Genomic DNA, 56471 nt, shown 5'->3' on the forward strand with positions numbered 1-56471 from the left:
GTCGCCAGTTCGCTTAAGTAGGAATCGCCAATGCTGTAAGGCGTGTGCTCTGCCAGGGCGCAGCCCAGGGCACCAAACGCGTCATTCAGGATCAGAACCGGGCCGCGGATTTCAGTCTCATCCAACTGCTGCAGCAGATATTCATCCGCCGCTTCCCACGCCTGAAGCGGGTTTACGTCGTCCGTTTCCGGGAAACGTTTAAGGTTGAGTGAACGGAAACCGTTGTCTAAGTGGCTCATCGGCCCTCCTGAATGGTAAAATTTGGCGTATCCCTGAAAAGGGTGCGTGAGTATACCCGTTTTCGCATTAATTTGGGCTTTTGATGAACCAACTTACTTATCTCCAGGGCTACCCGGAGCATTTACTGACTCAGGTTCGCAGCCTGATTGCCGAGCAGAAGCTCGGCGCGGTGCTGGAAAAACGCTATCCCGGCACGCACGATTTCGCGACCGATAAGGCCCTCTGGCAGTATACGCAGGATCTGAAAAGCCGATATCTGAAGAGCGCGCCGCCGATCAACAAGGTGATGTACGACAACAAGATCCACGTGCTGAAAAACGCGCTCGGCCTGCACACCGCCATCTCCCGCGTGCAGGGCGGCAAGCTGAAGGCTAAGGCGGAGATCCGCGTGGCGACGGTGTTTCGTAACGCGCCGGAAGCCTTTCTGCGGATGATCGTGGTGCATGAGCTGGCGCACCTGAAAGAGAAAGAGCACGACAAAGCGTTCTATTCCCTGTGCTGCCACATGGAGCCGCAGTATCACCAGCTGGAGTTTGATACCCGCCTGTGGCTTACGCATTTATCGTTAAATGGTAATGCGGAATAGCGCACTGGTTTTGCAATAATCCCGTGCTACAGTGGCTAAAGGTTCCCCGCTACGGAGTACGTAAACGTTTATGATACGTTTCGCAGTCATTGGAACGAACTGGATCACGCGCCAGTTCGTCGACGCCGCCCACGAAACCGGCAAACTTAAACTCACCGCAGTCTATTCCCGCAGCCTTGAGCAGGCGCAGAGCTTTGCTAACGACTACCTCGTCGAGCATCTCTTCACCTCCCTGGATGAAATGGCGCAAAGCGACGCCATTGACGCGGTTTATATCGCCAGCCCGAACTCCCTGCACTTCCCGCAAACGGCGCTGTTTCTCGGCCACAAAAAGCACGTGATTTGCGAGAAGCCGCTGGCCTCGAATATTGAGGAAGTGGAAGCGGCCATTGCGCTTGCCCGCGAAAACCAGGTGGTGCTGTTCGAAGCGTTCAAAACCGCCAGCCTGCCGAATTTCCTTCTGCTGCAGCAGTCCCTGCCGAAAATTGGCAAAGTGCGCAAAGCCTTTATCAACTACTGCCAGTATTCGTCGCGCTATCAGCGCTATCTGGACGGCGAGAATCCGAATACCTTTAACCCGGCCTTCTCAAACGGCTCGATTATGGATATCGGTTTTTACTGCCTGGCCTCTGCCGTAGCGCTGTGGGGCGAGCCGCACGGCGTTACGGCCACCGCCAGCCTGCTGGAGAGCGGCGTGGATGCACACGGTTTGGTGGTGCTGGATTACGGTGATTTCAGCGTCACGCTGCAGCACTCCAAGGTGAGCGATTCCGTGTTGCCGAGCGAAATTCAGGGCGAAGCCGGGTCGCTGGTCATCGAGAAGATCTCCGAATGCCAGAAGGTGAGCTTCGTGCCGCGCGGCGGCAAAGCGCAGGAACTGACGCAGCCTCAGCATATTAACACTATGCTCTATGAGGCAGAGGTCTTCGCCCGTCTGGTGGAAGACAACGAAGTGAATCACCCAGGCCTTGCGGTAAGCCGCACCACGGCGAAGCTGCAAACCGAGATCCGCCGCCAGACCGGCGTGGTGTTCCCGGCAGACGGCGTCGGCGCGGAAGCGATCGCGTAAAGCTGTGTAATGAAACGGCGCAGGCCATTGACGAAACCGATGGTCTGACATATTTTGTTACCTGCAAAGGGGAGTAACTTCTTCGCCGGTGGATCGTCATTACGATGCGTTAAATATGCATCCGGTCGCCGGGCAACCTTCGTGGTTGTAAGTGAGACCTTGCCGGAAGGCGAGGTCTATGCATAAAAAGCTAACGGCTATCGTCTTCTGACCATGGCCGTTTTTGTTTTTTATGTGTAAGGAAAATAGTATGCATTCTGTCGGCACTCCAATGCTGTGGGGCGGATTCGCGGTTGTCGTGCTCATCATGCTGGCGATCGACCTCTTTTTGCAGGGTCGTCGCGGCGAGCACGGCATGAGCGTTAAGCAGGCCGCCGTCTGGTCGCTGGTCTGGGTTACCCTCTCGCTCCTCTTTTGCGCCGTCTTCTGGTGGTACCTGGCCTCAACCGAAGGCCGTGCGGTGGCCGATCCTCAGGCACTCGCCTTCCTCACCGGTTATCTGATTGAAAAAGCCCTGGCGGTTGATAACGTCTTCGTCTGGCTGATGCTGTTCAGCTACTTTGCTGTGCCTGCAGCCTTGCAGCGCCGCGTGCTGGTCTACGGCGTGCTGGGTGCCATTGTCCTGCGTACCATCATGATCTTCGCCGGCAGCTGGCTGATTACCCAGTTCGAATGGCTGCTGTACGTGTTCGGCGCGTTCCTGCTGTTTACCGGGGTCAAAATGGCGCTGGCGAAAGAAGACGATACCGGTATCGGTGATAAGCCGCTGGTGAAGTGGATCCGTGGTCATCTGCGCATGACGGACAAGATCGAGAGCGAGCACTTCTTCGTGCGTAAGAACGGCCTGCTGTTCGCCACCCCGCTGCTGCTGGTGCTGATTCTGGTCGAGCTGAGCGACGTGATTTTCGCGGTAGACAGCATCCCGGCAATCTTCGCGGTGACAACTGATCCGTTCATCGTGCTGACCTCTAACCTGTTTGCGATCCTCGGCCTGCGCGCCATGTATTTCCTGCTGGCAGGTGCGGCAGAGCGCTTCTCGATGCTGAAGTACGGTCTGTCGGTGATCCTGGTCTTCATTGGTATCAAGATGCTGATCGTGGATTTCTACCACATCCCGATCGCCATTTCGCTTGGCGTGGTGTTCGGCATTCTGCTGGTGACGCTGGTTATCAATACCTGGGTTAACCGCCAGCACGATAAAAAGCAGCAGGCGGAGTAATCCCCTCACCCTAACCCTCTCCTCAAAGGGGAGAGGGTTAACACACTTTTGTGACTCAATAGTTAAAAAATATGATGTGACACGTAAAATCCAGCATTTTACTCTTCCGCCTTTCCCCGCTTTCCTTGATACTCAACCAGGCAAACAAATATTTACATCCTGAAATAAATGTGACTTAGAGCACATCCAGGATGGAACACAATTTCACTTAGGAATTTAGTATGAGCACACAATCTAAGGGCCTGCTTGCGCGTCTGACGCAGGGTAGCCTGGTTAAACAAATCCTGGTAGGTCTGGTTCTGGGTATTCTGCTGGCGCTGGTGTCAAAACCTGCCGCGGAAGCGACGGGGCTTCTCGGAACGCTTTTCGTGGGCGCGCTGAAGGCCGTTGCGCCGGTGCTGGTACTGATGCTGGTCATGGCTTCTATCGCCAATCACCAACACGGACAAAAAACCAACATTCGCCCGATTCTCTTTTTATATCTGCTGGGCACGTTTTCTGCTGCGCTGACCGCAGTGGTCTTTAGCTTCCTCTTCCCCTCCACGCTACATCTGACCTCTGCGGCAGGCGACGTCACGCCGCCTTCAGGCATTGTGGAAGTGCTGCGCGGCCTGCTGATGAGCATGGTTACGAACCCCATTGATGCCCTGCTGAATGCCAACTACATTGGCATCCTGGTGTGGGCGATCGGCCTGGGCTTCGCCCTGCGTCACGGCAACGAAACGACGAAAAACCTGGTCAATGACATGTCCAACGCCGTGACCTTTATCGTTAAGGTCGTGATTCGCTTTGCGCCCATCGGTATCTTCGGCCTGGTGTCGTCTACCCTGGCCACAACCGGCTTTGACGCGCTGTGGGGCTACGCGCAGCTGCTGATGGTGCTGGTCGGCTGTATGCTGCTGGTGGCGCTGGTGATCAACCCGCTGCTGGTATTCTGGCAGATCCGCCGCAATCCGTATCCGCTGGTGCTGACCTGCCTGCGCGAGAGCGGTGTATACGCCTTCTTCACCCGCAGCTCGGCGGCAAACATTCCGGTCAACATGGCGCTGGCGGAGAAGCTGAACCTGGACCGCGATACCTATTCCGTGTCGATCCCGCTGGGTGCGACCGTGAACATGGCAGGTGCGGCGATCACCATCACCGTGCTGACCCTGGCGGCCGTGCAAACGCTGGGTATTCCTGTGGATCTGCCAACGGCACTGCTGCTGAGCGTGGTGGCGTCGCTGTGTGCCTGTGGCGCATCCGGCGTGGCGGGCGGTTCGCTGCTGCTGATCCCGCTGGCGTGCAATATGTTCGGCATCCCGAACGAGATCGCCATGCAGGTTGTGGCCGTCGGCTTCATCATCGGCGTGCTGCAGGACTCCTGCGAAACCGCGCTGAACTCCTCTACCGACGTGCTGTTCACCGCAGCGGCCTGTCAGGCGGAAGACGCGCGTTTAGCGAAGAACGCGCTGCGAGGTTAACAGCAAAACGGCAACCCTGAGGTTGCCGTTTTTAGTGTTTGTACCCTCTCCCCGTGGGAGAGTGGGAGAGGGTCAGGGTGAGGGCATCAGGCCGCACCGATTAAAGTTCAGTAGGTCGGGTAAGCGCTAGCGCCACCCGACAAAACACTTAAAGCGTCACACCACTCTTAAAGATCGCCAGCTCGCGGAAGTCGTTCTTCTCGTTACAGGTCTGCCTGCCGTTAGCAAACTCCACGATAGTGTCCACGAACTCCGTCAGCAGCTGCGGCATCGCTTTGCCGTGGATCAGCTGGCCTGCGTCGAAATCGATCCAGTGCTTTTTCTTCGCCGCCAGCTCGCTGTTGGTGGCGATTTTCACCGTCGGCACAAAACCGCCGTACGGCGTACCGCGACCGGTGCTGAACAACACCATGTGACAGCCCGCCCCCGCCAGCGCGCTGGTGGCGACCGCATCGTTACCCGGTGCGCTCAGCAGGTTCAGGCCGTGGGTTTTCAGGCGTTCGCCGTAGCGCAGAACGTCCACCACCTGGCTGGCCCCCGCTTTCTGGGTGCAGCCGAGGGATTTCTCCTCCAGCGTGGTGATTCCGCCCGCCTTGTTCCCCGGCGATGGGTTCTCGTAAATCGGCTGATTGTGGGCAATGAAGTACTGTTTGAAGTCGTTCACCATGGTGACGGTCTTCTCAAACGTCTCTTCGTCGCGGCAGTGGCTCATCAGAATGCGCTCCGCGCCAAACATTTCCGGCACTTCGGTCAGCACCGTGGTGCCGCCGTTGGCAATCACGTAATCCGAGAAGCGGCCCAGCATTGGGTTAGCGGTAATGCCGGAAAGACCGTCAGACCCGCCGCACTCCAGGCCAAACTTCAGTTCGCTCAGCCTCCCCGGCTCGCGCCTGTCGTGGCGCATCACCTCATACAACTGATGCAGCTGCTCAACGCCCGCTTCCACTTCGTCGTCCTGATGCTGGCACACCATGAAGTGCACGCGCTCAGGGTCGAATTCTCCCAGCGTGTCGCGGAAGGCGTCGACCTGGTTGTTCTCGCAGCCGAGGCCGATCACCAGCACCGCGCCCGCATTCGGGTGGCGCACCATGTTTTGCAGCATGGTGCGGGTGTTGATGTGGTCGTCACCCAGCTGGGAGCAGCCGTAGGTGTGGCTGAAAAGATGTACCCCGTCGATGCCCTCGGCATCGTGGGTCTCCTTCAGAAAGCGGGTCTGGATCTGACGCGCAATGCCGTTCACGCAGCCGACGGTCGGCAGGATCCACAGCTCGTTGCGGATCCCTACATCACCGTTTGCGCGACGGTAGATTTGCACCTCACGATCCCCCGCCTGCACGCCTGCCTTCGGTAGTTCAGGCTGATAGCTGTACTCGTCCAGATCGCTGAGATTGGTGCGGGTATTGTGGGAATGAATATATTCACCCGGCGCAATATCCGCCAGCGCATGGCCGATGGGCAAACCGTACTTCACCACGTTCTCCCCTTTTGCAATGGGGATCAGGGCAAACTTGTGTCCACGTCCAATGGCCTGGCGCAACGTGACCGACTGGTTATCGAAGGCTACTTCCGTGCCTTCGGTTAAATCTGCCAGCGCGACGGCCACGTTATCCAGCGAATGGATTTTGATGTATTGCATATCAACCTCAGACGGCCTTAGTTCAGTTCAATGGCGAAGTAGTCACGCGCATTGTTAAAGCAGATGTTTTTCACCATGTCGCCCAGCAGCTGGATATCCGCTGGCGCTTCACCCGCGTGCACCCAGCGGCCAATCATCTGGCACAGGATGCGGCGGAAATATTCATGACGGGTATAGGACAAGAAGCTGCGGCTGTCGGTCAGCATACCCACGAAACGGCTTAACAGACCGAGCTGCGCCAACTGCGTCATCTGACGCTCCATGCCGTCTTTCTGATCGTTGAACCACCAGCCGGATCCGAACTGCATCTTGCCCGGCATACCTTCGCCCTGGAAGTTGCCGACCATGGTGCCCAGCACTTCGTTATCGCGAGGGTTCAGGCAGTACAGAATGGTTTTCGGCAGCAGGTTTTGTTCGTTCTGTTTGCTCAGCAGTTTTGACAGCTCTTCCGCCAGCGGGCGGTCGTTGATGGAGTCAAAGCCCACGTCCGCGCCCAGCAGTTTGAACTGGCGCTGGTTGTTATTGCGCAGCGCGCCGATGTGGTACTGCTGTACCCAGCCGCGACGGGCGTATTCCGCGCCGAGAAACACCAGCACCGCGGTTTTGAACTGCGCTACTTCATGCTGGCTAAGCGATTCACCGGAGAGGCGACGCGCCAGGATGCTGTCCAGTTCGGCTTCGTTTGATTCCGCGAACAGCACCACGTCCAGCGCGTGGTCAGAGACTTTACAGCCGTGCGCCGCGAAGTGGTCCAGGCGTTTGGTCAGCGCGGTTTGCAGATCGACGAAACGACGGATGTCGGTATCGGACACTTCCGCCAGCTTCGCCATGTAGTCGGTGAAGGTGGCCTGTTCGATGTTGAAGGCTTTGTCCGGGCGCCAGCTTGGCAGCACTTTAATGTCAAAAGAGGCGTCTTTGGCGACAACGGCATGATGCTCCAGGGAGTCAATCGGATCGTCGGTGGTGCCCACCATCTTCACGTTCATCTGCTTCATGATGCCGCGCGCGGAGAAGTTATCCTGCGCCAGCAGTTCGTTGCACTGGTCCCAGATTTCATCCGCCGTAGCGGGAGAAAGCAGCTTGCCGGTGATACCAAACGGACGGCGTAGTTCGAGGTGCGTCCAGTGGTAAAGCGGGTTGCCGATAGTGTGCGGAACGGTCGCCGCCCAGGCGTCGAACTTCTCGCGATCGGTCGCGTCGCCGGTACACAGTCGCTCAGCCACGCCGTTGGTGCGCATTGCGCGCCATTTATAGTGGTCACCCTTCAGCCAGATATCATACAGGTTTTTGAAACGGTAATTTTCGGCAACCTGCTGCGGCGGTAAGTGGCAGTGGTAGTCGAAAATCGGCTGGTCTTTAGCGTAGTCGTGGTACAGGCGGCGGGCAAATTCGGTATCTAACAGAAAATCGTCGGTCATAAACGGCGTCATTATCGTCTTCCTCATTACGAGAGCGTCAGAAAGCGTATGTTCATATGCTGCAAAGTTATCACACCAATTTCCACCCACCGAAGCTTTTTTCGTGAGTGAGATCAATAAACGCTAACAAATAAATTACCCTCAATGGGGTAAACCCTTCTACAGGCCGCGCCGTTTCTGGCTTTGCGCGCGGCGATTAATGTCCCTACAAAGAATCATACATTTGTGATGTCACTCACCTTTTAAAGTTGTATGACAAGTTATCGTTTCGCCGTCGCAAACACTAAGCCGACGGAATGCGTTACCGGTGTGAGACACATCGGATTTAACGGTACGGATACCGACTTATGCACGCTTACTTATGGCAAGGTTCGGGCCGTTCCGGGACATTCTCCCGGCTACGCCCCTCCCGTTACACAACTGCTCCCGGCAACGGTTGAGAGGTTGCCGTGCTCTGGCGCGGAAATAACATAACGATGAGGTTTTAGATGCGTAAAATTAAAGGGTTACGTTGGTATATGATCGCACTGGTGACGCTGGGTACCGTGCTGGGCTACCTGACACGTAACACCGTGGCAGCCGCGGCGCCAACGTTGATGGAAGAGCTGCATATCTCCACGCAGCAATACTCTTACATCATCGCGGCCTATTCTGCCGCTTACACCGTCATGCAGCCTGTTGCTGGGTATGTTCTCGATATTCTGGGTACCAAAATCGGCTATGCCTTCTTCGCCATCGCCTGGGCGGTATTCTGCGGTGCAACCGCACTGGCAGGCAGCTGGGGCGGCCTGGCGCTGGCCCGTGGAGCGGTCGGTGCGGCAGAAGCCGCAATGATCCCGGCGGGGCTGAAAGCCAGCTCTGAGTGGTTCCCGGCAAAAGAGCGTTCCATCGCGGTGGGTTACTTCAACGTGGGCTCGTCCATCGGCGCAATGATTGCGCCGCCGCTGGTGGTGTGGGCCATCGTGATGCACAGCTGGCAGATGGCATTCATTATCTCTGGCGTGCTGAGCTTTGCCTGGGCAATGGCGTGGCTGGTTTTCTATAAACACCCGCGCGATCAGAAAAAACTCTCCGAGGAAGAACGCGAATACATTATTGGTGGTCAGGAAGCGCAGCATCAGACCAACAATGGCAAGAAGATGTCCGTCTGGCAGATCCTGGGCACCCGTCAGTTCTGGGGTATCGCCCTGCCGCGCTTCCTGGCTGAACCGGCCTGGGGCACCTTCAACGCGTGGATCCCACTGTTTATGTTTAAAGTCTACGGCTTTAACCTGAAAGAGATCGCGATGTTCGCCTGGATGCCAATGCTGTTTGCTGACCTGGGCTGTATCGTAGGCGGCTACCTGCCACCGCTGTTCCAGCGCTGGTTTGGGGTGAACCTGATCGTTTCCCGTAAGATGGTGGTGACCATGGGTGCTCTGCTGATGATTGGCCCGGGCATGATCGGCCTGTTTACCAGTCCGTATGTGGCTATCGCCCTGCTGTGCATCGGTGGATTTGCGCACCAGTCGCTCTCCGGCGCGCTGATTACGCTCTCGTCTGACGTCTTCGGTCGCAACGAAGTGGCCACCGCCAACGGCTTGACCGGTATGGCCGCGTGGACCGCAAGTACGATGTTCGCGCTGGTCGTCGGTGCGCTGGCTGATACCATCGGCTTCAGCCCGCTGTTCGCGGTGCTGGCAATCTTCGACCTGATGGGCGCGGTGGTTATCTGGACGGTGCTGAAAAGCAAATCCGCAGAGGAGCTGGCGAAAGAGTCTCTCGGGCGACCGGCTACGCAGAGTTAGCGAAAATGCGTTTCACCGAAGCCGCCCCCGGGCGGCTTTTTTAATGGCAAAATCTGGAGAGTATTCCGTGAAAGTGGTATAACAAATCATCTGCCGTACCCTGCCTGGAGCGCATATGGAAATCACCGAACCACGTCGTTTATATCAACAACTTGCTGCCGAGCTGAAAGATCGCATCGAGCAAGGGGTCTATCTTGTCGGTGATAAACTTCCCGCCGAGCGCTTTATCGCGGATGAAAAAAGCGTAAGCCGAACCGTGGTGCGCGAAGCGATTATCATGCTGGAAGTGGAAGGCTACGTTGAGGTACGCAAAGGTTCCGGCATTCACGTTATTTCTAATCAGCCTAAACACTCTCCGGTGGCGGATGAAAGTCTTGAATTCGCCAGCTACGGTCCGTTTGAGCTGCTCCAGGCTCGCCAGCTGATCGAAAGCAATATTGCCGAATTTGCCGCCACGCAGGTGACCAAGCAGGACATCATGAAGCTGATGGAGATTCAGGAGAACGCTCGCAAGGAAAAATGTTTCCGTGATTCCGAGTGGGACCTGCAGTTTCACGTTCAGGTCGCCCTGGCAACCCAAAATACAGCGCTGGCGGCAATCGTTGAGAAAATGTGGACTCAGCGCGTTCACAACCCGTACTGGAAAAAACTGCACGATCATATTGATTCGCGTACCGTGGACAACTGGTGTGACGACCACGATCAAATTCTTAAGGCGCTGATTCGTAAAGATCCCCACGCCGCGAAGCTCGCCATGTGGCAGCACCTGGAAAACACCAAGCAGATGCTCTTCAATGAAACCAGTGACGACTTCGAATTTAACGCTGACCGTTATCTTTTTGCCGATAATCCTGTCGTTCATCTCGATACGGCCCCGAGCGGCGCAAAATAGGCGACCTTTCTACCGGCAGGCGCTTCGCTGCGCCTCCCCGCCTGAATGGGTAAGCAAAACATATATAGTGTCAGCCTTTGTAAAATCCCTCGCTCACTTTCAGGGCTTACGCCAAAATCACCTCACCCTGCAAATTCTGTGACGCAGAACGTTGGGCTTTGTTACAATTGGATTCACTTCGTTATTTTGAAAGTTAGTGCTTGCTAACCAGCCAATTAACAGGGAACAGTGTTGGCCACACCGCAATGTGTCCGCGAGCGACCATAATGAAATCACAACAATGTCGCCGTGCTGTTTGTCCCGGATAACAGGCGAGACGTTAACCGATTTCCAGGAACACTGAATGGAACTTTTGACCCAACTGCTGCATGCCCTTTGGGCGCAGGATTTTGAAACGCTGGCCAACCCTTCCATGATTGGCATGCTCTATTTTGTCTTGTTTATGATTCTGTTCCTTGAGAATGGTTTGCTGCCTGCAGCCTTCTTGCCGGGTGACAGTTTGCTGGTGCTTGTCGGCGTGCTGTGTGCTAAAGGCGCAATGGCGTTCCCGCAAACCATTTTATTACTGACCGTCGCGGCCAGCCTTGGCTGCTGGGTGAGCTATATCCAGGGAAGATGGCTGGGCAATACCCGAATAGTACAGAACTGGCTTTCCCATCTGCCTGCGCACTATCACCAGCGGGCACACCACCTGTTCCATAAGCATGGGCTTTCCGCGCTGCTGATTGGCCGCTTTATCGCCTTTGTGCGCACCCTGCTGCCCACCATTGCCGGGCTGTCCGGGTTGAGCAGCGCACGCTTCCAGTTCTTCAACTGGATGAGCGGCCTGTTATGGGTTCTGATCCTGACGACGCTGGGCTATGCGCTGGGTAAGACGCCGGTCTTCATGAAATATGAAGATCAGCTGATGTCCTGCCTGATGCTGCTGCCTGTTGTTCTGCTGGTCTTCGGCCTGATCGGCTCGCTGGTTGTCCTGTGGAAGAAAAAATACGGAGCGCGAGGTTAACGATGTTTATCTCACCGCTCGCCATGCGCCGCTTTGCCTGCGCCTTTATTGCACTGGTGATGCTCAGCGCCGTACTGCTGGCCTGGAACACGCTTTCACATCAGGACGCTACGCTGGCCATTCGCCCGGTAAACCAGGGGGGCGGTGTGCCTGACGGTTTTTCTGTCTGGCATCATCTGGATGCAAACGGCATCCGCTTTAAAAGCATCACCCCGCAGGACGATGTTTTACTGATTAAGTTTGATTCCCGTGCGCAGAGCGCTGCCGCGAAAGCGGTTCTTGACCGTACGCTGCCGCACGGCTATATCATTGCCCAGCAGGAAGATGACAACCCGCCAGCCGCGTGGTTATCATTGATTCGCGATACGTCGCATCGGTTTGGATAACTTCCTGGATTCCGAATCTTTTCACTCACTTTGGTGAATCCCCCGTTTACTTACTATGCTTAAGTACGCGGAGCACCCCTCGAATGTACTCCGCATCATTTTGGATAGCGGCTAACCCCGCAGCACAATGGAAGGTTTCGATAATGAAATTCCGCATGACCCTGGCTCTGGCCCTTTTTTCTTTAAGCACAACGACCTTCGCAAACTCTCTCTGTCAGGAGAAAGAACAGGATATTCAGCGTGAGATCGGTTATGCCGAAAAGCATAACAATCAGCACCGTGTTGATGGTCTCAAAAAAGCGCTGAGCGAAGTGAAAGCGAACTGTTCAGACAGCAAGCTGCGTGCCGATCACCAAAAGAAAATCGCTGAACAGAAGGACGAGATAGCCGAGCGCCGTCAAGACCTGCAGGAAGCGAAAGAGAAAGGGGATGCGGAAAAAATTGCTAAGCGCGAGAAGAAGTTGAAAGAGGCGCAGGACGACCTGAAAGCGCTGGAAGCTCGCGATTATTGAGTTAACGGAAATCTCAACAGGAGAGAATCATGTCAAAAGATACGACGTCTGAACATCTGCGCGCTGAACTGAAATCCCTGGCCGATACCCTTGAAGAGGTGCTGAACTCCTCTGCCGATAAGTCGAAAGAAGAAGTAAGCAAGCTGCGCAGTAAAGCGGAGCAGGCGCTGAAAGAGAGCCGCTACCGCCTGGGTGAAACCGGTGATGCACTGGCGAAACAGACCCGTGAAGCGGCTGCGCGTGCAGATGAATATGTGCGCGACAATCCATGGACGGGAGTTGGTATTGGTGCCGCAGTGGGTGTGGTGCTGGGTGTCCTGCTGACGCGTCGTTGATATGGAAGATCCTCGTCACGCACAAGGGCCTGCTAATAACGTCCTCGGCATCGGCCAGCGTATTTTAACGACGCTGGTTGGGATTGCCGAAACGCGCGTCCGGCTGGCAGTGGTCGAACTGGAAGAGGAGAAAGCGAACCTCTTCCAGATGCTGCTGATGCTCGGGCTGACCATGCTCTTCGCCGCGTTTGGTCTGATGAGCCTGATGGTGTTAATCATCTGGGCCATTGACCCGCAGTATCGACTTAACGCGATGATTGCCACGACCGTCGTTCTGCTGGTCGCGGCGCTGATTGGCGGCATATGGACGATGCGTAAAGCGCGCAGGTCCACTTTCCTGCGCCACACGCGCCAGGAACTGGCTAACGATCGCGCCCTGCTGGAGGATGACAAGCCGTGAGCGATAAAGCGGAACGTCAGAAGCGAAAAGCGTACCTGTTAAGTCAGATCCAGCAGCAGCGGCTGGATCTGTCTGCCAGCCGCCGTGACTGGATCGACGCGACGCGACGGTTTGACCGTGGCTGGAATACCTTCCTGAGCCTGCGTTCGTGGGCGCTGGTCGGCAGCAGCGTGATGGCTATCTGGACGGTTCGTCATCCGAATATGCTCATCCGCTGGGCCCGACGCGGTTTTGGTGCCTGGAGCGCCTGGCGCCTGGTCAAAGCAACGCTGCGGCAACAACAGCTGCGGTGATAAACGCAAAACGGTAACTCAGGTTACCGTTTTTTGTTTTTGCCCTTCTCCCCGAGGGCCGAGGGCACCAGCGCGCACCTGCCCTTACTCAATATCTTTGAAGAAGATTGACAGTTTTCCTTGCTAACAATTGCTACCCGCCCCGTTTACACTCCTCTCCATCGACAGCAGAGCCGCGGTATCTACCCGGAATTGCAGACAAATAATGTTCAGCCGCTTATGTGGTTTCCTGGAGAGTAAAATGAAAAAATTAGAAGATGTTGGTGTACTGGTCGCGCGTATTCTGATGCCAATTCTGTTTATCGTGGCAGGCTGGGGCAAAATTACCGGTTATGCGGGTACCCAGCAGTATATGGAAGCCATGGGCGTTCCGGGGTTCCTGCTGCCGCTGACCATTCTGCTTGAGTTTGGCGGCGGCCTGGCGGTTCTGTTCGGCTTCCTGACCCGCACCACCGCGCTGTTTACCGCAGGCTTCACCTTGCTGACCGCGTTCCTGTTCCACAGCAACTTTGCTGAAGGCGTGAACTCACTGATGTTTATGAAAAACCTGACCATCGCGGGTGGCTTCCTGCTGCTGGCGATCACCGGCCCAGGCGCATACAGCATCGACCGCGTTCTGAATAAGAAATGGTAAGCACGCTATACTGAGTAAACACAAAGCGAGGAGACATCTCCTCGCTTTTGCTATCTGACGGAGGAGTAAAAAATGGGACAACTCGTAGACGGCGTCTGGCAGGATGTCTGGTATGACACCAAATCCACCGGTGGACGCTTTAAGCGCTCTGTTTCGGCCTTCCGTAACTGGCTGACCGCCGACGGCGCACCCGGCCCGAGTGGCGAAGGGGGCTTTGCGGCGGAGAAAGATCGTTATCATCTGTACGTTTCTCTTGCCTGCCCGTGGGCCCACCGCACACTGATCGTGCGCAAGCTAAAAGGCCTCGAATCCTTCATTCCGGTTTCAGTCGTCAACCCGTTGATGCTGGAAAACGGCTGGACGTTCGACAGTGATTTCCCCGCTGCGACCGGTGATGACCTGTATCACCACGATTTCCTCTACCAGCTCTATCTGCGCGCCGATCCGCACTACACCGGACGCGTGACCGTGCCGGTGCTGTGGGACAAGAAAAACCAGACGATCGTCAGCAATGAGTCCGCGGAAATCATCCGCATGTTCAATACCGCGTTTGATGCGCACGGCGCCCGCGCCGGGGATTACTACCCGGTTGAACTGCGCGATAAGATTGACGAGCTGAACAGCTGGATTTACGACAACGTCAACAACGGTGTCTATAAGGCCGGTTTCGCCACCAGCCAGGAAGCCTATGACGAAGCGGTCGGAAAGGTGTTTGAATCGCTGGAGCGCCTGGAGCAGATCCTGGGCCAGCATCGCTACCTGACGGGCGATCGCCTGACGGAAGCGGACATTCGCCTGTGGACCACGCTGGTTCGCTTTGACCCGGTCTATGTCACCCACTTTAAGTGCGATAAACACCGCATCAGCGACTACCTGAACCTGTATGGTTTCCTGCGAGACATCTACCAGATGCCGGGGATCGCGGAGACGGTCGATTTTGACCATATTCGCACCCACTATTTCCGCAGCCACAAGACCATCAACCCGACGGGCATCATCTCCATTGGCCCGTGGCAGGATCTGGATGAACCGCACGGGCGCGACGTGCGTTTCGGATAATTATTTAGGGAATCAATTGATTCCCTTTTTTAATTCACAGCATACATCTATCCTTACCTCGATCGCTTAGAAAACAAGTGATTGACTGATTAAGAGGCAAGGAAAATGGACTGGTATTTAAAAGTACTGCGCAACTACGTTGGATTTGGTGGCCGCGCCCGCCGCAAAGAGTACTGGATGTTCGTTCTGGTGAACTTCGTCCTGATTATGGTGCTGGGCATCGTGGATAAAATCCTCGGCTGGGAGCGCGCCGGCGGTGAAGGCGTACTCACTACGATTTATGGCTTGCTGGTTTTGCTGCCTTCATGGGCCGTGCTGTTTCGTCGTCTCCACGACACCGATCGTTCGGCGTGGTGGCTGCTGTTGCTGTTAATCCCGCTTGTCGGCTGGATCGTGATTTTAATTTTCAACTGTCAGAGCGGGACGCCGGGCGAAAACCGCTTTGGTCCGGATCCTAAGATCGGCGCGTAAATTACTGCCCGGTGGCGCTTACGCTTACCGGGCCTGCTCGCTTATTTGTTGTGATGCGCAAAGAGCTTTGGAATTTCGCGCAGGCACCACGATTTGGCTTCGCCCATGCTGTCGCGGCGCCACGCCATAATAATGTCCACTTCGCTGGTGTACTCCGGGCTCACCACCCTTAGTCGCCCTTCCGCAATATCTTTTTCCACAAACGGGTAGGGCATCGTCGCCACGCCCAAACCGGCCAGCAGCGCCTGCCGCTTGTTTTCCAGTGACGTGACCGTCAGACGCGGCTGTTTATCCAGCAGCTGGACCGTCAGCACCGGACGCTCACGCGCGGTATCCGCCACCGCCACGCCGCGGTACTTCACGCGCGTCACTTCAGAGAGCGGCTCCGGCTCCTGGTGAATCGGGTGATCCGGCGCGGCGACGTAAACGTTCATGACGCTGTAGAGCTTGCGCGAGTTGATTTCTGACGATGAGCGGAAATGCATGTCAGGCGCAATGACGATATCCGCCCTGCCCGTCTCCAGACGCTCCCACGCCCCGGCCAGCACCTCGGTGATGATCGACAGCTGCGTATTGGCCTTCGCCGCCAGGCGGTCTACCAGAGGGAACAGCGCTTCGGTCGGCACCAGCGCTTCGGTGACTAACGTCAGGTGGGTTTCCCAGCCTCGCGCCAGCGCTTCGGCGTCCGTGGTGAGCTTGTCCGCCGCTTCCAGCAGCACGCGACCTCGCTCCAGCAGCATCCGCCCCACGTTGGTGAATTTTGTTCGATGACCGGAGCGATCGAAGAGCACGACGTCCAGCTCTTCCTCCAGTTTTTGCATGGTGTAGCTTAGCGCAGACGGAACGCGCCCCAGTTCATCTGCCGCCGCGGCAAAGCTGCCGCGCCGGTCAATCGCGTCCATGACGCGAAGCGCCTCAAGCGTCAATGCTCTCTCTTTAGCCATCTCGTTCTCATTCAGGAAATTTGAACATACCAGGCAGAATATCTGGCTAACAATGCAGCGTCCATACCTTTACCATTGTTTTAGTGTAAAGAGAGGTCAAGTTTATGATTACGACAAGAACAGCGAAACAGTGCGGACAAGCCGATTTCGGTTGGCTGCAGGCCCGCTACACCTTTTCCTTTGGACACTACTTTGACCCTAAACTCCTCGGTTACGCTTCACTGCGCGTGTTGAACCAGGAAGTGCTCGCCCCGGGCGCCTCCTTCCAGCCGCGTACGTATCCGAAAGTCGATATCCTGAACCTGATCCTGGAAGGCGAGGCAGAATACCGCGACAGCGAGGGCAATCATGTCCAGGCAAAGGCTGGCGAAGCGTTGTTAATTTCCACGCAGCCGGGCATCAGCTACAGCGAGCATAACCTCAGCAAAGACAAAACGCTGACGCGCATGCAGCTGTGGCTCGACGCCTGCCCTGAGCGAGAAAACCCGCTGGTGCAGAAAATAGATCTGAAGGGCGATAAACAGCAGCTGATTGCCTCGCCTGACGGCAGCAAGGACAGCCTGCAGCTGCGACAGCAGGTATGGCTGCACCATATCGAACTGAAAAAAGGTGAACAGGCAAGCTTCCAGCTGCACGGCCCGCGCGCCTATTTGCAGTCCATTCACGGTACGGTGCATGCGGTAACGCACGCGGAAGAGAAAGAAGCGCTCACCTGCGGCGACGGGGCGTTTATTCGTGACGAAGCGAATATCACCCTGGTGGCGGATACGCCGCTGCGCGCGCTGCTGATTGATTTGCCGGTGTAAGAGTTGCTCGATCGGTCCCTCTCCCCTTTGGGAAGAGGGACGAATGCCAATCGCTACACCTTACTCGCCATAATCTCAATAATCTGCCGGTCCGTTGCCTGCATTGAGCGGCACGCCAGCGCGCACAGGTTAGAGATAGACTGCTCCACGTCGTGCGCTACAATCCCCTCGTTGCCCGTCACGCCCGACTCATCCAGCGCCATCATCACGGCTTTCCAGGCGCTGGTGACGCTGGTCGAGACTTTCATGGCGCAGCTGTTAGACGCCCCGTCGCAGATCATCCCGCTGACGTCACCGATCATACTGCCGATGGCCATTGCAATCGTCTGATAGCTTCCGCCCAACAGCCACGCCATCCCTGCGGCGGCCCCCATACCGGCCGTTGTCGCCGCACACAGCGCGGACAAACGCGGAAGCTGGTAATGGATGTAGATAGCCGACAGATGCGAGAGCATCAGCGCCCGCGCCAGCCGTTCGTCATCGGCCTGAACATGTTCAGCGACCACGACAACCGGCATGGTGGCTGTAATTCCCTGATTCCCGGAGCCCGAGTTGCTCATCGCCGGCAGCGTCGCGCCCCCCATGCGGGCATCCGAGGCCGCACTGGTGCGGATAACGATGTCTGAACCCAGATCCTGCGCCATCCATCCGCGTGCGCGCTGCTTAATGAGGGTGGCGCCAATGTGTAGCCCCCACTTCCCGCTAAGCCCTTCACGAGAGAGCGCGTCGTTCAGTTGCCCTGCTTCCAGGATAAAGCGGATCGCCTCGAACGGTACCTGTTCGACAAACTCCAGGATCTGCGAGAGCGTGGTGTTTGACAGTACAGCCAGCGGATCGTTACTTACCTCGGCCTGCCGCTCGTCAAGACTGAAGCGCGTTTCGCCGTGACAAACCACCTCCACCACGCGGGTATGTCCGCCCGCAATGGTCACCATGGCCGAGGCCTCACCGGCGTAGACGCAGGCACGTGAATAGAGGATCTCATCGCACGGCTCCTGCAATTTCACCTGCACCAGACCGGCGTTAAGCATTGCTTTGGCCCGCGCCAGCGCATCGGCGGTGACATCTTTCAGCACCTCCAGCCCCGCCTGCGCATTGCCACCGATGGCACCCAGCGCCGCCGCAATGGGCAACCCGACCATGCCGGTGCCCGGCACCGTTACGCCAAGCCCGTTCTTCATCAGATTCGGCGATACCCACGCCTCAATCTTCGTGACGTCGCCAGGCAGTTGCTCTGCGGCAATCGCACAGGCAAGGGCCAGAGAAACGGGCTCGGTGCACCCCAGCGCAGGCTTAACTTCTTCCTGCACTACGCGAATAAATTGATTCCATAAAGGATGAGTTTGCTCAGACATCGTTACGACCTTATTTGCCCTCAGGAAAATGCGAGGAAAGGAGAAACACAAAGCAGCAGCCCGGTGATGACAATAATCACCAGCGATACGCCCTTATATTTATGCAGCGCCGGTACCTTGTAGACCAGCCACGCAGGGATCAGGCAGCCCACCATGCCGAAGATGGGGCTACAGATAGAGGTGAAGCTCAGTACCGGCGCGTTTAACACGATCGCGCTCCAGGCCAGCAGGATAGCGAACAGCATGATCCCGCGCTGGACGATGCTTTCATTAATACGTTCAGCCGGCATTTTACGGCGCAGGATATTCATCACGATCCCCTGCGTGGCTTCGCGGAAGCCGAGATAGACGCCGAAGAAGGCGGTCATCACGGCAAAAATATTGAGGATCACGCTGACGATTTTGACCCAGCCCGCGCCGTCGCCGCTGATAAACTGCGCCGCAATCGCCAGGGCGGAAATGTTCTGCTCGTAGGCTTTCACCGCTTCGTCGTGTCCCATCGCCAGGGTGAAAGAGACGGCGTAGAAGAAGACCGTGACAAACAGTATGCCAAAGGCGATATTCATCGCCCGCAGCGCCTTATGACGCGCCACCTCAACGGATTTTTCCCGTGAACGATAGGAAATCACCATCGGGCTTAATGTCTGGATAAACAGAATGGAGGTTAAGGTAAAGGGCAGCGTAATAATGGCATTTTTTATCAGCAACCCCATCGGCGGCAGCATACCGACGTTGGCTAAATGCCAGAGGCCGATCATTGAAAGCCCCAGCGCCGCCACCACAAATAATTTGGTCAGCACCATCAGGCTGGAGACTTTAAACAGCAGCTTTTCACCGCGCGAAGAGATGGCGACCAGAATACAGATCAGGAATAAGCCGTAGAAGGGATTTTCCGACAGCAACCCCTCGGTGACCCCGAAGGTGTGCAAATAGGATGCGCTGTCGTTGGTGATAGCCGTGGAATAGACAAACATCCAGATGACCAGCATCACGAAATAAAGTGCACCTAATAAGATGCCCCAGTTTTTACCTAAATAACCGCTAATCACGCTCGGGTAGTCTTTACATTCCGGGGATTCCGCCAGCGTATTAATAAATAATCGCTGGAAGAGGTACATGGCCGGATAGCCAATTATCGATGAGAGCAAAAAGACCCACAGCCCCATTAATCCAACCTGCACCGGAAGAAAAACGATTCCCGCGCCGATAGCCATCCCGATACTCATGATGACCCAGCCCGTGTCGGTGCTGTCGAATTTGATCGCCTCTCGCCATTCGCTTTCGCTCATTCCCGCCCGCCTTGCCGCAGGGGAATCACTCACAATCACACTGCTGTTTGTTGCCATATTCATTGGGCACTCGCTTATTTTGTAGGGTAAACCATTGTTTTTATTAGGTTCCGATCGCCAGCGATTGCGAGTCAGAGAGCAGCAGGTGTTTGTTATTGGTGTGAGGAAATCATAGCCGGAGCAAGGGAGAAAAAAGTCACAAGTTTTATAGGGATTTCCTGACACTGGAGGAAAAATTGCTACTGGAGGTGGAAACGAGGAGGGTATTTTCTAAATGTGACAATATTCACGAAATTAAAAGCCTCCTCTAAGGAGGAGGCACAATGGCAATTGGAATTACATCGCTTGCGTAAACGTCCGCGAAATCACGTCCTGCTGCTGCTCGCGCGTCAGAGCGTTAAACCGTACTGCATAGCCGGATACGCGAATTGTCAGGTTCGGGTAGTTCTCCGGATGGGTAATGGCATCCAGCAGCATTTCCCGGTTCATGACGTTGACGTTCAGGTGCTGCCCGCCCTCAATAGACGCTTCGTGATGGAAGTACCCATCCAGCAGCCCCACCAGGTTGGTTTTGCGCACCAGTTCATCTTTGCCCAGCGCCTGCGGCACAATGGAGAAGGTATAGGAGATCCCGTCTTTCGCGTAGGTAAACGGCAGCTTGGCGACCGACGTTAGCGAAGCCACCGCCCCTTTCCTGTCGCGACCGTGCATCGGGTTGGCGCCAGGCGCAAACGGCGTGCCGCCGCGGCGTCCGTCCGGCGTGTTGCCCGTTTTCTGGCCGTAGACCACGTTGGAGGTGATAGTCAGGATCGACTGAGTCGGCACCGCGTTGCGATACGTCGGCAGCGCCTGGATCTTCTTCATAAAACGCTCCACCAGGTCGCAGGCGATGCTGTCCACGCGATCGTCATTATTGCCGTACTGCGGATAGTCCCCTTCGATGACGAAGTCCACCGCCAGGCCGGTGTGGTCGCGCACTGGTTTCACCGTGGCGTATTTAATCGCCGACAGGGAATCCGCCGCCACCGACAGCCCGGCAATGCCGCAGGCCATGGTGCGATAGACGTCACGATCGTGCAGCGCCATCAGCGACGCTTCGTAGCTGTACTTATCATGCATGTAGTGAATGAGATTCAGCGCGCTGATGTATTGCACCGCCAGCCAGTCCATAAAGTGGTCGAGGCTCGCCATCACGGTGTCGTAATCCAGCACCTCATCCAGCAGCGGCTCGGTTTTCGGGCCGACCTGGATCTTCAGCTTCTCGTCCACCCCGCCGTTGATCGCGTACAGCAGCGTTTTAGCAAGGTTGGCGCGTGCGCCAAAGAACTGCATCTGCTTGCCGATCACCATCGGGCTGACGCAGCAGGCAATGGCGTAGTCGTCGCTGTTGAAGTCGGCGCGCATAAGATCGTCGTTCTCATACTGCAGCGACGAGGTGACGATCGACACCTGCGCGGCGTATTTCTTAAACGCGATCGGCAGCTGTTCAGACCAGAGGATCGTCAGGTTCGGCTCCGGCGCGGGCCCCATGGTATGAAGGGTATGCAGGTAGCGGAAGCTGTTTTTTGTCACCAGCGTACGGCCATCCAGCCCCATGCCGCCGATCACTTCCGTGGCCCAGATCGGATCGCCGGAGAAGAGCGTGTCGAACTCCGGCGTGCGCAGGAAGCGCACCATGCGGATCTTCATGATGAAGTGGTCGATCAGCTCCTGGGCCTGCACCTCGTTAAGCCGCCCCGCCTGCATGTCGCGTTCAATGTAGATATCAAGGAACGAGGCCGTGCGCCCCAGCGACATCGCCCCGCCGTTCTGGGATTTCACTGCGGCAAGGTAGGCAAAATAGACCCACTGCACCGCTTCCTGCGCGTTCATCGCCGGACGTGAAATATCAAAGCCATAGTTCGCCGCCATCTGCTGGATCTGCAGCAACGCACGCCTGTGCTCCGCCAGCTCTTCGCGCAGGCGGATCGTCGCCTCCAGATCTTCGCCGCGCTCCAGCCTGCCCTGCAGATCGGCAAACTGCAGTTCACGCTCGCGCACCAGATAGCTGATGCCGTACAGCGCCACACGGCGGTAATCGCCGATAATGCGCCCGCGCCCGTAGCCGTCCGGCAGACCGGTCAGCACGCCAGATTTACGGCAGCGCATCATCTCCGGGGAGTAAACGTCAAACACGCCCTGGTTGTGGGTTTTACGCAGGTCGGTAAACAGGTATTCGAACTGCGGATCCATTTCCCGCCCGTAGGCTTCGAACGAGCTGCGGATCATGTTGATCCCGCCGTACGGATGCAGGGCGCGCTTGAGCGGCTTGTCGGTTTGCAGGCCGACGATCGTCTCAAGATCCTGGTCGATGTAGCCCGGTCCGTGGGCGGTAATGGTGGTGGCAATGTTGGTGTCGAAATCCACCGGGGCGTGGGTGGCATTCTCCTGGCGAATGCCGACCATCACCTTCTGCCACAGCGCCGTCGTTGCTGGCGTCGCCTGCGCGAGGAAAGCTTCATCGCCTTCATAAGGGGTGTAGTTATGCTGAATAAAATCGCGGACGTTAACGGCGTTTTTCCATTCTTCACCGCGAAACCCGGCCCATGCGTCGCTGTAGGGCGCGACGCCCGTATCGATTGTTACTTTCATCAGATTCTCGCTTTATCAGGCGTAAGCCGCAGCCGGGATGACCTTCCCAAGACGGAGGGCGTCCAGCGCGATCATTTTTTCTTCGTTGGTAGGGATAACCGCGCAGGTCACGCGGGACGACTCGGTGGAGATGACGCGCGCACCCGCGCTGCCCGGCAGAGCGTTTTTCGCCTCGTCGAGCGCGATGCCAAACACCTTCAGATGTTCCGCCACCAGCGCGCGGATCAGCGTGGAGTTTTCACCGATGCCGCCAGTGAAGATCACGCCATCCAGACGGTGCAGAGACGCGGCGTGACCGGCGATATGCCGCGCTATGCGGTGGACAAAGGTCTTTATCGCCAGCTGCGCCCGGTCATTGCCGTCATGCCAGGCTTTCTCCAGCGCGCGTAAATCGGAGGAGATACCGGAGATGCCAAGCAACCCGGACTCTTTGTTGACCACGCGCTCCAGATCCTCGAACGACTGGCCGGTCTGCTGGGCAATCCACGCCATTGCGCCGAAGTCCACGTCGCCGCAGCGCGTGCCCATCACCAGCCCCTCCAGCGGCGTCATCCCCATTGAGGTATCGACGCTTTTACTGTTGCGCACCGCGCAGATGGACGCCCCGTTGCCGAGATGGGCAATCACCAGGCCGCTGTCATCGGATGACAGCCCGAGGAGCGCGTGTGCCTGCGCGGACACGTAGCGGTGAGAGGTGCCGTGGAAACCGTAGCGGCGCACGCCCAGCTCTTCAAAATAGCGGTACGGCAGACCGTACAGATACGCCTGCGGCGCCATGGTCTGGTGGAAGCTGGTGTCAAATACCGCCACCTGCTGCACGCCGGGGAACAGGCGCTCTGCAGCTTCCACGCCGCTCAGGTTGGCGTAGTTATGCAGCGGCGCCAGCGGGGAAACCAGGCGGATCTGCTCAATGACCTCTTCCGTGATGAGGGTCGACTCGCTGAAGAGATCGCCGCCGTGAGCGATGCGGTGGCCAATCAGGGCCACGCTGCTCATCAGGTCGCGTTTCTCCAGCTCGAGGGCGATGGCGGCCAGCGCCCCTTCGTAGTCCTGGTGAGCCAGTCTGACTGGCTCACCCCCGTTCACGGAAATAAAGGCTTTTTCAGTGTTGATACCATCCGCAATGCCCGTCAGCAGGGCATCGCAGCCTGCTGCGTCCAGCACCGAAAACTTAACGGAGGACGATCCGCAGTTAATAACCAGTACTACCGGAAATTCAGTCATGTGTTACTCCGCTCTTCCTGAGCTTTGGGTTAGAACAGTTTGTAAACGATATTCAGAATGGTCAGCAGGCCGACCACGGTCACGAAGATGTTCTCGGTCCGCCCTTTGTATTTCGCCAGCGCGGGCGCTTTACGAATGGCGTACATCGGCAGCAGACACAGCAGAGAGGCGATAATTGGCGCCCCCATGGCTTCGATAAGGTCGAGAATGTTCGGGTTGGCGTAGGCCACAATCCAGGTGGAGCCCATGATGAAAATCATGCTGATGGTGTTCAGCTTACCGACGGAGACGTTCTTCTTATCGCCCTTGTAGCCGAACTTGAGGATCAGGCCGTTCAGCCCCTCCAGCGTGCCCAGGTAGTGGCCGAAGAAGGATTTAAAGATAGCGACCAGCGCGATGATGGAGGCGCCGTATTCCAGCACCGTGGCGAACGTGGATTTACTGCCCGACATCGAGGCAAAGTGGTTCGCCAGGTAAGAGAGCACCGGAATGTTCTGCGCTTTGGCATCCGCCATGTTCTGCGGAGAGAGCGTAAACAGGCAGCTAAAGGCGAAGAACATCACCACCGCCACCATCAGCAGGCTGGCGCGACCGATGATTTTGGAACATTTCTGCTCGGTGAATGCTTTCCCGAACTCCGGCTCGTACTCTTCGCGCTTGGAGACCACAAACGAGGAGACGATGGGCGAGAAGTTAAAGGAGAAGACCATGATGGAGATCCCCAGCCACACCGTGACCAGAATGCCGTCATGACCGGTAAAGGCGATATCGCTCAGGTTGACCTGGTCGATCACCGCCGAGTTCCAGTACGGGATCAGCGACAGGGAAATCAGCACCAGGCTGGCAATGAACGGGAACACCAGGTAGCTCATCACCTTCACCATCAAGTCTTTCCCGAACCAGATCACAAAGGCCATCAGCAGCAGCAGGAACAGCGCCACCACGCCGCGGTTCAGCGCAGGCATCTGGAGCTGGTTTTCCCAGAAGGTCATAAAGGTGTTAGTAATGGTGACGCCGTAAATCCACAGCAGCGGGCAAATGGCGAAGAAGTAGAGGAAGGTGATCACCACCCCACCGGTTTTCCCGAAGTGCTCTTCCACCGTCTCGGTGATGTTGCCAGAGACGTTGCTGCCGGACAAACAGAGGCGCGCCAGCGCGCGGTGGCAGTAAAACGCAATCGGGAAGGCGAGTACCAGCATCAGCAGGATGGGGATCAGTCCGCCAAAGCCTGCGCGAATGGGAAAGAACAGCACGCCTGCGCCAATGGCGGTACCAAACAGGCCGAGCGTCCATGTGGTGTCAGACTTACGCCAGGAGGACGTTTTTGTCTGGCCAACGATAATGCTTTCTGTGTTGCTCATAGGTCACCTTTATGCGTCAACGAAGCCGGTAATTTGGGAAACACGGGAGAGATCGATATTGCCGCCGGAAATAATGCAGACGGTTTTACGGCCCTGAATATAGGGGTCAAGCTTGCCGCTTAATAACGCCGCGCAGGCCAGCGCGCCCGCACCTTCCGTCACCACTTTATTTCGCTGAATAAGGGCAATCATGCTGTTGCGAATATCGTCTTCGCTCACCAGCACAATGTCATCGACCAGTTCACGAACAATTTCGAAGGTTAATTTACCCGGACGAGACACGTCGCAGCCGTCGGCTAATGTGCCGGTAACGCGATGGTTGGTTATTTCTCCGGCCTGCCAGGAAGCCGCCATGCCGTGAACGTTTTCAGACTGTACGCCGATAATATTGATTGTCGGGTTGATGGATTTAATTGCCGTTGCAATACCGGCAATTAAGCCGCCGCCGCCGATAGGGACAATCACGTTATCCACGTCGTAAAGATCTTCGAGAATTTCGAGGCCGATGGTGCCCTGCCCGGCAATGACTTTCGCATCGTCATAAGGCGGAATAAATATGCGCCCCTCCATCTCGACGATTTCGCTCACCTTAGCGATGGTGTCGTTGAAGTTCTCGCCGTGCAGCACCACTTCGGCAGAGTAGTCGCGGGTAGCGGCGACCTTGGATTTTGGCGCGCCCATCGGCATCACCACTTTGCCGTCGATACCGAGCATGGCGCAGGAGAGCGACACCCCCTGAGCGTGATTACCTGCGGAGCAGGCCACCACCCCTTTGCGTTTTTCTGCATCCGTCAGCGAACTTAACTTATTAAACGCCCCGCGTATTTTAAACGAACCGGTACGCTGCATATTTTCAAATTTCAGGAATATCTCACCCTTACAGCGTTCGCTGAGATAATTTGAGCGCGGCATGCCGGTTTTATAAATTTTCCCCGCCAGGCGTTTTCTGGCGTCCTGAATATCTTCAATGGTCACCGGGAGATCGTAGGTAATGTGCATAATATCCTCGTTATAATAATTCATTCTTTTCAGGCAAAGTCAGGGTATCAGAGCGTTAAAAAGCGTCGCTCCGGGTGTTTTAAAACTTAATTATTTCTATCGTCGTTTATCGATATCCATCGACGAATATTGTTTTGCCAGTTCAACTAATACTGACGCCGATTTTTTAATACTGTAATTTTTCGACCACACGGCGGCATAGCGCGCCACGGGTAATTCATCCTCCACCGGCAGGACGATAAACTGGTCCGAGCCGAACGGCGCAATCATGTCGCGGGGGATCACCGTCAGGTAATCGGCATTAAGGACAAGGTTATAGATAGTGACGACGGAATCGGTCTGGACGATGTTTTCAATGCTGATGTGGTTGTCTTGCAGGGTGGTCAGGAGTTCGTTGTAGTAGCCCATATCGGTTTGCGGCATCACCCACTGCTCGTGCGTAAGTGATGCCAGTCTGGTCGGGCCGGTGCACGTTCGTGATTTACTCGCCACCAGCACAAACTCGGATTCAAACAGTGGCTCAACGTGAAGATCCTGAAGCAACATTCCGTCGCTCAGCGTGCCGATGGCAAAATCCAGCCGACCGTCGCGAATGGCGGGCAGGAATGAAGAGAGCTGCGCTTCATACATGGAGACGCGCGCTTTCGGGAACACTTCCCTGAATTTTTTGATCATCTCAGACAGGAAGGTGAAGCCAATCAGCGACGGATAGCCAAAGGAGACGTCCATGACGGTACTAAAACTGAGGCTGTTGATTTCGCTCACCATGTTTTTCATTTCGCGGGTGATCGACTCAGCGTATGACAGCAGCACCTGACCAGCGGCAGTAAGTTTTACGCCGGTGTTTTTACGCACCATCACTTCCACCCCGAAGTAGGATTCGATGTCGCTGATGATTTTGCTGACGGCGGGTTGCGTCAGGCCTAGTTGTCTTGCGGCAGAACCTATGGAGCCACTTTTAATGACTTCCTGAAATACCACGAGGTGCTGAGTTTTCGGTAGAATAATAGTATTCATAATATTCTGCGCTTATTTCCCTATGACGCAGCGGATTCTACCCAATAATGTTTCAGGGGGTATGTGCTGTTACTCACAATTTGCTTCCCCGCGCATTTTACGGGCACAACAAGAACCTAAAAAACACTTTACAATCAATATCATACGAAATTAAAAGCACACCATTACGCTGATATCGATCAATAAAATCAGCAGTAATAAATTTATTTTATGGCGATAACCTTGATAAATTTCTCTGCGTTAAATAAATCAATAAAGACGAACTTTCAGACAATTAAAGACCAATAAATAACCGTTATTCCTTTTAAACATTCTTTCAAATTATCAAATTTTGCAGAGGATTTTTGGACAGCTTTTTATAAACAGTGGAATACGTCACACATTCATAGCCTGAATGTTTTTAATTTCAATATGTTTATATCAAATAAGAAAATATTTTCGATCGTTCAGTTAACATTCGCAACAAATTAACAATACTGTAAATTCACCATTTTTTAGGGTGAAATTTTGTGATAACGATCGTTTGCGGTAGGCATAGCGATGCCAGAAAGGGTCATGCAGTGAAATGTGCTTAATGTCGCAAATATGAGAATTGATGTCGTTTGTGCGAGTTGCCGGGTGGCGATGCGCATACCTGGGCTACGAAACCCTAAAAGCAAAAACCCCGCCGAAGCGGGGTTCTGGAAGAAGTTGAAGCTGACCGATAAGCCGGGTTCTGTCGTGGACAGTCATTCATCTAGGCCAGCAATCGCTCACTGGCTCAAGCAGCCTACCCGGGTTCAGTACGGGCCGTACCATGTGAACCCCTATTTGGCCTTGCTCCGGGTGGAGTTTACCGTGCCACGGACTGTTACCAGCCGCGCGGTGCGCTCTTACCGCACCCTTTCACCCTTACCTGATCCCGCTTGCGCGGGCCATCGGCGGTTTGCTCTCTGTTGCACTGGTCGTGGGTTTCCCCCCCAGGCGTTACCTGGCACCCTGCCCTATGGAGCCCGGACTTTCCTCCCCTCCGCCCGTCTCCCCCGAAAGGGACGACGATGAAGCGGCGACTGTCTGGTCAGCTTCGGCGCGCAGTATAGAGGGTTTGCGCGCCGCTGTCACCCTCAGGTGCGGGCAAGATGCTATTAACGCGCCACTTCCACCTTCGCCAGTTTTTCGTAGTAGCACGCAATCGCGCTGTGATCGGCCGTGCCCAGGCCATCCGCACGCAGCGCCTGCATCATCTCCATAACCGCAGCGGTCAGCGGCAGCTGTGCACCCACGCCGTGAGACGTATCCAGCGCGTTCGCCAGATCTTTGATGTGCAGATCAATGCGGAAACCGGGTTTGAAATTACGATCCATCACCATCGGCGCTTTGGCATCCAGCACCGTACTGCCCGCCAGACCGCCACGGATTGCCTGATAAACCAGGTCCGGATTGACGCCCGCCTTCGTTGCCAGCGTCAGCGCTTCAGACATGGCGGCAATGTTCAGCGCCACAATCACCTGGTTCGCGAGCTTGGTAACGTTGCCCGCGCCAATGTCTCCGGTATGCACTACGGAGCCTGCCATCGCTTTCATCAGGTCATAGTATTTATCGAACACGGCCTTATCGCCGCCCACCATCACCGACAGGGTACCGTCGATGGCTTTCGGCTCGCCGCCGCTGACGGGCGCATCCAGCATCTCTACGCCCTTCGCTTTTAACGCCTCGCTGATTTCACGGCTCGCGAGCGGGGCGATAGAGCTCATATCAATCAGCACCAGGCCCGGCTTCGCACCCTCGATGATGCCGTTCTCCCCAAGCGCGACCTCTTTGACGTGAGGGGAATTTGGCAGCATGGTGATGATGACATCGCACTGCTCAGCAATGGCTTTAGGGGTAGTAGCTGTTTCCGCGCCCGCCGCCATCACCTCAGCCACAGACTGTGGATTGTGATCGGATACCACCAGTGAGTAACCCGCTTTAATCAGGTTCTTACTCATTGGTTTACCCATGATCCCAAGACCAATAAAACCCACTTTCAGCGTCATAATCTGTTTCCTCAATGATGGTTATTTTTTAAAAGCGTCCGCTAATTTCTGCGTCGCTGAGCGGAACACGCCGAGGTCGCTGCCGACGGCAACGAACGTGGCTCCCCACTCCAGGTAGCGGCGGGCATCGGCTTCAACCGGCGCCAGAATGCCGCACGGTTTGCCGTGCGCTTTGGCGCGGGCAAAGATGTGCTGGATTGCGCGCTGTACGTCCGGGTGGCTGGCGTTGCCCAGATGCCCAAACGCCGCAGCCAGATCGCTTGGACCGACGAAAATACCGTCCACGCCGTCTGTGGCTGCAATCGCATCGACGTTATCAACGCCCTGCTGGCTTTCAATCTGAACCAGAATAGTGATGTTGCTATTGGACTGGGCGAAATAGTCCGGCACGGTGCCAAACATGTTGGCGCGGTGCGATACCGAGACGCCGCGGATCCCTTCCGGCGGATAGCGCGTTGAGGCCACGGCCAGCGCCGCCTGTTCTTCCGTTTCCACAAACGGGATCAGGAAATTGTAGAAACCGATATCCAGCAGACGCTTGATAATCACCGGCTCGTTAGTTGGCACGCGCACCACCGGAGTGCTGGGGCTACCTTTCAGCGCCATCAGCTGCGGAATAAAGGTGCTGATATCGTTCGGCGCGTGTTCGCCGTCCAGCACCAGCCAGTCGAATCCGGCCAGGCCTAACACTTCGGTGCTGATAGGGTTTGCCAGCGCGGACCAACAGCCAATCTGAATCTGGTGCGCCGCGAGGGCAGCTTTAAACTTATTCGGGAAGATATCGTTATTCATCACTTAACCCTTTTTTAATTCCGCTGTTTTAGCCAGTAATATTTATTCCAGAACAGATTCTTTATATTTATTTCTCTGACTGAATGGTGGCGTTATAAAATCGTCATTCAGTATAATCGGCTCTACACGTCAGCACATTGTTTTGATGCTCAAGTATTGCGCTACATCTCAACGCTATTTTGAGCATATGCACAAAGCAGTGGGCGCTAATGCACAGAATCAAGGATTAGTCCGCCTGAAACGATCGCGATCACATTTTCACTTTTCTTCTCCTGACATGCTTTATTTCTACGTTAAGAAAACGATTATCCAACGAGTTATTTTTCATAGCTGAAACTTTGCCGGAGAAGAGTGAATAATGACCGATATTGCAATTAGAGAGGCACCCCCGACGGCGTTTTATATTAAGGTTCACGATACGGATAACGTGGCGATTATTGTCAACGACAATGGCTTAAAAGCAGGCACCCGCTTCCCGGACGGGCTGGAGCTGATTGAGCATATTCCGCAGGGGCACAAGGTCGCGTTGGTCGATATTCCTGCCCACGGTGAAATCGTACGCTACGGCGAAGTCATCGGCTATGCGGTAAGCGCTATTCCGCAGGGTAGCTGGATTGAGGAGTCGCTGGTGGCGCTGCCAGAAGCACCGCCGCTGAATACGCTTCCGCTGGCGACCCGCGTTCCTGAAGCTTTGCCGCCGCTGGAGGGCTATACCTTTGAAGGCTACCGCAATGCGGACGGTAGCGTCGGCACCAAAAACCTGCTCGGCATTACCACCAGCGTGCACTGCGTGGCGGGCGTGGTGGATTACGTGGTGAAAATCATTGAACGCGATCTGCTGCCAAAGTACCCGAACGTCGACGGCGTAGTGGGTCTTAACCACCTGTACGGCTGCGGCGTAGCGATCAATGCGCCCGCGGCGGTCGTGCCGATCCGTACTATCCACAATATCGCCCTGAATCCGAACTTTGGCGGCGAGGTGATGGTAATCGGTCTCGGCTGTGAAAAATTGCAGCCAGAGCGCCTGCTTCAGGGCACCGAAGATGTCAAAGCCATCCCGGCTGACGGGGCCAGCATCGTGCGCCTGCAGGACGAGCGCCACGTTGGTTTTCGTTCAATGGTCGACGATATTTTGCAGGTAGCAGAGCATCATCTGGACAAACTCAACCGCCGCCAGCGCGAAACGTGTCCGGCATCGGAACTGGTGGTGGGAACACAATGCGGCGGCAGCGATGCGTTTTCCGGCGTGACGGCCAACCCGGCAGTGGGCTATGCGTCCGATCTGCTGGTTCGCTGCGGCGCCACGGTGATGTTCTCCGAGGTAACCGAAGTGCGTGACGCCATCCATCTGCTGACGCCACGCGCAGTCAACGAAGAGGTGGGCAAACGCCTGCTGGAGGAGATGGCCTGGTACGATAACTATCTCGATATGGGCAAAACGGACCGCAGCGCCAACCCTTCGCCGGGCAACAAGAAAGGCGGCCTGGCGAACGTGGTGGAAAAAGCCCTCGGTTCGATTGCCAAATCCGGCCAGAGCGCGATTGTGGAAGTGCTCTCTCCGGGCCAGCGGCCAACCAGGCGCGGCCTTATTTATGCGGCAACACCTGCCAGCGATTTTGTGTGCGGCACCCAGCAGGTGGCCTCCGGTATTACAGTGCAGGTCTTTACCACCGGGCGCGGCACACCGTACGGGCTGATGGCGGTCCCGGTGATCAAGATGGCGACGCGCACCGAGCTGGCAAACCGCTGGTATGACTTAATGGATATCAACGCGGGCACCATCGCCACCGGGGAAGAGAGTATTGAGGACGTGGGCTGGAAGCTGTTTCATTTTATTCTGGACGTAGCGAGCGGGAGGAAGAAAACTTTCTCGGACCAGTGGGGATTGCATAACCAGCTGGCGGTGTTTAACCCGGCACCGGTGACGTGAGTTTGCTGTAAACCTCGCTTAGCATGGCTTCGGCCATGCTTTTTTTTGCTTTCATTTCTTTCGCATCCTTACCTTTCATTTCGATTCTTTCATTTTTAAGATATCAATCACAAAACAACATTCCGAAACCCTATATTGTCTTTCGCATAAATAAAACGAAAGGTTTCGGAGGAAAGATGTTCATCATCTCGTCGAAAGCGATGCTGCTAAAAGCACAGCGCGAAGGTTACGCCGTACCGGCATTCAATATTCATAATCTCGAAACGCTGCAGGTGGTCGTTGAAACGGCCTCTGAGATGCGATCTCCGCTGATCGTGGCGGGTACGCCCGGCACATTCAGCTATGCAGGAACCGGTAACGTGGTCGCCATCGCCAGCGATCTGGCCAAAACGTACAACCAACCGCTGGCGATCCACCTCGATCATCACGAAGATTTCGACGATATCGCGCTGAAAGTCCAGAGCGGGATCCGCTCGGCGATGATCGACGGATCTCATCATCCGTTCACTGAAAACGTCGCCCTGGTGAAGAAAGTGACAGACTACTGCCACCGTTACGATGTGAGCGTGGAGGCTGAACTTGGCCGTCTTGGCGGGCAGGAAGATGACCTGGTGGTCGATAGCAAAGATGCGCTTTACACCAACCCGCAACAGGCACGCGAGTTTGTTGAATTAACGGGTATCGACTCATTGGCCGTCGCCATCGGTACCGCGCACGGCCTTTACACTGCCACGCCGAAACTTGATTTTGAACGTCTGGCAGAGATCCGCAATCAGGTCGATATCCCGCTGGTGCTGCACGGCGCTTCCGGTTTATCTACGGCCGATATCCTTCAGGCCATTCGCCTCGGTATCTGCAAGGTCAACGTTGCCACAGAACTCAAAATCGCCTTCTCGAATGCCCTGAAAACCTATCTCGCTTCACATCCCGAAACCAGTGACCCGCGTCATTACATGGTGCCCGCCAAACGCGCCATGAAAGAGGTGGTACGTAAAGTTATTAACGATTGTGGTTGTGAAGGAAAGCTCTAAATACGAAAGCCTGAAGTCCTGACCAGGAGGAAACGTGAAAGATATTATTACCCGCCATAAAGCGGGAGAAGATGTCGGTATTTGCTCTGTTTGCTCAGCGCACCCGCTAGTAATCGAAGCCGCATTGCGGTTCGATTTGCATACCGACAACAAGGTACTGATTGAAGCTACCTCAAATCAGGTGAACCAGTTCGGCGGTTACACCGGTATGAAACCCGCTGATTTCCGTGATTTTGTTCTGAAGATCGCTAAAGAGGTGGGCTTTCCGCATGAACGTTTGATCCTGGGTGGCGATCATCTGGGGCCAAACTGCTGGCAAAACGAACCGGCAGACGCGGCGATGGAGAAATCCATCGCATTGATCAAAGCCTATATCGCGGCGGGGTTTAGCAAGATCCACCTGGACGCCTCAATGTCCTGTGCAGACGATCCTGTCCCACTCCCGCCAGGGGTGGTGGCACAGCGTGCCGCCCGACTGTGCAAAGCCGCAGAAGAGACAGCCACTGAAGAACAAAAAGCGGCGCTAACCTACGTGATTGGTACTGAGGTTCCCGTTCCCGGCGGTGAAGCCAGCAGTATTAACAGCGTTCATGTTACCCGTGTGGAAGATGCCGCGCAGACGCTGGAAACGCATCGTGAGGCCTTTGCCGCGCTCGGTCTGGACGAGGCGATGACGCGTGTGATTGCGATAGTCGTACAACCCGGCGTGGAGTTCGACCATACGCAAATCATTCACTACCAGCCGCACGCGGCAGAGGCGCTTTCCGGCTGGATCCGCCAGACCCCCATGGTCTATGAGGCGCACTCCACCGACTACCAGACACGTCAGGCCTATCGTGCTTTGGTTCGCGATCACTTCGCGATCCTGAAAGTCGGCCCGGCGCTTACCTTTGCCCTGCGAGAAGCCATTTTTGCCCTTGCACAAATGGAGAAGGCCCTCATCGCCCCTGAGCAACGCAGCCATGCGCTTGACGTGATCGACGAAGTCATGCTGAACGAGCCGGATTACTGGAAGAAGTACTACCGCCCCACCTGGAGCCAGGCAATGGTGGATATTCACTTTAGCCTGTCCGATCGCATTCGCTACTACTGGCCGCACCCGCGCATTCGCCAGAGCGTTGAGAAGTTGATCGCTAATCTGAGCACAACCTCCTTGCCTCTGGGGCTGATTAGCCAGTTTATGCCCGTCCAGTTCGAACGATTGTCGATGAATGAGATCGCCGCAACACCGCAAAATCTCATCATCGACAAAATACAGGATGTATTACGCGCCTATCGATTTGGCTGCACCCCTGAACCCCTCTAATGCCGGAGAGTGTATGAGTCACGTTTTTGTCCGTACCGGAATTGAGTTTGAAACCTGCCAGCAGGCGCTGGCGCATATTGGCGAGGAGATGCTGGCTAACGGTGTTGTACACGCCACCTACCCTGCCGCCCTTCTGGAAAGGGAGATGAACTACCCCACCGGCATTGCCCTTGAACGCCATGCGGTCGCTATTCCGCACTGCGAAGCCGTACATGCGAAACGCCCCGCGATTTACCTGATTCGTCCGGACAAACCGGTGCATTTTCAGCAGGCCGATGATGATGGCGAGGTCGCCGTCTCACTCATCATCGCGTTAATCGTTGAAAACCCTGCGGCGCAAATGAAATTGCTGCGCCGCCTTTTCAGTGAGCTACAAAACCCGGACGTGCTGGACATGCTGCTGGCTGCGCCCGCAGAGCGCCTGGCCGATCGTTTACGGGAGACGATCCTTGAGCCTGTCGCCTGTGCCCGGGCTTCATAACATACTGATAATAAGAAAGGAGTACCCTATGAAACGCAAAGTTATTGTTGCCTGTGGCGGTGCTGTCGCCACCTCAACCATGGCAGCAGAAGAGATCAAAGAACTGTGTGAAGCCCACCACATTGAGCTGGATCTGGTCCAGTGCAGGGTGACTGAAATCGAAACCTATATGGACGGTGCAGACCTGATTTGTACCACGGCGAAAGTTGACAGAGCCTTTGGCGATATCCCGGTGGTGCATGGCATGCCGTTTGTATCCGGCGTCGGCATCGAAGCCCTGCAGCAAAAAATTCTGACCATCCTCGAGGGGTAAGATCATGTTTACCGAAATCATGCGGTACATCCTCGATCTGGGGCCAACCGTAATGCTGCCAATCGTCATCATCATCTTCTCTAAGCTGTTGGGGATGAAGCTGGGCGATTGCTTTAAATCCGGCCTACATATCGGCATTGGCTTCGTCGGGATCGGTCTGGTTATTGGCCTGATGCTTGACTCCATCGGCCCGGCGGCCAAAGCGATGGCTGAGCAGTTCCAGATTAACCTGCACGTGGTGGATGTCGGCTGGCCTGGTTCATCCCCAATGACCTGGGCATCACAGATTGCACTTATCGCTATCCCTGTTGCCATTGGCGTCAACGTTGTCATGCTAGTGACGCGGATGACGCGGGTAGTGAACGTCGATATCTGGAACATCTGGCACATGACCTTCACCGGTGCGATGCTGCACCTGGCAACCGGCTCTTACTGGCTGGGGATCCTGGGCGTTGTAGTGCACGCCGCGTTTGTTTACAAGCTGGGGGACTGGTTTGCCAAAGACACGCGGGACTTCTTCGGTCTGGAAGGGATCGCCATCCCTCACGGCTCGTCAGCTTACCTCGGCCCAATCGCCGTTCTGGTCGATACGATTATCGATAAAATCCCAGGCCTGAAGCGTATTCATTTTAGCGCTGACGACGTGCAAAAACGCTTTGGCCCGTTTGGCGAACCGGTCACAGTTGGGTTTGTGATGGGACTGGCCATTGGCATGCTGGCAGGCTACGACACCAAATCCGTTCTCCAGCTGGCCGTGAAAACCGCCGCCGTGATGCTGCTGATGCCGCGCGTTATCAAACCGATCATGGACGGCCTGACGCCGATTGCTAAACATGCCCGTAAACGTCTGCAGGCAAAGTTTGGTGGGCAGGAGTTCTTAATTGGTCTCGATCCGGCGCTGCTGCTGGGCCATACGTCCGTCGTCTCCGCCAGCCTGATTTTCATACCGCTCACTATCCTGATTGCTGTTATGGTGCCGGGAAACCAGGTGTTGCCGTTCGGTGACCTTGCCACTATCGGCTTTTTTGTGGCGATGGCGGTCGCGGTGCATCAGGGCAACCTGTTCCGCACGCTTATCTCTGGCGTCATCATAATGGGCATTACGCTGTGGATTGCGACCCAGACCATCGGCCTGCACACCCAGCTTGCGCAAAATGCTGGCGCGTTGAAAGCGGGCGGACTGGTGGCCTCCATGGATCAGGGCGGTTCACCCGTCACCTGGCTGCTCATCCAATTGTTCACCTGGCAAAACGTGGTGGGGTTCATCGTGATTGGTGCCATTTACGTCACCGGCATCCTGCTTACCTGGCGACGTGCCCGCGTGTTTAACGCGGCAGAAAAGAACGCCGCTGCCCCGCAAAGCCAGACGGTGTCTTGATATCCGGGGAGCCATGCTCCCCTCTTTTTCTGGAGTGAATATGAAATCAGTGGTAATTCACGCTGAGGGCAACGTGCGCGTTGAAGAACGTCCAATCCCTCACATTCAGGCTGCGGATGATGTGCGGGTGCGTATTGCCTGCTCAGGATTATGTGGCTCCGATATTCCGCGAATTTTTGCCGGAGGGGCACATTATTATCCCATCACCCTCGGACATGAATTTAGCGGTCATGTCGAAGCCTGTGGTACCGAAGTACACGATCTCAAGGCAGGCGATCCGGTTGCCTGCGTGCCATTACTGCCCTGCTTTTCCTGTCCGGCGTGTGAAAAAGGCTACTTCTCGCTCTGCAAGCAGTATCAGTTTGTCGGATCTCGCAGCGAAGGCGGCAACGCGGAATATATCGTGGTGAAGCGAGCAAACCTGTTCCGCCTTCCTGCAGAGATGGCAATTGAAGATGGTGCATTTATTGAGCCCATAACCGTAGGGCTACATGCGTTTCATCTTGCTTCCGGCTGCGAGGGTAAGAACGTCATCATTGTCGGCGCAGGCACTATCGGCCTGCTGGCGATGCAGTGTGCACTGGCATTGGGCGCCAACAGCGTTATCGCGATCGATATCAACGACGATAAGCTCGCGCTGGCAACAACGCTGGGGGCAACTCAGGTGTTTAATAGCCGCGCTCTGGCCGCAGACGACATCCTTAACGCCTTGAGCGACAACCCGTTTGATCAGTTGGTTCTTGAGACTGCTGGTACACCGCAAACCGTTACGCTCGCCATTGATATCGCCGGGCCGCGGGCCCAGGTCGCGCTGGTGGGTACGCTGCATCATGACCTGAACTTACCTGCGGCGACATTTAGCAAGATACTGCGTAAGGAGTTGACGCTTCTGGGAAGCTGGATGAATTATTCGGCCCCGTGGCCGGGTGAAGAATGGAAAACCGCAGCCCGTCTGCTCACAGAGAAAAAATTGCAGCTAAAGCCCCTTATTGCTCATACCGGCGATAGCGACAGCTTTGCTCAGGCTGTGCAAGGACTAAACGGTGCGCCTATGCAGGGCAAAATTATGCTGCGCTTTGCGTAGTGCTTCGAGCCAGCAACCTGAGCTGGCTCACATTTACTTTCGAATATTACCGTACACCTTTCGCATACCTTCGATTAGAATAGAGGCAGTTAATTATCAGGCAATTCAATATGAACTCATTTGAGCGACGCAATAAAATCGTTGACCTCGTCAACGCTCAGGGCAGTGTCATGGTGCTGGATCTGTCGAATATGTTTGGCATTTCAGAAGTGACGATTCGAACAGATCTGCGTCTGCTGGAAGAAAAGGGATTGGTCACGCGTTTTCACGGTGGCGCCGCAAGGCCCGGCAGCAACCTGGCAGAAAGCGAAAATCAGGAAGTGGTGCTGGAAGACCGTTATCAACTTGCGAGCGACCCGAAGAAGCGCATCGCACAGGCTGCCGCGGCCATGATTGAAGAGGGAATGACGATCATTCTGGACAGCGGAAGCACCACCATGCTCATCGCCGAAGCGCTGACCAAACGAGCCAATATCACCGTCATCACCAACAGCCTGCCTGCCGCGTTTGCCCTCTCGGAAAATAAAGACATTACGCTCGTGGTTTGTGGCGGTACCGTGCGCCATAAAACCCACTCTATGCATGGCACCATCGCTGAGCGCTCTCTGACCGGGATAAGCGCAGATCTGATGTTTGTCGGCGCGGACGGTATTGATGCCACCAACGGCATTACGACGTTCAATGAAGGCTATTCGATCAGCAGCGTGATGGCAGCTGCAGCGCATAAGGTGATTGCAGTGCTGGACGCCAGTAAATTTAATCGCCGCGGGTTCAACCAGGTGCTGCCGATGGAAAAAATAGACTGTGTGATTACGGATGATGGAATCGGCAAGCACGAAAAAGAACTGTTGGGTAAAACGGGCACCGAGATCATCACAGTGTAGTTTGCAGGCCGGGTAAGGCGCACAGCCGCCCCCCGGCAAAACAGCAGGAATTACTCCCCCTGCTGCTCCAGCGCATACTTATACAACGCATTTTTCTTCACGCCGTGAATTTCTGCCGCCAGCGCAGCGGCTTTCTTCAGCGGCAGTTCCGCCTGCAGCAGCGCCAGCGTACGCAGCGCGTCGGCAGGAAGCGCGTCTTCTTCCGCCTTGTGCCCTTCGACGATCAGCACCATTTCACCCTTGCGGCGGTTTTCGTCTTCCTTCACCCACGCCAGCAGTTCACCGACTGGCGCGCCGTGAATGGTTTCCCAGGTTTTGGTCAGCTCGCGCGCCAGCACCACGTAGCGGGATTCGCCCCAGACGGTGACCATATCTTCCAGGCTTTCCAGCAGGCGGTGAGTGGATTCGTAGAAGATCAGGGTACGCGACTCGGCTTCCAGTTCCTTTAATACATCGCGACGGCCTTTGGATTTGGCAGGGAGGAAGCCTTCATAGCAGAAACGGTCAGACGGCAAACCTGCGGCGCTCAATGCAGCAATCGCGGCGCACGGCCCCGGCAGCGGCACAACGCGAATCCCGGCTTCGCGACAGGTGCGCACCAGATGGTAGCCAGGATCGTTAATCAGCGGCGTCCCGGCGTCAGAGACCAGCGCGATGTTCTGCCCCTCTTTGAGCTTCGCCACCAGCGTTTCAGCTTTTTGTTGCTCATTGTGATCGTGCAGGGCAAACAAACGGGCGTTAATCGCGAAATGTTGCAGCAGTAAACCGGTGTGTCGGGTGTCTTCAGCGGCAATTAAATCAACAGCTTGCAATACGTTCAGCGCACGTTGGGTAATATCAGACAAATTCCCGATAGGAGTAGGTACAATATAAAGCTGGCCTTGAGAATTATCTGCCGTTTCGTGTTGTTTCATTGTTTCGTCCGTATTGCCGATTTAATATTGAGCATTGCGTAAAAAAATCACTGGATACAGTATGGTACCGTTAACGTTTCTTCGAAAAAAAGCCACGCGCAGCGTGCCGCTGCTGCTCGCAGCCCTGATTTTTGCAGGCTGTGGCACCCAGGCACCTGACCAGAGCACCGCCCATCTTCAGGGCTCCGCTCAGGCTGATTCTGGCTTTTATCTGCAACAAATGTCGCAGAGTACAAATGATACCAGGATCAACTGGCAATTACTCGCCATTCGTGCACTGCTGAAAGAGGGCAAAACCCAGCAGGCTGCCGAGCTGTTCGGCCAACTGCCGAAAGAGCTTAACGATACTCAGCAACTTGAGCAGAGCCTGCTCTCTGCCGAGCTGAAGGTCGCGCAGAAAGATTATGATGGCGCGAAAAAGATTCTGGGGAGCATCGACCTGAGCGCGCTGGATAAAAACCAGCAGGCGCGCTTCTGGCAGGCAGGCATTACCGCTGAGCAGGGGCGCCCTTCCCTGACGCTCCTGCGTGCCTTGATTGCCCAGGAGCCGCTGCTCGCCGGTGCCGACAAGCAGAAAAACATTGATGCCACCTGGCAGGCGCTTGCCTCGATGACCCAGGATCAGGCAAAGGCGCTGGTCATTAACGCGGACGAAAACGTGCTTCAGGGCTGGCTTGATCTGCAGCAGATGTGGTTTAACAACCGCAGCGATCCAAAAATGCTGAAAGCCGGTATTACCGACTGGCAGACCCGTTACCCGCAGAACCCAGGCGCAAAAATGCTGCCAACCCAGTTGGTGAATGTGCAGAACTTTAAGCCTGCGTCGACAAGCAAAATTGCGCTGCTTCTGCCGCTAAATGGCCAGGCGGCAGTATTTGGCCGTACGATTCAACAGGGCTTTGAAGCGGCGAAAAACGGCACCACGCCGGTAACGGGCAGTGCGGTTCCGGTGCAGGCAGCGCAGGCGGCCAACGTGAACGACGTTGTCAGCCCCTCAGCCGCCGAGACCAGTGACCTGACCACCGCACAAACCCCGCCGCAGGGTACAATGCAAAACCCGGTTACCGCACCGACTACCCCTCCAGCAACTGCCGCACCGGCAGCACAGGCTCCGGCTGAGGCACAAGCGACGCCTGCACCAGAGGCAACGACAGAACAGCCTCAACAGCAGCCGGCACAACCAGCATCACAACCTGCCGCTCAGCCGCAGGCCGTGGCGACCGCCAGCGCGAACCCTGGCGCTGAGCTGAAAATCTACGACACCAGTTCGAAGCCGCTTGACCAGGTGCTGGCGCAGGTTCAGCAGGACGGGGCAAGCATCGTTGTCGGCCCGCTGCTGAAAAACAACGTGGAAGAGCTAATGAAGAGCAATACCACGCTGAACGTACTGGCGCTCAACCAGCCAGAGCAGGTTCAGAACCGGGCCAATATCTGCTACTTCGCACTCTCTCCGGAAGATGAAGCCCGCGATGCGGCGCGTCATATCCACGAGCAGGGTAAACAGGCCCCGCTGCTGCTGATCCCGCGCAGTACGCTGGGCGATCGCGTGGCTAATGCTTTTGCCGACGAGTGGCAGAAGCTGGGCGGCGGCATCGTGCTGCAGCAGAAATTCGGTTCCGTCTCTGAACTGCGTGCGGGCGTTAACGGTGGAGCGGGTATCGCGCTTAACGGCAGTCCGGTTTCCGCCAGCCTGCCGCAGCAGCAGAGCGTGACCATTGGCGGCCTGACCATCCCTGCCCCGCCAACCGACGCGCAGATAAGCGGTGGTGGTAAAGCGGATGCGGCCTATATCGTTGCCACGCCGCAGGAGATCGCCTTTATCAAGCCGATGATCGCGATGCGTAACGGCAGCCAGAGCGGTGCAACGCTCTACGCCAGCTCCCGCAGCGCACAGGGCACCGCAGGCCCGGATTTCCGTCTGGAAATGGACGGCCTGCAGTACAGCGAAATCCCGATGCTGGCGGGCAGCAACCCGGCGCTGATGCAGCAGGCGCTAAGCTCCGTACGTAACGACTACTCTCTGGCGCGTCTGTATGCGATGGGTGTTGATGCGTGGGCGCTGGCAAACCACTTTACCCAGATGCGTCAGGTGCCGGGCTTTGAGCTTAACGGCAACACCGGCGATCTGACCGCCACTCAGGACTGTGTGATTAACAGGAAGTTATCATGGCTCAAATACCAGCAGGGGCAAATCGTCCCGGCCAGTTAAGCCGTAAAGAGACCGGCGATGCGTGGGAGTTAAAAGCGCGTCGCTGGCTCGAAGGCAAAGGACTGCGCTTTATCGCCGCCAACGTCCGCGGGCGCGGCGGCGAAATTGATCTGATCATGAAAGACGGTCAGGTGATTGTGTTTGTAGAAGTCCGCTTTCGACAGTCTTCCCGTTTTGGCGGTGCTGCCGCCAGCGTGACGCTCGCCAAACAACATAAATTATTACAGACTGCCCACTTGTGGCTTGCCCGCCATAATGGGAGCTTTGATACTGTGGATTGCCGTTTCGATGTGATAGCCTTCACCGGAAATGAGATCGAATGGCTTAAAAACGCTTTTGGCGAAGACGCATAATTAAGATTTAAAAGGGATAACGTGCTCGAAAGAATTAAAGTGTGCTTCACAGAAAGCATCCAGACTCAGATTGCCGCGGCGGAAGCCCTTCCGGACGCGATCTCTCGCGCTGCAATGACGCTGGTGCAATCCCTGCTTAACGGCAACAAAATCCTCTGTTGTGGCAACGGAACCTCAGCCGCCAACGCACAGCATTTTGCTGCCAGCATGATTAACCGTTTTGAAACCGAACGCCCGAGTTTACCTGCCATTGCACTTAATACCGATAATGTGGTCTTAACAGCGATTGCTAACGATCGTCTGCATGACGAAATTTACGCAAAGCAGGTGCGCGCCCTGGGGCATGCCGGCGATGTGCTGCTGGCGATCTCCACGCGCGGCAACAGCCGGGACATCGTCAAAGCCGTTGAAGCCGCCGTTACCCGCGACATGACCATCGTCGCCTTAACCGGCTATGACGGCGGTGAGCTGGCGGGTCTGCTCGGGCCGCAGGATGTGGAAATCCGCATTCCGTCTCACCGTAGCGCACGTATCCAGGAGATGCATATGCTCACGGTGAACTGCTTATGCGATTTGATCGATAACACGCTTTTCCCTCACCAGGATGATTAAGGAGTTTTTATGAAGGCTTTATCGACCCTCGCAGTCCTTATGTCTGCATTACTGCTTCAGGGATGTATTGCTGCGGCCGTTGTGGGTACTGCCGCAGTAGGCACCAAAGCGGCGACCGATCCGCGCTCTGTGGGAACGCAGGTGGATGACGGTACGCTGGAGCTGCGGGTCAACAGTGCGCTGTCGAAAGACGAACAAATCAAGAAAGAAGCGCGTATCAACGTGACGGCCTATCAGGGCAAAGTCCTGCTGACGGGTCAGGCACCGAATACCGACCTCTCCAGCCGCGCGAAGCAGATCGCAATGGGCGTTGAGGGCACCACGGAAGTCTTCAATGAAATCCGCCAGGGTCAGCCAATCAGCCTGGGCACCGCGTCGTCTGACACCTGGATCACCACCAAAGTCCGCTCCCAGCTGCTGGGTTCAGACCAGGTGAAATCCTCAAACGTAAAAGTAACGACCGAAAACGGTGAAGTGTTCCTGCTGGGTCTGGTGACCGATCGTGAAGGGAAAGCGGCGGCGGATATCGCCAGCCGGGTGAGCGGCGTGAAGCACGTCACCACCGCGTTTACCTACATTAAGTAATCCACGTCTGACTAAAGGCCCGGTAGGCGCGAGCGCCACCGGGCTTTTTTTACATCAACGCAATACTCCCCACCATCACTCCGCTCAACGCCACCAGCCCCGCCGTCAGCCACAGCGCTTTCGCCGGGAAAGACTTACGCAGCATGATGAGCGACGGCAGGCTGATTGCCGGCAAGGTGATAAGCAGCGCCAGCGCCGGTGCGGTACCCATACCGGCCAGCATCATGGTCTGGACAATCGGAATTTCTGCCGCAGTGGGGATCACAAACAGGCAGCCTGCAACGGCCATCGCAATCACCCACATCAGCGTGTTGTCGATCGCCCCATCCGCATGCGGGAAGAGCCAGACGCGCGCCGCGCCCAGAACCAGTACCGCCAGGATATAGACCGGAATGGTGCTCCAGAAAAGCTGCCACAACGCCTTACCCCAGCGAGTGAAGAAACCGCCCTGCGGTTCGCTGACGTCCAGTTCAACGGCTGCGGGTTCGACGGCAGTATCCTTCACCAGTTTTTGTACCAGCGTCGCCACCACCAGCACCGTCAGCAGCCCGGCAACCAGACGGATAGCGGCAAAATGCCAGCCGAGCACAAAGCCCATAAACACCAGCGTCGCCGGGTTGAGCAGCGGGTTCCCCATCCAGAATGCCAGCGCACCGCCCATGGATACGCGCTGGCGGCGCATACCCGCCGCTACCGGTGCGGCACAGCAGGAGCACATCATGCCCGGCAGAGAAAAAATTGTCCCCAGCAGCGTGCCCTGAAAGCGCGGCTGCCCGAGTGTTTTCACCAGCCAGTTTCGCGGAATAAGTACCTGAATCAGCGATCCCAGGATTACCCCTAAGACGGCAGCTTTCCACACCGCCAGGAAGTAGACCATGGCGTAATCCCATGCCGCCTTCAGCGGGCTGGCATCAGCCTGAGCGAGTATAGATTTACCGATGCTGTGCGTTTCGGCGGCGGTGAAGGCTTTGCCGTAGTACGGCTGCCATTTCACATACCAGAGGCCAATGATGACCACGAGAAAGAAGAGTGCGGGCTTCCACCATTGGACAGGTGTTGCCGCCTGAGATGAAGACTGACCAGTCATACCATTCCCCGGAGAGTGTTATTTAATAAGCCGGAGAAGTTTACGCCTCGCCCTGCGCGATTTCACGCAGTTTTGCCGAAGGGATGATATTGACGCCCTCCTGCGACGGTGCCAGCGCCTCTTTCAGCATCGCCTGCGCGACGTCCCGCGCCTCGATGGACTTCCAGTTACCCGGCAGGATACGAAACAGCGGGGCGAAGAAGGATTCGTTAAAACGCCGTTCGTCGCGGTGGCCCATCAGCATGGAAGGCCGTACGATTGTCAGGCGCTCCCACTTCTGCGCAATCAGCGCCTCTTCCATTTTGCCCTTCACCTGATTGTAAAAAAACGGTGAGCCGGTGCTGGCGCCGTGCGAGCTCACCACCAGGAAATGTTTTGCCCCCAGCTTTTTCGCCGTCAGGGCGGTATCCACCACCAGCGTGTAGTCCGCATGGATGAACGCTTCTTTACTGCCCGCCTCACGCCGCGTCGTGCCCAGGCAGCAAAAGGCGATATCTATAGGATCCTGCACCTGCGCCAGCGCGTCGGTGAGCTGGGGATCGTGCGGGTTATAGACGCCGGTGATATCCAACAGCGGGCGGCGCGTCGGGGCGGCAATATAGTTGATATGCCGGTCCTGGATCAGCAGCCGCAGCAGATGTCCCCCCACCAGCCCGGTTGCGCCGGTAATCAGTACCTGACTCATCTTATCCCCTTTACAGAATTGTCCGTTTGCGATCTGGACCTGCTCTACCACACTTAAAAGTCTGTTACCGGTAAGTATTTACCACAAACGGGAAAAAAACAGTCTGAAGCGAAAACAACGGAGGAAGCATGGGTAAAAAAATCGCAGTCTTGATTACCGACGAGTTTGAAGATTCAGAATTTACGTCGCCAGCTGAGGCATTCCGCAAGGCAGGCCACGAGGTCATCACCATTGAGAAAGAAGCGGGTAAAACCGTGAAGGGCCACAAGGGCGAAGCCAGCGTGACCATCGACGAGTCCATCGATAACGTCAGCCCGTCAGATTTCGACGCCCTGCTGTTACCGGGCGGCCATTCACCGGATTCCCTGCGCGGGGACGAGCGTTTCGTCACCTTTACCCGTGACTTCGTCGGCACCGGCAAGCCGGTCTTTGCCATCTGCCACGGCCCGCAGCTGCTGATCAGCGCTGAAGTGGTCCGCGGGCGTAAGCTTACGGCGGTGAAACCGATCGTTATCGATCTGAAAAACGCAGGGGCCGAGTTTTACGATCAGGAGGTGGTCAACGATAACGACCAGCTGATCACCAGCCGTACGCCGGACGATCTTCCGGCGTTTAATCGCGAAGCGCTACGCCTGCTCGGCGCGTAGCCAGTGAAGCTTCTTGCCAAAGCCCAGGGTGTTGTCGGTAAATTTCAGCTCATCAACGCGGATTTCCCACACCGGGGCTTTTAGCGCAGCAGCAACCGGGAAGCGGCGCGTGTAGCGTTTACGCTGTGCGTCGCTTTCTTCACCTTCCAGACGACGAATCTCACCTTTGAACTGCACGCCGCGGATCAGCGCGACGGTTTTGGGCTGGCCGTTGACCGTGCCCGCCACTTTTGCCTGCTGGCCGGTCATCTGGGCATGCCGCGTTTTGTCCTCACTCATGACGTAAAAAGCGACGCGTTCAGGATCGTAGTAGTAAAAGGCGTTGGCGCACCACATTTCGCCCTCGCTATATACGCACCAGGTCACGACGTGCTGCTTTGCCAGCCAGCGGTTAATGGCGGCCAGTGTTTCCATTTTCGTTCTCTCTCATGCTATGGTGCGTTCACCTTAACATACTGAATCTGTTTACCGTGTGCTGGTTTCTCTATCTTGTCCGAACCGCTGATAACGCACTCTACACCGGGATCACCACCGATGTGGCGCGGCGTTTTTTACAACATCAAACGGGGAAAGGGGCAAAAGCGCTGCGGGGGAAAGGCGAACTGCAGCTGGCTTTTTCTGCCGCCGTGGGGGACAGATCGCTGGCACTCAGGCTGGAGTACCGTATTAAGCAGCTAACGAAGCGCCAGAAGGAGCGCCTCGTGACCGGAGACGGCTCCTTTGAGGCGCTACGCGAGAGCCTGATTAAAAGCGATTAAAATGGTCGTGGTAGTCCACCAGACCATTTACGCCGTTCAGGGCATCATCCGCCAGGCGATGCACCTGGAAGGCGGATTCGGTACCCGGCCAGCGGCAGCGAAGATCGTAATGCGCGGCCTGCTCGAAGCCTAAACGGCCATAGAACGCCGGATCGCCCAGCGTGACCACGGCGGCATAACCAAACTCATTCAGCGAGTCCAGCCCTTCATAGACCAGCTGGCGCGCCAGCCCCTGCCCGCGGTAGTTTTCATCTACCGCCAGCGGTGCCATGCCCACCCACTGAAGATCTTCACCCTGAACGATCACCGGGCTGAAGGCAACATAGCCGACAACCTGACCTTCGTCATCGGTGGCAACCAGCCCCAGCGTGATCAGGCCGTCTTCACGGAGATCGTGGACCAGTTGGGCTTCCGCATCGCTCTCAAAAGAGCGGCGTAATAACGCATCGATACCCGGTGCATCAATCCCTATTTCGACTCGAATCAGCATGGCTCACCTACTGAAGTGTGTTTACTGTCCGGCGGGGATTTCAGCCCCGCCTCAACAAAATCTGCCATTTGCATCAACATCACGCGCAGCGCTTTCGGCATCTGCTCCAGCTCAATGGCATCCATTAAATTCTTAACGTACAGGCCAAGCTCCGTGTCGCCCTCAATCACCAGACGGCGCTGGAAGAAGAGTGTGTCCGGGTCCTGCTTACGCGCGGCAATCATCAGCAGGTCGCTGGCGTTGGCGCTAAAGCTCACGTCCGCCTCGGCAGACTCACGAACGATCAGCTGGTCGTTCTCTACGGAGGTAAACCAGCGCAGCCCGATGTCACGCACCTCAATGCTTAACCATCGCCCTTCCAGAAACTCCAGCTCGCCATCCTGCAGCGCCTGACGGAACTGCCAGCTCAGGACCTGCTCCAGCACCTGGCGTTTAAGCGCGAACGGCGCCAGCCTGACCGGCACGCTCAGCATTGATGGACCGAATTGTACGAGACGTGAACGCAGTTTATCCAGCACGAGCTTTACTCCCTGATAGCTATAGTCCCGCTATTTTGCCACATCCGTTCCAGAACATAGCGGCGTAAATCAACAAACCATCGTCGGACGTACCCCATTATTGGTGCCATCAATACGCCATTAGCTGCCTTAAATCAAAAATTGTCGCGTATGGGTTAATTAAAATCCCAGCTCGTTAACAATTTTGCTATCGACTACATCAGGATAATTTATGGAGCTGCTCTGCCCTGCCGGAAACCTTCCGGCGCTTAAGGCGGCCATCGAGAATGGGGCCGATGCGGTCTATATCGGGCTGAAGGATGACACCAACGCCCGCCATTTTGCTGGCCTTAACTTTACGGAGAAAAAGCTTCAGGAAGCCGTTAACTTCGTTCATCAGCACCGCCGCAAGCTGCATATTGCCATCAACACGTTTGCCCATCCTGACGGTTACGCCCGCTGGCAGCGCGCGGTGGACATGGCAGCACAGCTGGGCGCCGATGCGTTAATCCTGGCCGACCTCGCCATGCTTGAGTATGCGGCAGAACGCTATCCGCATATTGAGCGCCACGTCTCTGTTCAGGCATCTGCCACCAACGAAGAGGCGGTGCGTTTTTACCATCAACACTTTGACGTCGCTCGCGTGGTGCTGCCGCGCGTGCTCTCTATTCATCAGGTTAAGCAACTCGCGCGCGTCACGCCAGTGCCGCTGGAGGTTTTTGCCTTTGGTAGTCTGTGCATCATGGCCGAAGGCCGTTGCTATCTTTCTTCTTATTTAACCGGTGAATCGCCGAATACCGTCGGGGCCTGCTCCCCTGCCCGCTTCGTCCGCTGGCAGCAGACCCCACAGGGGCTGGAGTCGCGTCTGAATGAAGTTCTGATCGACCGCTATCAGGACGGTGAAAACGCGGGTTATCCGACGCTGTGCAAAGGCCGCTACCTGGTCGACGGCGAGCGCTACCACGCGCTGGAAGAGCCCACCAGCCTTAACACGCTGGAGCTGCTGCCGGAACTACTGGCCGCCAATATTGCCTCGGTGAAAATTGAAGGTCGCCAGCGCAGTCCGGCCTATGTAAGCCAGGTGGCGAAAGTGTGGCGTCAGGCCATCGACCGCTGCATGGCGGACCCGCAGAACTACGCCCCACAGGCGGCGTGGATGGAGACGCTCGGATCGATGTCCGAAGGCACGCAAACCACGCTGGGCGCGTATCACCGTAAATGGCAGTGAGATAACCATGAAATATTCATTAGGGCCGGTGCTCTACTACTGGCCAAAAGAGACGCTGGAAGATTTTTACCAACAGGCCGCCACCAGCAGCGCCGATGTGATTTACCTCGGTGAAGCAGTATGCAGCAAACGCCGCGCAACCAAAGTGGGCGACTGGCTGGAGATGGCGAAAAGCCTGGCCGGGAGCGGCAAGCAGGTGGTGCTGTCAACGCTCGCGCTGGTGCAGGCTTCGTCCGAACTGGGCGAGCTGAAGCGCTACGTCGAAAACGGTGAGTTTCTGCTGGAGGCGAGCGACCTGGGGGTAGTGAACATGTGCGCCGAACGCAGGCTGCCGTTTGTCGCAGGCCATGCGCTGAACTGCTATAACGCCGTCACCCTGCGCCTGCTGCTCAAACAGGGAATGACCCGCTGGTGCATGCCGGTGGAGCTCTCCCGTGACTGGCTGGCAAACCTGCTGAATCAGTGCGACGAGCTGGGCATTCGCCATCAGTTCGAAGTGGAAGTGCTGAGCTACGGTCATCTGCCGCTGGCCTACTCTGCCCGCTGCTTCACCGCGCGATCGGAAGACCGCCCGAAAGATGAATGTGAAACCTGCTGCATCAAGTACCCGAACGGGCGCAGCATGCTGTCGCAGGAGAACCAGCAGGTATTCGTCCTGAACGGCATTCAGACCATGAGCGGTTACGTCTATAACCTCGGCAACGAGCTGGCGTCGATGGACGGGCTGGTGGACATGGTGCGTCTGTCGCCGCTGGATACCAGCGTTTTCGCGATGCTGGACGCCTTCCGCGCCAACGAAAACGGCGCGTCGCCGCTGCCGCTGACGGCAAACAGCGACTGCAACGGTTACTGGAAACGTCTGGCCGGGCTGGAACTTCAGGCCTAAAAAAGGCTCACTTTGTTAACAACGGTTATCATTTTTTAATGCAGTATTAAAGATTGACCGTCGACAAAGTGAGCTGTTATGACTGACAAAACCATTCCGTTTTCGGTGCTGGATCTGGCGCCGATCCCACAAGGCTCCTCGGCAAGAGAAGCCTTCACGCACTCTCTCGATCTGGCTCAGCTGGCCGAAAAGCGTGGCTATCACCGCTACTGGCTGGCAGAACATCACAACATGGTCGGCATTGCCAGCGCCGCTACATCGGTGCTGATTGGCTACCTGGCAGCGAATACCACCACTTTGCACCTTGGCTCCGGTGGCGTGATGCTGCCGAACCACGCCCCGCTGGTGATAGCCGAGCAGTTCGGGACGCTGAACACCCTCTATCCGGGCCGTATTGACCTGGGGCTTGGCCGCGCGCCGGGCAGCGACCAGCCGACCATGCGCGCCCTGCGCCGCCATATGAGCGGCGATATCGATAACTTCCCGCGCGACGTGGCGGAACTGGTGGACTGGTTCGACGCGCGCGATCCGAACCCGCACGTGCGCCCGGTGCCGGGCTATGGCGAGAAGATCCCGGTGTGGCTGTTAGGCTCGAGCCTGTATAGCGCGCAGCTCGCCGCGCAGCTGGGGCTGCCGTTCGCGTTCGCCTCCCACTTCGCGCCGGATATGCTCCATCAGGCGCTGCACCTCTACCGTACGAACTTCAAACCGTCCGAGCGTCTGGAGAAGCCGTACGCGATGGTGTGTATCAACATCATTGCCGCTGACAGCAATCGCGACGCGGAATTCCTGTTTACCTCTATGCAGCAGGCGTTTGTGAAGCTGCGCCGCGGCGAGACGGGCCAGTTGCCGCCTCCGGTGGAAAATATGCATCAGCTGTGGTCGGCCTCCGAGCAGTATGGCGTGCAGCAGGCGTTGAGCATGTCGCTGGTGGGTGATAAGGCAAAAGTGCGTCACGGGCTGGAAGCAGTGCTGCGTGAAACGCAGGCGGATGAAATTATGGTCAACGGCCAGATTTTCGATCACCAGGCGCGTTTACATTCGTTTGACCTGGCGATGCAGGTAAAAGAAGAATTGGTGGGGTAGTTTTTTGCCGGATGGCGGCTTCGCCTTATCCGGCCTACGCGGTCCCTGTAGGCCCGGTGAGCGTAGCGCCACCGGGCAATGTGTTTACTGGTACACAGGCAACAGGTTAAAGCTCGACAGCACGTGAACCAGCGCGTTACCCACCCCAAATACCAGGATCAGCGCAATCATCGGTTTACCGCCCCAGACGCGGAATTTCGGGCTGCCGAAGCGTTTACGTGATTTACGTGCCAGCAGCGCTGGCACAATCGCCGCCCAGATGGTGGCCGCCAGCCCTGCATAGCCGATGGCATAGAGGAACCCGTTCGGCCACAGCAGACCGCCGACAATCGGCGGCAGGAAGGTCAGCAGCGCCGTCTTGAAACGCCCCATCGCAGAATCGTCAAAGCCAAACAGATCCGCCAGGTAGTCAAACAGGCCCAGCGTCACACCGAGGAATGAACTCGCCACCGCAAAGTTGGAGAAGACCACCAGCAGCAGATCCAGGCTGCGGCTGTTCAGTACGCCGCTCAGCGCCTGCACCAACACGTCAATGTTACCGCCCTTTTGCGCAATGCCGATAAACTCCGGGCGCGGGATGTTGCCCATTGTCCCCAGCAGCCAAATCACATACAGCCCAAGCGCCAGCAGCGTGCCGTAGACCAGGCACTTCACGATGGTGCGCGGATCCTTGCCGTAGTACTTCATCAGGCTCGGCACGTTGCCGTGGTAGCCGAACGACGCCAGACAGAACGGCAGGGTCATTAGCAGATACGGCGTGTAGGAGGTATTAGCTTCCGCAACGTTAAACAGCGTGGCGGGCGTAACGTGCCCCAGCAGGCTGCCGAAGGTCAGGAAGAAAGTGATGACCTTCGCGCCCAGCACAATCGCCGTCATGCGGCTCACCGCTTTGGTGCTCATCCAGACGATAAACGCCACGCCCAGCGCAAAGCAGAGTCCCGCCAGACGCGCCGGAACGTTCAGCGACATCTCCGAAAAGGTGTGATGCAGAATCGAGCCGCTTGCTGAGATGTACGCGTAGGTCAGGATGTAGAGCACAAATGCGATGGAAAGGCCGTTCACCAGGTTCCAGCCTTTGCCCAGCAGATCTTTGGTGATGGTGTCGAAGCTGGAGCCAATGCGGTAGTTCAGGTTCGCTTCAAGGATCATCAGGCCGGAATGCAGCATGCAGAACCAGGTGAACACCAGCGCGGCCAGCGACCAGAAGAACCACGCACCGGACATGACCACGGGCAGGGAAAACATCCCGGCACCTATAATGGTTCCGCCGATGATCACCACGCCGCCAAGCAGCGAAGGTGACGTTTGGGTGGTGGTTAGTGTCGCCATACAGCCTTTTCTCCAGTTAATCATGCGGTTCTGCATTTTAGTGTGATGCACTGTACCAGTACAAGAGTACAAAGGGAATAAAAAAAGCCCCGATAGCATGTATCGGGGCTGTATATTTTACTTTACGTCAAAAGCGAAAGGCTTACGCGTCACCGAAACGACGACGGCTGGTGCCTTCTTCACGACGTGGGCCACGGCTTTCGCGGCGCTCGCCGGAGAAACGACGACCTTCACCACCGCGACCTTCACTGCGACCGCCTTCACGACGCTCGCCGCCGAAACCGCGACCACCGCCACGACGTTCGCCACCGCGGTCAGGACGTGGCTGTGCATCGCCCAGCAGCTGCATGTTCATCGGCTTGTTCAGGATGCGGGTGCGAGTAAAGTGCTGCAGTACTTCGCCCGGCATGCCTTTTGGCAGTTCGATGGTAGAGTGGGATGCAAACAGCTTGATGTTACCAATGTAACGGCTGCTGATGTCGCCTTCGTTAGCAATCGCGCCAACGATGTGACGAACTTCAACACCATCATCACGGCCCACTTCAATGCGATACAGTTCCATGTCGCCAGCGTCACGACGCTCACGACGTGGACGGTCTTCACCACCACGCTCTGGACGGTCGCCGCGTGGACCACGGTCGTTACGGTCGCCACGGCGTTCGAAACGATCGTCACGGTCACGGAACTCACGCTTAGGACGCATCGGTGCATCTGGTGGCACGATCAGGCTACGTTCGCCCTGAGCCATTTTCAGCAGTGCTGCAGCCAGAGTTTCCATGTCCAGCTCTTCGCCTTCAGCGACAGGCTGGATCTGCGACAGCAGTGCGCGGTACTGATCCAGATCGCTGCTTTCCAGCTGCTGCTGTACTTTCGCGGCGAATTTTTCCAGACGGCGTTTGCCCAGCAGATCTGCGTTTGGCAGGTCGGCTTCTGGAATGGTCAGCTTCATGGTGCGTTCAATGTTGCGCAGCAGACGACGCTCGCGGTTCTCAACGAACAGCAGCGCACGGCCAGCACGACCCGCACGACCGGTACGACCGATACGGTGAACGTAAGACTCGGAGTCCATCGGGATGTCGTAGTTGACAACCAGGCTGATACGCTCAACGTCCAGACCACGTGCTGCCACGTCGGTTGCAATCAGGATATCCAGACGACCGTCTTTCAGACGCTCCAGCGTCTGCTCACGCAGGGCCTGGTTCATGTCGCCGTTCAGCGCTGCGCTGTTGTAGCCGTTACGCTCCAGCGCTTCAGCCACTTCCAGGGTCGCATTTTTGGTACGCACGAAGATAATCGCCGCATCAAAATCTTCCGCTTCCAGGAAACGGACCAGCGCTTCGTTTTTGCGCATGCCGTACACGGACCAGTAGCTCTGGCTGATGTCCGGGCGAGTGGTCACGCTGGACTGAATACGCACTTCCTGCGGCTCTTTCATGAAGCGGCGGGTAATGCGACGGATCGCTTCTGGCATGGTTGCAGAGAACAGAGCGGTCTGGTGACCTTCCGGGATCTGCGCCATGATGGTTTCTACGTCTTCGATGAAGCCCATACGCAGCATTTCATCTGCTTCATCCAGTACCAGGCCGCTCAGTTTAGAGAGGTCCAGAGTACCGCGCTTCAGGTGATCCAGCAGACGGCCCGGCGTACCGACGACAATCTGTGGGCCCTGGCGCAGGGCGCGTAACTGCACGTCATAACGCTGGCCGCCGTACAGGGCTACCACGTTTACGCCGCGCATATGTTTAGAGAATTCCGTCATTGCTTCAGCAACCTGAACAGCCAGTTCACGAGTTGGAGCCAGGACGAGGATCTGCGGTGCACGCAGGTCCGGATCGATGTTGTTCAGCAGCGGCAGCGAGAACGCTGCAGTTTTACCGCTACCAGTCTGGGCCATGCCCAGCACGTCACGACCAGAAAGCAGATGCGGGATACATTCTGCCTGGATCGGAGATGGTTTTTCGTAACCCAGATCGTTAAGGGCTTCAAGGATAGGAGCCTTCAGGCCCAGATCTGCAAAAGTGGTTTCGAATTCAGCCATGTAGTACGAGTGCCTCAATGTCAATGGCGGCCAGTCTACTTAGCTCATCGTGAAAATGATTAGCAATTTTCATTGAAAAGTGTGAACCGGCTCAAAGTAGGTGTATTGACGAACAACAACGCCCTCACCAGTGAAGGTGATGGCAATCAAAAGATTACGGGCTGATGTTTATGTCGTCAGCTATTGCTGGTCCGATTCTGCCAGGTCGTCTTGCTCCTGGCCCAAGAGCGATAATTCCAACAATGCATAACGGTGCTCAACGAAGTTATGTACGTTGTTAGCAACCGCTAATTTGAACAGTGCCGTAGCGCTGTCCATATCCCCCAGACTTAGGTAGTACTTACCTAAATAGAAGTTGGTTTCACTGAGATGCTCAGCGAGCGAGGTGTTATCCGTTGCGTCCGCCTTGAGGCGTTCCATCAGCGTTGCTTCGCTAATGTTGCCCAGGTAGAACTCGACAATGTTCCATCCCCACTGTTCCTTATCCGATTTCTCGAAGCGCTGTTGTAGTGCTTCTTTTGCCTGCTTCTCATCGAGCTTCCGCTCAACGATGTAAAGCCACAGGCTACGGAAAGGATCATTAGGATCGTCTTGATAAAACGCCAGCAGATCATCTTGCGCTAACTTATCACGACCGCCGTAATACAATGCGATACCGCGATTCAAGTGCGCGTAGTTGTAAGTTGGATCAAGCTCAAGTACAGAATCAAACGCTTCATAGGCAGCATCAAAATTGCCTGCCTGCGTTAAATAAATGCCTAAGTAATTGAATACTTCAGGCATATCAGGTCGGATAGCCAGCGCTTGTGAAAAATCATTTCGCGCTAATGCCCTCAGACCGAGACTATCATACAACACTCCGCGCTCATATAAAAGCTGTGCGCGTTCGTCATCGGTTAAAGCCCGACTGGCAAGTATTTGTTCCATGCGTGCCAGAATCACTTCCTGCTGCAAAGTCGGTTGCAATGGCACTGCGAGGACTTCGCTCTTACGCCAGGCAGAGTTGCTGCATCCTGCCAGCGTTAAAGCTGTCGCAACGAAACACCAGCGCAAAAAAGGCTTCATTTCCCACTCCCGAAGACAACTATTGGATGAACGTCCTGTCCCCCGGCGGCTTAACAAGGCGTCCTGCCTGATAACAGGCCCTCCGCAAAGCGGAGGGCAAATGGCAACTTACTCGCCTTGCTGTTCAGCAGCCGGAGCTTCCGGTGCCGCAGCAGGTTGAGACTGCTCGGTTGCTTCTTTAATGCTCAGACGGATACGGCCCTGACGGTCAACTTCCAGAACCTTAACCGGCACTTCCTGACCCATCTGCAGGTAATCGGTCACTTTCTCAACGCGCTTGTCAGCAATCTGAGAGATGTGAACCAGACCTTCTTTACCGCCACCGATGGCAACGAACGCACCAAAGTCAACGATACGGGTCACTTTACCCGCGTAGACGCGGCCCACTTCGATTTCAGCAGTGATTTCTTCGATGCGACGGATCGCGAATTTCGCTTTCTCGCCGTCGGTTGCTGCGATCTTCACAGTACCGTCATCTTCGATTTCGATGGTGGTGCCAGTCTCTTCGGTCAGCGCGCGGATAACAGAACCGCCCTTACCGATAACATCTTTGATCTTGTCTGGATTGATCTTGATGGTGTGAATACGCGGAGCGAATTCAGAGATGTCACCGCGTGGCGCGTTGATAGCCTGTTCCATCACGCCCAGGATGTGCAGACGCGCACCTTTAGCCTGGTTCAGAGCAACCTGCATGATCTCTTTGGTGATACCTTCAATTTTGATATCCATCTGCAGGGCAGAGATACCGTCGCGGGAACCCGCTACTTTGAAGTCCATATCGCCCAGGTGGTCTTCGTCACCCAGAATGTCAGACAGAACAACGAAGTTGTCGCCTTCTTTCACCAGACCCATTGCGATACCCGCAACGGCGGCTTTGATCGGCACGCCCGCATCCATCAGCGCCAGAGAGGCACCACATACGGAAGCCATGGAAGAAGAACCGTTGGATTCGGTGATTTCAGAAACCACGCGAACGGTGTACGGGAATTTGTCAGCTTCCGGCATCACTGCCAGCACGCCGCGCTTCGCCAGACGACCGTGACCAATTTCACGACGCTTCGGTGAGCCAACCATACCGGTTTCGCCCACAGAGTACGGAGGGAAGTTGTAGTGGAACAGGAAGTTGTCAGTACGCTCGCCCATCAGTTCGTCGATGATCTGCGCGTCACGTGCGGTACCCAGGGTTGCGGTAACCAGCGCCTGCGTTTCACCACGGGTGAACAGCGCAGAACCGTGAGTACGCGGCAGTACGCCAGTGCGTACGTCCAGACCACGAATCATGTCTTTTTCACGGCCATCGATACGCGGCTCGCCTGCCAGTACGCGGCTACGAACAACGTTTTTCTCGATAGCGTGCAGAATTTCGCCAATTTCGTTAGCGTCCAACGTTTCGTCTTCGGCAACCAGGGTCGCGGTTACTTCAGATTTGATCGCGTCAACCTGAGCGTAACGCTCCTGTTTGTCGGTGATGCGGTAAGCGTCGCTCAGACGAGATTCTGCCAGTGCCGCAACGCGTGCGTTCAGCGCATCGTTTGCTGCTTCTGGCTGCCAGTCCCAACGTGGCTTACCGGCTTCTTTCACCAGGTCGTTGATGTTCTGGATAACAATCTGCTGCTGCTCGTGACCGAACACCACAGCGCCCAGCATCTGGTCTTCGCTCAGCAGTTCAGCTTCGGATTCAACCATCAGCACAGCCGCTTCAGTACCGGCAACAACCAGGTCCAGCTTACTTTCTTTCAGCTCTTCCTGTGTTGGG

The 56471-nt window shown here is 56.1% G+C and carries 57 protein-coding genes and 1 other RNA gene (2 of these 58 cut by a window edge); 33 read left to right on the top strand and 25 right to left on the bottom strand.

The features are described from left to right. On the bottom strand, positions 1 to 239 hold the beginning of the coding sequence (gene rlmG, locus IM265_RS13305; protein ID WP_028014499.1) for a 23S rRNA (guanine(1835)-N(2))-methyltransferase RlmG. 898 nt of this gene lie to the left of the window's left edge; 239 of the gene's 1137 nt are visible here — the first part of the coding sequence; it begins with the start codon at positions 237 to 239; the stop codon falls past the left edge of the window. A gap of 83 nt (positions 240 to 322) precedes the next feature. Between rlmG and IM265_RS13310 the strand changes: the two genes are divergently transcribed. From IM265_RS13310 to sstT, 4 genes are all read left to right on the top strand, one after another. Beyond that, complete coding sequence (locus IM265_RS13310; RefSeq protein ID WP_023333531.1) at positions 323 to 826, top strand: YgjP-like metallopeptidase domain-containing protein; 504 nt, start codon at positions 323 to 325, stop codon at positions 824 to 826. A 70-nt stretch (positions 827 to 896) separates the two neighbouring features. After that, positions 897 to 1895 (top strand): Gfo/Idh/MocA family protein, encoded by a 999-nt coding sequence (locus tag IM265_RS13315; RefSeq protein ID WP_049000041.1) that lies wholly within the window; start codon positions 897 to 899, stop codon positions 1893 to 1895. 250 nt (positions 1896 to 2145) lie between these two features. Continuing rightward, positions 2146 to 3114, top strand: coding sequence for a TerC family protein (locus tag IM265_RS13320; RefSeq protein WP_193031375.1), 969 nt, complete (start codon positions 2146 to 2148; stop codon positions 3112 to 3114). A 221-nt stretch (positions 3115 to 3335) separates the two neighbouring features. Then, positions 3336 to 4577 (top strand): serine/threonine transporter SstT, encoded by a 1242-nt coding sequence (gene sstT / locus IM265_RS13325; RefSeq protein ID WP_041907970.1) that lies wholly within the window; start codon positions 3336 to 3338, stop codon positions 4575 to 4577. A 148-nt stretch (positions 4578 to 4725) separates the two neighbouring features. On the opposite strand, the gene IM265_RS13330 is transcribed toward sstT, so the two are convergent. Then, positions 4726 to 6213: a UxaA family hydrolase gene (locus IM265_RS13330; RefSeq protein WP_041907967.1), complete on the bottom strand. Its 1488-nt coding sequence runs from the start codon at positions 6211 to 6213 to the stop codon at positions 4726 to 4728. A 17-nt stretch (positions 6214 to 6230) separates the two neighbouring features. Continuing rightward, the gene (uxaC, locus tag IM265_RS13335) at positions 6231 to 7643 is read right to left on the bottom strand and encodes a glucuronate isomerase (protein ID WP_193031373.1); all 1413 of its coding nucleotides are present in this window, start codon (positions 7641 to 7643) and stop codon (positions 6231 to 6233) included. Positions 7644 to 8119: 476 nt separating this feature from the next. Here uxaC and IM265_RS13340 point away from each other — a divergent pair, with 476 nt between their 5' ends. From IM265_RS13340 to IM265_RS13390, 11 genes are all read left to right on the top strand, one after another. Next, complete coding sequence (locus tag IM265_RS13340) at positions 8120 to 9418, top strand: MFS transporter (protein ID WP_028014505.1); 1299 nt, start codon at positions 8120 to 8122, stop codon at positions 9416 to 9418. Between the two features lie 115 nt (positions 9419 to 9533). Continuing rightward, positions 9534 to 10310 carry a transcriptional regulator ExuR gene (exuR, locus tag IM265_RS13345; RefSeq protein ID WP_028014506.1) on the top strand — a complete coding sequence of 259 codons (777 nt, stop codon included), beginning with the start codon at positions 9534 to 9536 and terminating at the stop codon, positions 10308 to 10310. Positions 10311 to 10653: 343 nt separating this feature from the next. After that, positions 10654 to 11316, top strand: coding sequence for a DedA family general envelope maintenance protein YqjA (yqjA, locus tag IM265_RS13350; RefSeq protein WP_008503144.1), 663 nt, complete (start codon positions 10654 to 10656; stop codon positions 11314 to 11316). 2 nt (positions 11317 to 11318) lie between these two features. Next, positions 11319 to 11702 carry an EnvZ/OmpR regulon moderator MzrA gene (mzrA, locus tag IM265_RS13355; protein WP_193031371.1) on the top strand — a complete coding sequence of 128 codons (384 nt, stop codon included), beginning with the start codon at positions 11319 to 11321 and terminating at the stop codon, positions 11700 to 11702. Positions 11703 to 11845: 143 nt separating this feature from the next. Then, on the top strand, positions 11846 to 12214 hold the full coding sequence (locus IM265_RS13360; protein WP_028014508.1) for a DUF1090 domain-containing protein: 369 nt from the start codon (positions 11846 to 11848) through the stop codon (positions 12212 to 12214). Between the two features lie 29 nt (positions 12215 to 12243). Next, positions 12244 to 12549 (top strand): YqjD family protein, encoded by a 306-nt coding sequence (locus IM265_RS13365; protein ID WP_008503141.1) that lies wholly within the window; start codon positions 12244 to 12246, stop codon positions 12547 to 12549. Position 12550: 1 nt separating this feature from the next. After that, positions 12551 to 12949 (top strand): phage holin family protein, encoded by a 399-nt coding sequence (locus IM265_RS13370; protein ID WP_041907961.1) that lies wholly within the window; start codon positions 12551 to 12553, stop codon positions 12947 to 12949. After that, positions 12946 to 13242, top strand: coding sequence for a YqjK-like family protein (locus IM265_RS13375; RefSeq protein WP_014885330.1), 297 nt, complete (start codon positions 12946 to 12948; stop codon positions 13240 to 13242). Before IM265_RS13370 ends, IM265_RS13375 begins: the two co-directional genes overlap by 4 nt. Positions 13243 to 13483: 241 nt before the next feature. Continuing rightward, positions 13484 to 13876, top strand: coding sequence for a DoxX family protein (locus tag IM265_RS13380; RefSeq protein WP_042716298.1), 393 nt, complete (start codon positions 13484 to 13486; stop codon positions 13874 to 13876). A 72-nt stretch (positions 13877 to 13948) separates the two neighbouring features. Next, on the top strand, positions 13949 to 14935 hold the full coding sequence (locus IM265_RS13385) for a glutathione S-transferase family protein (protein ID WP_048999509.1): 987 nt from the start codon (positions 13949 to 13951) through the stop codon (positions 14933 to 14935). Between the two features lie 105 nt (positions 14936 to 15040). Continuing rightward, on the top strand, positions 15041 to 15406 hold the full coding sequence (locus IM265_RS13390) for a DUF805 domain-containing protein (protein WP_028014511.1): 366 nt from the start codon (positions 15041 to 15043) through the stop codon (positions 15404 to 15406). A gap of 41 nt (positions 15407 to 15447) precedes the next feature. Here the strand turns inward: IM265_RS13390 and yhaJ are convergent, their stop codons facing one another. Further along, a complete protein-coding gene (gene yhaJ, locus IM265_RS13395; RefSeq protein ID WP_041907956.1) occupies positions 15448 to 16350 on the bottom strand; it encodes a DNA-binding transcriptional regulator YhaJ in 903 nt (300 codons plus the stop codon). A gap of 104 nt (positions 16351 to 16454) precedes the next feature. Here yhaJ and IM265_RS13400 point away from each other — a divergent pair, with 104 nt between their 5' ends. Next, the gene (locus IM265_RS13400) at positions 16455 to 17156 is read left to right on the top strand and encodes a pirin family protein (protein WP_028014512.1); all 702 of its coding nucleotides are present in this window, start codon (positions 16455 to 16457) and stop codon (positions 17154 to 17156) included. Between the two features lie 53 nt (positions 17157 to 17209). On the opposite strand, the gene IM265_RS13405 is transcribed toward IM265_RS13400, so the two are convergent. The 10 genes from IM265_RS13405 to garL all read right to left on the bottom strand — a co-directional run bounded on the left by IM265_RS13405 (position 17210) and on the right by garL (position 29839). Next, entirely contained in the window at positions 17210 to 18511 is a 1302-nt protein-coding gene (locus IM265_RS13405) for a serine dehydratase subunit alpha family protein (RefSeq protein WP_193031369.1), read from the bottom strand. A gap of 20 nt (positions 18512 to 18531) precedes the next feature. Next, on the bottom strand, positions 18532 to 19863 hold the full coding sequence (locus tag IM265_RS13410; RefSeq protein ID WP_041907950.1) for an amino acid permease: 1332 nt from the start codon (positions 19861 to 19863) through the stop codon (positions 18532 to 18534). 273 nt (positions 19864 to 20136) lie between these two features. Beyond that, positions 20137 to 22431: a formate C-acetyltransferase gene (gene pflB / locus IM265_RS13415; RefSeq protein ID WP_193031367.1), complete on the bottom strand. Its 2295-nt coding sequence runs from the start codon at positions 22429 to 22431 to the stop codon at positions 20137 to 20139. A 15-nt stretch (positions 22432 to 22446) separates the two neighbouring features. Then, a complete protein-coding gene (tdcD, locus tag IM265_RS13420) occupies positions 22447 to 23655 on the bottom strand; it encodes a propionate kinase (protein ID WP_193031365.1) in 1209 nt (402 codons plus the stop codon). Between the two features lie 29 nt (positions 23656 to 23684). Continuing rightward, entirely contained in the window at positions 23685 to 25016 is a 1332-nt protein-coding gene (gene tdcC, locus IM265_RS13425) for a threonine/serine transporter TdcC (protein WP_047367071.1), read from the bottom strand. 9 nt (positions 25017 to 25025) lie between these two features. Further along, on the bottom strand, positions 25026 to 26015 hold the full coding sequence (gene tdcB, locus IM265_RS13430; protein ID WP_047367120.1) for a bifunctional threonine ammonia-lyase/L-serine ammonia-lyase TdcB: 990 nt from the start codon (positions 26013 to 26015) through the stop codon (positions 25026 to 25028). Positions 26016 to 26111: 96 nt separating this feature from the next. Then, positions 26112 to 27032: a transcriptional regulator TdcA gene (tdcA, locus tag IM265_RS13435; RefSeq protein WP_028014518.1), complete on the bottom strand. Its 921-nt coding sequence runs from the start codon at positions 27030 to 27032 to the stop codon at positions 26112 to 26114. A 688-nt stretch (positions 27033 to 27720) separates the two neighbouring features. Next, positions 27721 to 28097: RNase P RNA component class A (gene rnpB, locus IM265_RS13440), an RNA gene on the bottom strand. 59 nt (positions 28098 to 28156) lie between these two features. After that, positions 28157 to 29047: a 2-hydroxy-3-oxopropionate reductase gene (gene garR, locus IM265_RS13445; protein WP_041907938.1), complete on the bottom strand. Its 891-nt coding sequence runs from the start codon at positions 29045 to 29047 to the stop codon at positions 28157 to 28159. A 21-nt stretch (positions 29048 to 29068) separates the two neighbouring features. Then, positions 29069 to 29839 (bottom strand): 2-dehydro-3-deoxyglucarate aldolase, encoded by a 771-nt coding sequence (gene garL, locus IM265_RS13450; protein WP_028014520.1) that lies wholly within the window; start codon positions 29837 to 29839, stop codon positions 29069 to 29071. A gap of 358 nt (positions 29840 to 30197) precedes the next feature. On the opposite strand from garL, the gene garD reads away from it, so the two are divergent. The 8 genes from garD (at position 30198) to IM265_RS13490 (ending at position 38246) form a co-directional block, all read left to right on the top strand. Then, positions 30198 to 31769: a galactarate dehydratase gene (gene garD, locus IM265_RS13455; RefSeq protein ID WP_045630708.1), complete on the top strand. Its 1572-nt coding sequence runs from the start codon at positions 30198 to 30200 to the stop codon at positions 31767 to 31769. 176 nt (positions 31770 to 31945) lie between these two features. Next, positions 31946 to 32800: a tagatose bisphosphate family class II aldolase gene (locus IM265_RS13460; protein ID WP_021242237.1), complete on the top strand. Its 855-nt coding sequence runs from the start codon at positions 31946 to 31948 to the stop codon at positions 32798 to 32800. Between the two features lie 34 nt (positions 32801 to 32834). Further along, positions 32835 to 34106 (top strand): tagatose-bisphosphate aldolase subunit GatZ, encoded by a 1272-nt coding sequence (gene gatZ, locus IM265_RS13465; protein WP_100170928.1) that lies wholly within the window; start codon positions 32835 to 32837, stop codon positions 34104 to 34106. 13 nt (positions 34107 to 34119) lie between these two features. Continuing rightward, positions 34120 to 34587 carry a PTS galactitol transporter subunit IIA gene (gene gatA / locus IM265_RS13470; RefSeq protein WP_032653576.1) on the top strand — a complete coding sequence of 156 codons (468 nt, stop codon included), beginning with the start codon at positions 34120 to 34122 and terminating at the stop codon, positions 34585 to 34587. A 28-nt stretch (positions 34588 to 34615) separates the two neighbouring features. Beyond that, a complete protein-coding gene (gene gatB, locus IM265_RS13475; protein WP_021242240.1) occupies positions 34616 to 34900 on the top strand; it encodes a PTS galactitol transporter subunit IIB in 285 nt (94 codons plus the stop codon). Positions 34901 to 34904: 4 nt separating this feature from the next. Then, on the top strand, positions 34905 to 36278 hold the full coding sequence (locus tag IM265_RS13480; protein WP_088204354.1) for a galactitol-specific PTS transporter subunit IIC: 1374 nt from the start codon (positions 34905 to 34907) through the stop codon (positions 36276 to 36278). A gap of 40 nt (positions 36279 to 36318) precedes the next feature. Then, on the top strand, positions 36319 to 37362 hold the full coding sequence (gene gatD / locus IM265_RS13485) for a galactitol-1-phosphate 5-dehydrogenase (protein ID WP_088204353.1): 1044 nt from the start codon (positions 36319 to 36321) through the stop codon (positions 37360 to 37362). Between the two features lie 110 nt (positions 37363 to 37472). Beyond that, positions 37473 to 38246: a DeoR/GlpR family DNA-binding transcription regulator gene (locus tag IM265_RS13490; RefSeq protein ID WP_008501493.1), complete on the top strand. Its 774-nt coding sequence runs from the start codon at positions 37473 to 37475 to the stop codon at positions 38244 to 38246. A gap of 50 nt (positions 38247 to 38296) precedes the next feature. Here IM265_RS13490 and rsmI read toward each other — a convergent pair whose 3' ends face one another. Continuing rightward, positions 38297 to 39160 (bottom strand): 16S rRNA (cytidine(1402)-2'-O)-methyltransferase, encoded by an 864-nt coding sequence (rsmI, locus tag IM265_RS13495; RefSeq protein ID WP_193031363.1) that lies wholly within the window; start codon positions 39158 to 39160, stop codon positions 38297 to 38299. A 61-nt stretch (positions 39161 to 39221) separates the two neighbouring features. On the opposite strand from rsmI, the gene IM265_RS13500 reads away from it, so the two are divergent. Genes IM265_RS13500 through dolP form a run of 4 tightly spaced genes read left to right on the top strand, consistent with a single transcriptional unit; the run spans position 39222 to position 42919 of the window. Further along, positions 39222 to 41369, top strand: coding sequence for a penicillin-binding protein activator (locus IM265_RS13500; protein WP_193031361.1), 2148 nt, complete (start codon positions 39222 to 39224; stop codon positions 41367 to 41369). Beyond that, positions 41327 to 41722, top strand: coding sequence for a YraN family protein (locus tag IM265_RS13505; RefSeq protein ID WP_028014533.1), 396 nt, complete (start codon positions 41327 to 41329; stop codon positions 41720 to 41722). Before IM265_RS13500 ends, IM265_RS13505 begins: the two co-directional genes overlap by 43 nt. Positions 41723 to 41743: 21 nt before the next feature. After that, a complete protein-coding gene (gene diaA / locus IM265_RS13510) occupies positions 41744 to 42334 on the top strand; it encodes a DnaA initiator-associating protein DiaA (RefSeq protein WP_003861754.1) in 591 nt (196 codons plus the stop codon). A 9-nt stretch (positions 42335 to 42343) separates the two neighbouring features. After that, complete coding sequence (gene dolP / locus IM265_RS13515) at positions 42344 to 42919, top strand: division/outer membrane stress-associated lipid-binding lipoprotein (protein ID WP_047367060.1); 576 nt, start codon at positions 42344 to 42346, stop codon at positions 42917 to 42919. 49 nt (positions 42920 to 42968) lie between these two features. Here the strand turns inward: dolP and IM265_RS13520 are convergent, their stop codons facing one another. Both IM265_RS13520 and IM265_RS13525 read right to left on the bottom strand, forming a co-directional pair. Beyond that, the gene (locus IM265_RS13520) at positions 42969 to 44006 is read right to left on the bottom strand and encodes a permease (RefSeq protein WP_028014535.1); all 1038 of its coding nucleotides are present in this window, start codon (positions 44004 to 44006) and stop codon (positions 42969 to 42971) included. 40 nt (positions 44007 to 44046) lie between these two features. Then, positions 44047 to 44691, bottom strand: a complete 645-nt coding sequence (locus IM265_RS13525) for an NAD(P)H-binding protein (protein ID WP_041907904.1) — start codon at positions 44689 to 44691, stop codon at positions 44047 to 44049. A 128-nt stretch (positions 44692 to 44819) separates the two neighbouring features. On the opposite strand from IM265_RS13525, the gene IM265_RS13530 reads away from it, so the two are divergent. Next, positions 44820 to 45338: a type 1 glutamine amidotransferase domain-containing protein gene (locus tag IM265_RS13530; protein WP_028014537.1), complete on the top strand. Its 519-nt coding sequence runs from the start codon at positions 44820 to 44822 to the stop codon at positions 45336 to 45338. On the opposite strand, the gene IM265_RS13535 is transcribed toward IM265_RS13530, so the two are convergent. Further along, positions 45318 to 45752 carry a YhbP family protein gene (locus tag IM265_RS13535; RefSeq protein ID WP_047364709.1) on the bottom strand — a complete coding sequence of 145 codons (435 nt, stop codon included), beginning with the start codon at positions 45750 to 45752 and terminating at the stop codon, positions 45318 to 45320. The genes IM265_RS13530 and IM265_RS13535 overlap by 21 nt on opposite strands. Positions 45753 to 45766: 14 nt before the next feature. Here IM265_RS13535 and IM265_RS13540 point away from each other — a divergent pair, with 14 nt between their 5' ends. Further along, on the top strand, positions 45767 to 46096 hold the full coding sequence (locus tag IM265_RS13540; RefSeq protein WP_045260079.1) for a GIY-YIG nuclease family protein: 330 nt from the start codon (positions 45767 to 45769) through the stop codon (positions 46094 to 46096). On the opposite strand, the gene IM265_RS13545 is transcribed toward IM265_RS13540, so the two are convergent. Further along, the gene (locus tag IM265_RS13545) at positions 46083 to 46586 is read right to left on the bottom strand and encodes a GNAT family N-acetyltransferase (protein ID WP_041907900.1); all 504 of its coding nucleotides are present in this window, start codon (positions 46584 to 46586) and stop codon (positions 46083 to 46085) included. The two genes, IM265_RS13540 and IM265_RS13545, sit on opposite strands and share 14 nt — an antisense overlap. Beyond that, on the bottom strand, positions 46580 to 47104 hold the full coding sequence (locus IM265_RS13550) for an SCP2 domain-containing protein (protein WP_028014541.1): 525 nt from the start codon (positions 47102 to 47104) through the stop codon (positions 46580 to 46582). Before IM265_RS13550 ends, IM265_RS13545 begins: the two co-directional genes overlap by 7 nt. 211 nt (positions 47105 to 47315) lie before the next feature. Between IM265_RS13550 and IM265_RS13555 the strand changes: the two genes are divergently transcribed. From IM265_RS13555 to IM265_RS13565, 3 genes are all read left to right on the top strand, one after another. After that, a complete protein-coding gene (locus tag IM265_RS13555; RefSeq protein ID WP_014885366.1) occupies positions 47316 to 48311 on the top strand; it encodes a peptidase U32 family protein in 996 nt (331 codons plus the stop codon). Between the two features lie 7 nt (positions 48312 to 48318). Then, on the top strand, positions 48319 to 49197 hold the full coding sequence (locus IM265_RS13560) for a U32 family peptidase (protein ID WP_028014542.1): 879 nt from the start codon (positions 48319 to 48321) through the stop codon (positions 49195 to 49197). Positions 49198 to 49275: 78 nt separating this feature from the next. After that, on the top strand, positions 49276 to 50283 hold the full coding sequence (locus IM265_RS13565; protein ID WP_047367057.1) for an LLM class flavin-dependent oxidoreductase: 1008 nt from the start codon (positions 49276 to 49278) through the stop codon (positions 50281 to 50283). A gap of 84 nt (positions 50284 to 50367) precedes the next feature. Here the strand turns inward: IM265_RS13565 and mtr are convergent, their stop codons facing one another. From mtr to pnp, 5 genes are all read right to left on the bottom strand, one after another. Beyond that, positions 50368 to 51612, bottom strand: coding sequence for a tryptophan permease (gene mtr / locus IM265_RS13570; RefSeq protein ID WP_193031359.1), 1245 nt, complete (start codon positions 51610 to 51612; stop codon positions 50368 to 50370). Between the two features lie 142 nt (positions 51613 to 51754). Further along, complete coding sequence (locus IM265_RS13575) at positions 51755 to 53650, bottom strand: DEAD/DEAH family ATP-dependent RNA helicase (RefSeq protein ID WP_041907893.1); 1896 nt, start codon at positions 53648 to 53650, stop codon at positions 51755 to 51757. Next, positions 53643 to 53723, bottom strand: coding sequence for a protein YrbN (gene yrbN / locus IM265_RS22200; RefSeq protein ID WP_100122156.1), 81 nt, complete (start codon positions 53721 to 53723; stop codon positions 53643 to 53645). Before yrbN ends, IM265_RS13575 begins: the two co-directional genes overlap by 8 nt. A 107-nt stretch (positions 53724 to 53830) precedes the next feature. After that, positions 53831 to 54715, bottom strand: coding sequence for a lipoprotein NlpI (nlpI, locus tag IM265_RS13585; RefSeq protein ID WP_028014546.1), 885 nt, complete (start codon positions 54713 to 54715; stop codon positions 53831 to 53833). A 108-nt stretch (positions 54716 to 54823) separates the two neighbouring features. Continuing rightward, positions 54824 to 56471, bottom strand: partial view of a polyribonucleotide nucleotidyltransferase gene (gene pnp, locus IM265_RS13590; RefSeq protein WP_028014547.1) — the 3' portion only. Its footprint extends 491 nt past the window's final position; 1648 of the gene's 2139 nt are visible here — the last part of the coding sequence; its start codon lies beyond the right edge, outside the window; the stop codon is at positions 54824 to 54826.

The organism is Enterobacter cloacae complex sp. P17RS (genome assembly GCF_014895885.1).
Classification (GTDB): domain Bacteria; phylum Pseudomonadota; class Gammaproteobacteria; order Enterobacterales; family Enterobacteriaceae; genus Enterobacter; species Enterobacter bugandensis.

Bases quoted from the DNA above. Each gene is read 5' to 3' on its own strand.
- tdcB (WP_047367120.1), bottom strand. From the start codon at position 26,015: ATGCACATTACCTACGATCTCCCGGTGACCATTGAAGATATTCAGGAC.
- IM265_RS13535 (WP_047364709.1), bottom strand. From the start codon at position 45,752: ATGGAAACACTGGCCGCCATTAACCGCTGGCTGGCAAAGCAGCACGTC.
- garR (WP_041907938.1), bottom strand. From the start codon at position 29,047: ATGACGCTGAAAGTGGGTTTTATTGGTCTTGGGATCATGGGTAAACCA.
- IM265_RS13575 (WP_041907893.1), bottom strand. From the start codon at position 53,650: ATGGCTGAATTCGAAACCACTTTTGCAGATCTGGGCCTGAAGGCTCCT.
- IM265_RS13480 (WP_088204354.1), top strand. From the start codon at position 34,905: ATGTTTACCGAAATCATGCGGTACATCCTCGATCTGGGGCCAACCGTA.
- tdcD (WP_193031365.1), bottom strand. From the start codon at position 23,655: ATGACTGAATTTCCGGTAGTACTGGTTATTAACTGCGGATCGTCCTCC.
- pflB (WP_193031367.1), bottom strand. From the start codon at position 22,431: ATGAAAGTAACAATCGATACGGGCGTCGCGCCCTACAGCGACGCATGG.
- yhaJ (WP_041907956.1), bottom strand. From the start codon at position 16,350: ATGGCTAAAGAGAGAGCATTGACGCTTGAGGCGCTTCGCGTCATGGAC.
- yqjA (WP_008503144.1), top strand. From the start codon at position 10,654: ATGGAACTTTTGACCCAACTGCTGCATGCCCTTTGGGCGCAGGATTTT.
- IM265_RS13330 (WP_041907967.1), bottom strand. From the start codon at position 6,213: ATGCAATACATCAAAATCCATTCGCTGGATAACGTGGCCGTCGCGCTG.
- tdcC (WP_047367071.1), bottom strand. From the start codon at position 25,016: ATGAGCAACACAGAAAGCATTATCGTTGGCCAGACAAAAACGTCCTCC.
- IM265_RS13370 (WP_041907961.1), top strand. From the start codon at position 12,551: ATGGAAGATCCTCGTCACGCACAAGGGCCTGCTAATAACGTCCTCGGC.
- IM265_RS13405 (WP_193031369.1), bottom strand. From the start codon at position 18,511: ATGTCTGAGCAAACTCATCCTTTATGGAATCAATTTATTCGCGTAGTG.
- IM265_RS13540 (WP_045260079.1), top strand. From the start codon at position 45,767: ATGCTATGGTGCGTTCACCTTAACATACTGAATCTGTTTACCGTGTGC.
- IM265_RS13320 (WP_193031375.1), top strand. From the start codon at position 2,146: ATGCATTCTGTCGGCACTCCAATGCTGTGGGGCGGATTCGCGGTTGTC.
- gatD (WP_088204353.1), top strand. From the start codon at position 36,319: ATGAAATCAGTGGTAATTCACGCTGAGGGCAACGTGCGCGTTGAAGAA.
- dolP (WP_047367060.1), top strand. From the start codon at position 42,344: ATGAAGGCTTTATCGACCCTCGCAGTCCTTATGTCTGCATTACTGCTT.
- IM265_RS13385 (WP_048999509.1), top strand. From the start codon at position 13,949: ATGGGACAACTCGTAGACGGCGTCTGGCAGGATGTCTGGTATGACACC.
- mzrA (WP_193031371.1), top strand. From the start codon at position 11,319: ATGTTTATCTCACCGCTCGCCATGCGCCGCTTTGCCTGCGCCTTTATT.
- IM265_RS13390 (WP_028014511.1), top strand. From the start codon at position 15,041: ATGGACTGGTATTTAAAAGTACTGCGCAACTACGTTGGATTTGGTGGC.
- gatA (WP_032653576.1), top strand. From the start codon at position 34,120: ATGAGTCACGTTTTTGTCCGTACCGGAATTGAGTTTGAAACCTGCCAG.
- IM265_RS13520 (WP_028014535.1), bottom strand. From the start codon at position 44,006: ATGACTGGTCAGTCTTCATCTCAGGCGGCAACACCTGTCCAATGGTGG.
- mtr (WP_193031359.1), bottom strand. From the start codon at position 51,612: ATGGCGACACTAACCACCACCCAAACGTCACCTTCGCTGCTTGGCGGC.
- IM265_RS13505 (WP_028014533.1), top strand. From the start codon at position 41,327: ATGGCTCAAATACCAGCAGGGGCAAATCGTCCCGGCCAGTTAAGCCGT.
- gatB (WP_021242240.1), top strand. From the start codon at position 34,616: ATGAAACGCAAAGTTATTGTTGCCTGTGGCGGTGCTGTCGCCACCTCA.
- IM265_RS13545 (WP_041907900.1), bottom strand. From the start codon at position 46,586: ATGCTGATTCGAGTCGAAATAGGGATTGATGCACCGGGTATCGATGCG.
- IM265_RS13565 (WP_047367057.1), top strand. From the start codon at position 49,276: ATGACTGACAAAACCATTCCGTTTTCGGTGCTGGATCTGGCGCCGATC.
- IM265_RS13530 (WP_028014537.1), top strand. From the start codon at position 44,820: ATGGGTAAAAAAATCGCAGTCTTGATTACCGACGAGTTTGAAGATTCA.
- exuR (WP_028014506.1), top strand. From the start codon at position 9,534: ATGGAAATCACCGAACCACGTCGTTTATATCAACAACTTGCTGCCGAG.
- garD (WP_045630708.1), top strand. From the start codon at position 30,198: ATGACCGATATTGCAATTAGAGAGGCACCCCCGACGGCGTTTTATATT.
- IM265_RS13340 (WP_028014505.1), top strand. From the start codon at position 8,120: ATGCGTAAAATTAAAGGGTTACGTTGGTATATGATCGCACTGGTGACG.
- IM265_RS13490 (WP_008501493.1), top strand. From the start codon at position 37,473: ATGAACTCATTTGAGCGACGCAATAAAATCGTTGACCTCGTCAACGCT.
- IM265_RS13500 (WP_193031361.1), top strand. From the start codon at position 39,222: ATGGTACCGTTAACGTTTCTTCGAAAAAAAGCCACGCGCAGCGTGCCG.
- IM265_RS13400 (WP_028014512.1), top strand. From the start codon at position 16,455: ATGATTACGACAAGAACAGCGAAACAGTGCGGACAAGCCGATTTCGGT.
- rsmI (WP_193031363.1), bottom strand. From the start codon at position 39,160: ATGAAACAACACGAAACGGCAGATAATTCTCAAGGCCAGCTTTATATT.
- tdcA (WP_028014518.1), bottom strand. From the start codon at position 27,032: ATGAATACTATTATTCTACCGAAAACTCAGCACCTCGTGGTATTTCAG.
- yrbN (WP_100122156.1), bottom strand. From the start codon at position 53,723: ATGAAAATTGCTAATCATTTTCACGATGAGCTAAGTAGACTGGCCGCC.
- IM265_RS13525 (WP_041907904.1), bottom strand. From the start codon at position 44,691: ATGAGTCAGGTACTGATTACCGGCGCAACCGGGCTGGTGGGGGGACAT.
- IM265_RS13380 (WP_042716298.1), top strand. From the start codon at position 13,484: ATGAAAAAATTAGAAGATGTTGGTGTACTGGTCGCGCGTATTCTGATG.
- nlpI (WP_028014546.1), bottom strand. From the start codon at position 54,715: ATGAAGCCTTTTTTGCGCTGGTGTTTCGTTGCGACAGCTTTAACGCTG.
- uxaC (WP_193031373.1), bottom strand. From the start codon at position 7,643: ATGACGCCGTTTATGACCGACGATTTTCTGTTAGATACCGAATTTGCC.
- garL (WP_028014520.1), bottom strand. From the start codon at position 29,839: ATGAATAACGATATCTTCCCGAATAAGTTTAAAGCTGCCCTCGCGGCG.
- IM265_RS13315 (WP_049000041.1), top strand. From the start codon at position 897: ATGATACGTTTCGCAGTCATTGGAACGAACTGGATCACGCGCCAGTTC.
- IM265_RS13555 (WP_014885366.1), top strand. From the start codon at position 47,316: ATGGAGCTGCTCTGCCCTGCCGGAAACCTTCCGGCGCTTAAGGCGGCC.
- IM265_RS13460 (WP_021242237.1), top strand. From the start codon at position 31,946: ATGTTCATCATCTCGTCGAAAGCGATGCTGCTAAAAGCACAGCGCGAA.
- IM265_RS13365 (WP_008503141.1), top strand. From the start codon at position 12,244: ATGTCAAAAGATACGACGTCTGAACATCTGCGCGCTGAACTGAAATCC.
- sstT (WP_041907970.1), top strand. From the start codon at position 3,336: ATGAGCACACAATCTAAGGGCCTGCTTGCGCGTCTGACGCAGGGTAGC.
- IM265_RS13410 (WP_041907950.1), bottom strand. From the start codon at position 19,863: ATGAATATGGCAACAAACAGCAGTGTGATTGTGAGTGATTCCCCTGCG.
- IM265_RS13360 (WP_028014508.1), top strand. From the start codon at position 11,846: ATGAAATTCCGCATGACCCTGGCTCTGGCCCTTTTTTCTTTAAGCACA.
- IM265_RS13310 (WP_023333531.1), top strand. From the start codon at position 323: ATGAACCAACTTACTTATCTCCAGGGCTACCCGGAGCATTTACTGACT.
- IM265_RS13560 (WP_028014542.1), top strand. From the start codon at position 48,319: ATGAAATATTCATTAGGGCCGGTGCTCTACTACTGGCCAAAAGAGACG.